The sequence below is a fragment of the Brevibacillus sp. NSP2.1 genome, assembly GCF_000470975.2.
GTDB classification, from domain to species: domain Bacteria; phylum Bacillota; class Bacilli; order Brevibacillales; family Brevibacillaceae; genus Brevibacillus; species Brevibacillus agri.
Window position 1 is genome coordinate 1214989 of the sequence record NZ_CP048274.1, and the last position, 56966, is coordinate 1271954.

57 protein-coding genes and 2 pseudogenes (2 of these 59 only partly in view) are annotated in these 56966 nt (G+C 56.3%); 46 read left to right on the forward strand and 13 right to left on the reverse strand.

The features are described from left to right. The 7 genes in view from M655_RS05960 to M655_RS05990 are tightly spaced (at most 50 nt apart) and all read left to right on the forward strand, a layout consistent with a single transcriptional unit that may run on beyond the window. Positions 1-919 carry the 3' portion of an ABC transporter permease gene (locus M655_RS05960; RefSeq protein WP_007784510.1) on the forward strand. 41 nt of this gene lie to the left of the window's left edge, so 919 of the gene's 960 nt are visible here — the last part of the coding sequence; its start codon lies off the left edge, out of view; the stop codon is at positions 917-919. Positions 920-925: 6 nt separating this feature from the next. Continuing rightward, complete coding sequence (locus M655_RS05965) at positions 926-1825, forward strand: ABC transporter permease (RefSeq protein ID WP_007784508.1); 900 nt, start codon at positions 926-928, stop codon at positions 1823-1825. Positions 1826-1862: 37 nt separating this feature from the next. Beyond that, positions 1863-2873: an ABC transporter ATP-binding protein gene (locus tag M655_RS05970; protein WP_026558134.1), complete on the forward strand. Its 1011-nt coding sequence runs from the start codon at positions 1863-1865 to the stop codon at positions 2871-2873. Continuing rightward, the gene (locus M655_RS05975; RefSeq protein WP_005832598.1) at positions 2866-3846 is read left to right on the forward strand and encodes an ABC transporter ATP-binding protein; all 981 of its coding nucleotides are present in this window, start codon (positions 2866-2868) and stop codon (positions 3844-3846) included. The genes M655_RS05970 and M655_RS05975 overlap by 8 nt, the downstream gene beginning before the upstream one ends. A 19-nt stretch (positions 3847-3865) precedes the next feature. Then, positions 3866-4813 carry a DUF1177 domain-containing protein gene (locus M655_RS05980; RefSeq protein ID WP_005832596.1) on the forward strand — a complete coding sequence of 316 codons (948 nt, stop codon included), beginning with the start codon at positions 3866-3868 and terminating at the stop codon, positions 4811-4813. Then, positions 4810-6081, forward strand: a complete 1272-nt coding sequence (locus M655_RS05985; RefSeq protein WP_005832594.1) for a M20 family metallopeptidase — start codon at positions 4810-4812, stop codon at positions 6079-6081. Before M655_RS05980 ends, M655_RS05985 begins: the two co-directional genes overlap by 4 nt. A 50-nt stretch (positions 6082-6131) precedes the next feature. Then, entirely contained in the window at positions 6132-6911 is a 780-nt protein-coding gene (locus tag M655_RS05990) for an IclR family transcriptional regulator (protein ID WP_005832591.1), read from the forward strand. Between the two features lie 146 nt (positions 6912-7057). Here M655_RS05990 and M655_RS05995 read toward each other — a convergent pair whose 3' ends face one another. Further along, on the reverse strand, positions 7058-7612 hold the full coding sequence (locus M655_RS05995) for a hypothetical protein (protein ID WP_026558135.1): 555 nt from the start codon (positions 7610-7612) through the stop codon (positions 7058-7060). Positions 7613-7823: 211 nt separating this feature from the next. Next, positions 7824-8192, reverse strand: coding sequence for an HsmA family protein (locus tag M655_RS06000; RefSeq protein ID WP_007784503.1), 369 nt, complete (start codon positions 8190-8192; stop codon positions 7824-7826). 293 nt (positions 8193-8485) lie between these two features. Here M655_RS06000 and cuyA point away from each other — a divergent pair, with 293 nt between their 5' ends. From cuyA to M655_RS06045, 9 genes are all read left to right on the forward strand, one after another. Then, positions 8486-9490 (forward strand): D-cysteate sulfo-lyase, encoded by a 1005-nt coding sequence (cuyA, locus tag M655_RS06005; protein ID WP_026558136.1) that lies wholly within the window; start codon positions 8486-8488, stop codon positions 9488-9490. Positions 9491-9556: 66 nt separating this feature from the next. After that, positions 9557-10519 carry a carbohydrate kinase family protein gene (locus M655_RS06010; protein ID WP_025849095.1) on the forward strand — a complete coding sequence of 321 codons (963 nt, stop codon included), beginning with the start codon at positions 9557-9559 and terminating at the stop codon, positions 10517-10519. A gap of 202 nt (positions 10520-10721) precedes the next feature. Next, positions 10722-11615 carry an AEC family transporter gene (locus M655_RS06015; RefSeq protein ID WP_005832580.1) on the forward strand — a complete coding sequence of 298 codons (894 nt, stop codon included), beginning with the start codon at positions 10722-10724 and terminating at the stop codon, positions 11613-11615. Positions 11616-11738: 123 nt separating this feature from the next. Continuing rightward, positions 11739-12749, forward strand: coding sequence for a helix-turn-helix transcriptional regulator (locus M655_RS06020; RefSeq protein WP_005832578.1), 1011 nt, complete (start codon positions 11739-11741; stop codon positions 12747-12749). A gap of 242 nt (positions 12750-12991) precedes the next feature. Beyond that, positions 12992-13975, forward strand: a complete 984-nt coding sequence (locus M655_RS06025; protein WP_007780240.1) for an ABC transporter substrate-binding protein — start codon at positions 12992-12994, stop codon at positions 13973-13975. A gap of 152 nt (positions 13976-14127) precedes the next feature. Continuing rightward, positions 14128-15024, forward strand: a complete 897-nt coding sequence (locus tag M655_RS06030; RefSeq protein WP_025849093.1) for a LolA-like protein — start codon at positions 14128-14130, stop codon at positions 15022-15024. A 257-nt stretch (positions 15025-15281) separates the two neighbouring features. Further along, on the forward strand, positions 15282-15611 hold the full coding sequence (locus M655_RS06035; RefSeq protein ID WP_007780244.1) for a cupin domain-containing protein: 330 nt from the start codon (positions 15282-15284) through the stop codon (positions 15609-15611). A 200-nt stretch (positions 15612-15811) separates the two neighbouring features. Continuing rightward, a complete protein-coding gene (locus M655_RS06040) occupies positions 15812-16504 on the forward strand; it encodes an FHA domain-containing protein (RefSeq protein WP_005827471.1) in 693 nt (230 codons plus the stop codon). Between the two features lie 344 nt (positions 16505-16848). Beyond that, entirely contained in the window at positions 16849-17433 is a 585-nt protein-coding gene (locus M655_RS06045) for an NTF2-like N-terminal transpeptidase domain-containing protein (protein ID WP_007780251.1), read from the forward strand. Between the two features lie 365 nt (positions 17434-17798). On the opposite strand, the gene M655_RS06050 is transcribed toward M655_RS06045, so the two are convergent. Next, positions 17799-18677, reverse strand: a complete 879-nt coding sequence (locus M655_RS06050; protein ID WP_005827466.1) for a proline iminopeptidase-family hydrolase — start codon at positions 18675-18677, stop codon at positions 17799-17801. Positions 18678-18890: 213 nt separating this feature from the next. On the opposite strand from M655_RS06050, the gene M655_RS06055 reads away from it, so the two are divergent. The 11 genes from M655_RS06055 (at position 18891) to M655_RS06105 (ending at position 30248) form a co-directional block, all read left to right on the forward strand. Further along, positions 18891-19796 (forward strand): hypothetical protein, encoded by a 906-nt coding sequence (locus M655_RS06055; protein ID WP_005827465.1) that lies wholly within the window; start codon positions 18891-18893, stop codon positions 19794-19796. A gap of 60 nt (positions 19797-19856) precedes the next feature. Beyond that, complete coding sequence (locus M655_RS06060) at positions 19857-21353, forward strand: sensor histidine kinase (RefSeq protein ID WP_005827463.1); 1497 nt, start codon at positions 19857-19859, stop codon at positions 21351-21353. Then, on the forward strand, positions 21331-22026 hold the full coding sequence (locus tag M655_RS06065; protein WP_005827462.1) for a response regulator transcription factor: 696 nt from the start codon (positions 21331-21333) through the stop codon (positions 22024-22026). Before M655_RS06060 ends, M655_RS06065 begins: the two co-directional genes overlap by 23 nt. A 27-nt stretch (positions 22027-22053) precedes the next feature. Continuing rightward, positions 22054-22554 carry a hypothetical protein gene (locus M655_RS06070; RefSeq protein ID WP_026558138.1) on the forward strand — a complete coding sequence of 167 codons (501 nt, stop codon included), beginning with the start codon at positions 22054-22056 and terminating at the stop codon, positions 22552-22554. Positions 22555-22713: 159 nt separating this feature from the next. After that, positions 22714-23709: a beta-ketoacyl-ACP synthase III gene (locus M655_RS06075; protein ID WP_025849082.1), complete on the forward strand. Its 996-nt coding sequence runs from the start codon at positions 22714-22716 to the stop codon at positions 23707-23709. Next, a complete protein-coding gene (locus M655_RS06080; protein WP_005827457.1) occupies positions 23699-24898 on the forward strand; it encodes an ATP-grasp domain-containing protein in 1200 nt (399 codons plus the stop codon). The genes M655_RS06075 and M655_RS06080 overlap by 11 nt, the downstream gene beginning before the upstream one ends. Before the next feature lie 45 nt (positions 24899-24943). Then, complete coding sequence (locus M655_RS06085) at positions 24944-25945, forward strand: NAD-dependent epimerase/dehydratase family protein (RefSeq protein WP_025849078.1); 1002 nt, start codon at positions 24944-24946, stop codon at positions 25943-25945. Further along, the gene (locus M655_RS06090) at positions 25935-26792 is read left to right on the forward strand and encodes an MBL fold metallo-hydrolase (RefSeq protein ID WP_005827454.1); all 858 of its coding nucleotides are present in this window, start codon (positions 25935-25937) and stop codon (positions 26790-26792) included. The genes M655_RS06085 and M655_RS06090 overlap by 11 nt, the downstream gene beginning before the upstream one ends. Further along, the gene (locus tag M655_RS06095) at positions 26780-28117 is read left to right on the forward strand and encodes a F390 synthetase-related protein (protein ID WP_026558139.1); all 1338 of its coding nucleotides are present in this window, start codon (positions 26780-26782) and stop codon (positions 28115-28117) included. Before M655_RS06090 ends, M655_RS06095 begins: the two co-directional genes overlap by 13 nt. Next, on the forward strand, positions 28095-29255 hold the full coding sequence (locus tag M655_RS06100) for a GNAT family N-acetyltransferase (protein ID WP_051353958.1): 1161 nt from the start codon (positions 28095-28097) through the stop codon (positions 29253-29255). The genes M655_RS06095 and M655_RS06100 overlap by 23 nt, the downstream gene beginning before the upstream one ends. Before the next feature lie 96 nt (positions 29256-29351). Continuing rightward, complete coding sequence (locus M655_RS06105; protein WP_007780273.1) at positions 29352-30248, forward strand: DMT family transporter; 897 nt, start codon at positions 29352-29354, stop codon at positions 30246-30248. An 18-nt stretch (positions 30249-30266) separates the two neighbouring features. Here M655_RS06105 and M655_RS06110 read toward each other — a convergent pair whose 3' ends face one another. Continuing rightward, entirely contained in the window at positions 30267-30974 is a 708-nt protein-coding gene (locus M655_RS06110) for an ArsR/SmtB family transcription factor (protein ID WP_026558141.1), read from the reverse strand. 197 nt (positions 30975-31171) lie between these two features. Here M655_RS06110 and M655_RS06115 point away from each other — a divergent pair, with 197 nt between their 5' ends. The 3 genes from M655_RS06115 to M655_RS06125 all read left to right on the forward strand — a co-directional run bounded on the left by M655_RS06115 (position 31172) and on the right by M655_RS06125 (position 32581). Beyond that, positions 31172-31702, forward strand: coding sequence for a LysE family translocator (locus tag M655_RS06115; RefSeq protein ID WP_026558142.1), 531 nt, complete (start codon positions 31172-31174; stop codon positions 31700-31702). Positions 31703-31728: 26 nt separating this feature from the next. Then, positions 31729-32142, forward strand: a complete 414-nt coding sequence (locus tag M655_RS06120) for an AraC family transcriptional regulator (protein WP_007780284.1) — start codon at positions 31729-31731, stop codon at positions 32140-32142. 64 nt (positions 32143-32206) lie between these two features. After that, entirely contained in the window at positions 32207-32581 is a 375-nt protein-coding gene (locus M655_RS06125) for a hotdog domain-containing protein (RefSeq protein ID WP_025849067.1), read from the forward strand. A gap of 32 nt (positions 32582-32613) precedes the next feature. Here M655_RS06125 and M655_RS06130 read toward each other — a convergent pair whose 3' ends face one another. After that, the gene (locus M655_RS06130; protein WP_007781104.1) at positions 32614-33066 is read right to left on the reverse strand and encodes a cache domain-containing protein; all 453 of its coding nucleotides are present in this window, start codon (positions 33064-33066) and stop codon (positions 32614-32616) included. 321 nt (positions 33067-33387) lie between these two features. Here M655_RS06130 and lplA point away from each other — a divergent pair, with 321 nt between their 5' ends. The 6 genes from lplA to M655_RS06160 all read left to right on the forward strand — a co-directional run bounded on the left by lplA (position 33388) and on the right by M655_RS06160 (position 38055). Then, positions 33388-34380, forward strand: a complete 993-nt coding sequence (gene lplA, locus M655_RS06135; RefSeq protein ID WP_007781102.1) for a lipoate--protein ligase — start codon at positions 33388-33390, stop codon at positions 34378-34380. A 44-nt stretch (positions 34381-34424) separates the two neighbouring features. Beyond that, positions 34425-34994 (forward strand): ABC transporter substrate-binding protein, encoded by a 570-nt coding sequence (locus M655_RS06140; RefSeq protein ID WP_241752962.1) that lies wholly within the window; start codon positions 34425-34427, stop codon positions 34992-34994. Positions 34995-35212: 218 nt separating this feature from the next. Continuing rightward, entirely contained in the window at positions 35213-35557 is a 345-nt protein-coding gene (locus tag M655_RS06145; protein ID WP_026558143.1) for an ArsR/SmtB family transcription factor, read from the forward strand. Positions 35558-35584: 27 nt separating this feature from the next. Further along, the gene (locus M655_RS06150; protein ID WP_025849060.1) at positions 35585-36100 is read left to right on the forward strand and encodes an SRPBCC family protein; all 516 of its coding nucleotides are present in this window, start codon (positions 35585-35587) and stop codon (positions 36098-36100) included. Between the two features lie 124 nt (positions 36101-36224). Beyond that, positions 36225-36755, forward strand: a complete 531-nt coding sequence (locus M655_RS06155) for an RNA polymerase sigma factor (RefSeq protein ID WP_007783904.1) — start codon at positions 36225-36227, stop codon at positions 36753-36755. Next, positions 36739-38055 (forward strand): penicillin-binding transpeptidase domain-containing protein, encoded by a 1317-nt coding sequence (locus M655_RS06160; RefSeq protein WP_007783902.1) that lies wholly within the window; start codon positions 36739-36741, stop codon positions 38053-38055. The genes M655_RS06155 and M655_RS06160 overlap by 17 nt, the downstream gene beginning before the upstream one ends. Before the next feature lie 114 nt (positions 38056-38169). Here the strand turns inward: M655_RS06160 and M655_RS06165 are convergent. Beyond that, positions 38170-38865: pseudogene (locus M655_RS06165) on the reverse strand (EamA family transporter); the annotation flags it as partial. 32 nt (positions 38866-38897) lie between these two features. On the opposite strand from M655_RS06165, the gene M655_RS06170 reads away from it, so the two are divergent. The 4 genes and pseudogenes from M655_RS06170 (at position 38898) to M655_RS06185 (ending at position 43512) form a co-directional block, all read left to right on the forward strand. Further along, entirely contained in the window at positions 38898-39095 is a 198-nt protein-coding gene (locus M655_RS06170) for a LysR substrate-binding domain-containing protein (RefSeq protein WP_026558144.1), read from the forward strand. Between the two features lie 184 nt (positions 39096-39279). Continuing rightward, positions 39280-39603, forward strand: a pseudogene (locus tag M655_RS06175) (helix-turn-helix transcriptional regulator); the annotation flags it as partial. 134 nt (positions 39604-39737) lie between these two features. After that, the gene (locus tag M655_RS06180) at positions 39738-41228 is read left to right on the forward strand and encodes an MDR family MFS transporter (RefSeq protein WP_026558145.1); all 1491 of its coding nucleotides are present in this window, start codon (positions 39738-39740) and stop codon (positions 41226-41228) included. Between the two features lie 1102 nt (positions 41229-42330). After that, on the forward strand, positions 42331-43512 hold the full coding sequence (locus M655_RS06185) for an MFS transporter (protein WP_025849053.1): 1182 nt from the start codon (positions 42331-42333) through the stop codon (positions 43510-43512). A gap of 150 nt (positions 43513-43662) precedes the next feature. Here M655_RS06185 and M655_RS06190 read toward each other — a convergent pair whose 3' ends face one another. Continuing rightward, on the reverse strand, positions 43663-44631 hold the full coding sequence (locus tag M655_RS06190; protein ID WP_025849050.1) for a helix-turn-helix transcriptional regulator: 969 nt from the start codon (positions 44629-44631) through the stop codon (positions 43663-43665). Positions 44632-44818: 187 nt separating this feature from the next. Between M655_RS06190 and M655_RS06195 the strand changes: the two genes are divergently transcribed. After that, complete coding sequence (locus M655_RS06195) at positions 44819-45694, forward strand: SDR family oxidoreductase (RefSeq protein WP_007783889.1); 876 nt, start codon at positions 44819-44821, stop codon at positions 45692-45694. A 204-nt stretch (positions 45695-45898) separates the two neighbouring features. Here M655_RS06195 and M655_RS06200 read toward each other — a convergent pair whose 3' ends face one another. Genes M655_RS06200 through M655_RS06215 form a run of 4 tightly spaced genes read right to left on the reverse strand, consistent with a single transcriptional unit; the run spans position 45899 to position 51098 of the window. Continuing rightward, positions 45899-47149 (reverse strand): benzoate/H(+) symporter BenE family transporter, encoded by a 1251-nt coding sequence (locus M655_RS06200; protein ID WP_005827448.1) that lies wholly within the window; start codon positions 47147-47149, stop codon positions 45899-45901. A 45-nt stretch (positions 47150-47194) separates the two neighbouring features. Further along, the gene (locus M655_RS06205) at positions 47195-48658 is read right to left on the reverse strand and encodes a sigma-54-dependent transcriptional regulator (RefSeq protein WP_007783886.1); all 1464 of its coding nucleotides are present in this window, start codon (positions 48656-48658) and stop codon (positions 47195-47197) included. Further along, positions 48627-49940, reverse strand: coding sequence for a sensor histidine kinase (locus tag M655_RS06210; protein WP_007783883.1), 1314 nt, complete (start codon positions 49938-49940; stop codon positions 48627-48629). Before M655_RS06210 ends, M655_RS06205 begins: the two co-directional genes overlap by 32 nt. A gap of 9 nt (positions 49941-49949) precedes the next feature. Further along, positions 49950-51098 carry an iron-containing alcohol dehydrogenase gene (locus tag M655_RS06215; RefSeq protein WP_005827443.1) on the reverse strand — a complete coding sequence of 383 codons (1149 nt, stop codon included), beginning with the start codon at positions 51096-51098 and terminating at the stop codon, positions 49950-49952. 273 nt (positions 51099-51371) lie between these two features. On the opposite strand from M655_RS06215, the gene adhP reads away from it, so the two are divergent. Continuing rightward, positions 51372-52385 (forward strand): alcohol dehydrogenase AdhP, encoded by a 1014-nt coding sequence (gene adhP, locus M655_RS06220; RefSeq protein WP_005827442.1) that lies wholly within the window; start codon positions 51372-51374, stop codon positions 52383-52385. A gap of 217 nt (positions 52386-52602) precedes the next feature. Here the strand turns inward: adhP and M655_RS06225 are convergent, their stop codons facing one another. Next, positions 52603-53181: a hypothetical protein gene (locus M655_RS06225; protein WP_026558146.1), complete on the reverse strand. Its 579-nt coding sequence runs from the start codon at positions 53179-53181 to the stop codon at positions 52603-52605. A 218-nt stretch (positions 53182-53399) separates the two neighbouring features. On the opposite strand from M655_RS06225, the gene M655_RS06230 reads away from it, so the two are divergent. The 4 genes from M655_RS06230 (at position 53400) to M655_RS06245 (ending at position 56865) form a co-directional block, all read left to right on the forward strand. Continuing rightward, entirely contained in the window at positions 53400-53714 is a 315-nt protein-coding gene (locus tag M655_RS06230) for a hypothetical protein (RefSeq protein ID WP_026558147.1), read from the forward strand. Between the two features lie 108 nt (positions 53715-53822). Further along, positions 53823-54302, forward strand: coding sequence for a tripartite tricarboxylate transporter TctB family protein (locus M655_RS06235; protein ID WP_286085978.1), 480 nt, complete (start codon positions 53823-53825; stop codon positions 54300-54302). A 3-nt stretch (positions 54303-54305) separates the two neighbouring features. After that, on the forward strand, positions 54306-55832 hold the full coding sequence (locus M655_RS06240) for a tripartite tricarboxylate transporter permease (protein WP_081414774.1): 1527 nt from the start codon (positions 54306-54308) through the stop codon (positions 55830-55832). Between the two features lie 55 nt (positions 55833-55887). Continuing rightward, a complete protein-coding gene (locus M655_RS06245) occupies positions 55888-56865 on the forward strand; it encodes a tripartite tricarboxylate transporter substrate binding protein (protein WP_035423227.1) in 978 nt (325 codons plus the stop codon). 100 nt (positions 56866-56965) lie between these two features. Here M655_RS06245 and M655_RS06250 read toward each other — a convergent pair whose 3' ends face one another. Further along, position 56966: a 1-nt sliver of a hypothetical protein gene (locus tag M655_RS06250; RefSeq protein ID WP_026558151.1), read on the reverse strand. 533 nt of this gene lie beyond the right edge of the window; only 1 of the gene's 534 nt is visible here; its start codon lies off the right edge, out of view; only part of the stop codon is in view: it crosses the right edge, with 1 base visible at position 56966.

Consider the following 56966-nt stretch of genomic DNA (forward strand, 5'->3'; position numbering starts at 1 on the left):
GACGCTGTTTGTTGTAGCCACGACCGTTTTCATCATCACGCGGCTGATTCCCGGCGATCCGGCGGCGGTACTGCTCGGGCCGCAGGCTTCTCCGGATGAAATCGCCAAAATGCGGGAATCGCTCGGGTTAAACCAGCCATTGTACCTCCAATACGTCGAGTTTCTCGGCAGTCTTTTGCAGGGCGATCTCGGCACTTCGCTCGGCTACAATCAGCCTGTGATGTCGCTCATTATGGAGCGCTTCCCGAACACGCTTTTGCTTTCCGCCTGTGCGCTCGCTCTCTCGCTTTTGATCGGGATTCCGGCTGGCATCATTTCTGCGACCAAGCAGTATTCCGTCTGGGATTACACCGTCATGATCCTCTCGCTCGTCGGCGTGTCGATGCCGATTTTCTGGCTCGGGGTCATGCTCGTCCTGTACTTCAGCGTGCATCTCGGCTGGCTGCCGGCAACGGGAATGGGCTCTTTGTCCGAAGGCTTCGGCAGCGTCGTCACCCACCTGATCTTGCCGAGCATCGCCTTGTCGACCATTCCGATGGCGACTTTTGCCCGGATTACACGCTCCAGCATGCTGGAAGTGATCCGCCAGGACTACATCAAGACGGCTCGTGCCAAAGGGCTGCGCGAATTTTTCGTCGTCTGGAAGCACGCTCTGAAAAACGCGATGACGCCGTTGCTCACGGTGATGGGGATGCAAATATCGTCCATGCTCGGCGGCGCGGTGTTGACGGAGACGATCTTCAGTTGGCCGGGGATGGGACGGCTTGTGGTGGACGCCATCGAAAACCGCGACTTTGTCGTTGTCCAAGGAACCGTGCTGTTCATCGCCGTCATTTTCGTGTTGATTAACTTGCTCGTCGACATTTTGTACACCGTGGTCAATCCGCGCGTGAAACTATCGAACAAAGGGGAGGGCTGATCCGATATGAGCAACCATGCGCAACCGCTATCGCCAGCTCCCGCGACGCTCGCACCGAAGAAAAAAAGCAAGGAAAACAGTGTCTGGAGACGGCTATTGAAAAACAAGCTGGCGATGATCGGCCTGGTCATCATCGCGATCATGGTCATTTTCGCCCTGTTTGCGCCGCTGATCGCCACGCATGGTCCGAATGAGATGGATTTGGCAAATTCGCTGTCCGAGCCTGGCATCGACGGCCATTTGCTCGGGACGGACAACTACGGACGCGATTTGTTCAGCCGGATCGTCTACGGGACGCGAATTTCGCTGATCGTCGGGATTTTTGCCATCGGGCTTGGCGGCATGATCGGCACGCTGCTCGGGCTGCTCGCCGGCTATTACGGCGGCAAATGGGACGCGCTCATCATGCGCCTCATGGACGGCCTGTTCGCCTTTCCGTTCATTCTGTTGTCGATCTCGCTCATGACCGTGCTCGGCGCCGGACTGTTCAACGTCATTCTCGCCATCGGGATCGCCAACATCCCCGGCTTTGCCCGGATTGTCCGCGGCCAGGTGCTGGCGGTCAAGGAAGAGGAGTATATCGAGGTCACGAGATCGCTCGGGGCAAACGATTCCCGGATCATTTTTCACCACATCCTGCCAAACTGTATGGCACCGATCATTGTGTACGCGACGATGCACGTAGCCGGCGCGATCATTTCCGAAGCGGCCTTGAGCTTCCTCGGTCTGGGCGTGCAGCCGCCGACAGCCTCATGGGGCAGCATCCTGAAGGACGGAAAAGACTTCCTCGTCCTGTCCCCGCACATGGCTACCTTCTCCGGGCTGGCGATTTTGCTTTCCGTACTCGGCTTCAACCTGTTCGGTGACGGCTTGCGGGATGCGCTCGACCCGAAAATGAAAGTGTAAGCGACGAAAGCGAAACATAGATTGGGGTGAAGAGGAATTGGCAAAGTCAGATGTACTACTCAGCGTGCAAGATTTGGCCGTTTATTTTTATTCGTCCGGGGTCGTGAAGGCGGTAAACGGTGTGAGCTTTGACTTGAAGCAGGGGGAGACGATCGGGATTGTCGGAGAATCAGGCTCAGGCAAGAGCGTCACCTCGACCGCCATTCTCGGGCTGATTCCGTCTCCCCCTGGAAAAATCGAACGAGGCAGCATTTTGTTTGAGGGGAAAGAGTTGACGAAGCTTTCTCAGGCGGAAATGCGGAAGATTCGCGGAAATGAAATTTCGATGATTTTTCAGGACCCGATGACCTCCCTCAACCCGGTTTTTACCGTGGGGAATCAGATTATGGAAGTGATTCGCCTGCACCAGCAGCTCGACAAAAAAGCCGCCCGTGAGCGCGCCATCGAGATGCTGAAGCTGGTCGGGATCCCGGAGCCGGAAAAGCGTCTGGAGCAGTACCCGCACGAGTTTTCCGGAGGGATGCGCCAGCGCGTCATGATCGCGATTGCGCTGGCCTGCAATCCGAAGCTGTTGATTGCGGACGAGCCGACAACCGCTTTGGACGTGACGGTACAAGCGCAAATTTTGGATTTGATGAAAAAGCTGCAAGACGATTTGCAAACCTCGATCATCATGATTACGCATGACCTGGGCGTCGTGTGGGAGAGCTGCCAAAAAGTTCTCGTCATGTACGCCGGAAACACCGTGGAATACGCGACGGTGGAAGATTTGTACCAAAATCCGCTTCATCCTTATACGTGGGGATTGCTCGATTCGCAAATCAAGTCAGACACCGCAGGCAAGCTGCCATCTATTCCGGGCAATCCTCCTGATCTGCGCGAAGATATCGCGGGCTGCTATTTTGCTCCCCGCTGTCCATATGCCAAAGACAAATGCTTGAGCGAAAGACCGCCGCTGGTAGAAGCAGGCCCGAACCATTTGGTGGCGTGCCATTTCCAGACAGCAGACGAACGTCTCGAACGGAAGGGGGGAGCCGCACATGAGTGAGGCGATTATCCAGATCAACCAGTTGAAAAAGTATTTTCCCGTGAAGGACCAGTCGCTGTTCGCCAAGTCTTCCAAGGTCGTCAAGGCGGTCGATGACGTCAGCTTCGAGGTCAGACGGGGAGAGACGCTCGGCATCGTCGGCGAATCCGGGTGCGGCAAGTCGACGCTGGCCCGGCTGGTGATGCAGTTGATTCGCCCGACAGAAGGCTCGGTCATCTTAAACGGCCAGGATTTGGCCAAGCTGTCGGACAAGGAAATGAAAAAGGCGCGCAAGTCGATCCAGATGATTTTCCAAAACCCGTACGCGTCGCTCGATCCGCGCAAAACGGTCGAACAGCTCATCATGGAGCCGCTCGTCATCCACCAGGTCGGGACCCACCAGGAGCGGGTGAAAAAGGTGAAGGAGCTGCTCGCCGTCGTCGGCCTGTCTGACTACCATGCGACTCGTTATCCGCATGAGTTTTCCGGGGGACAACGACAGCGGATCAACATCGCGAGAGCGCTGGCGCTCAATCCCGAAGTCGTCATTTGCGACGAATCCGTCTCCGCTCTCGACGTTTCGATTCAGGCGCAGGTCATCAACCTGCTCAAAGAGCTGCAGGCGAGCTTCAACCTCACCTACATTTTCATCTCCCACGACCTGAACGTCGTGCGCTACATCAGCGACCGGATTGCAGTCATGTACTTGGGCCGCGTGGTCGAGATGGGAACGTACGAGGAGATTTACCACAACGCGCAGCATCCGTACACGCGCGCCTTGCTGTCCGCCGTGCCGAAGGAAAGCCCCTTGGTGAAAAAGGAGCGGGTCATCCTGACGGGGGACGTGCCAAGCCCGATGAATCCGCCGTCCGGCTGCCATTTTCACAAGCGCTGCCCGTATGCGACCGACCGCTGCCAGACAGAAGCGCCTGCCCTCGCGCTGTACGAAGGGCAGCATATGGTTTCTTGTCATCTTTTAGGAAATCTATCATAATGAAAAGGGGACTTGCTTTATGTCTTTCAAGCATGTAATCGAGATGTACGATCTCATGGATAGCGCTTACGTTACAGGAGACGACCTGAAGCGGTATTTTGAGCAAAGAGGTTTTCGCGACGTAGAAATGTCTACGGTCCATGGACAAAAAGGAAAAACCGACTTCGTCAAAGTATTGATAAAAGGAAAGAACGGCAAAAGCAGCGGCGGCACAGCGCCGACACTGGGCGTCATTGGCCGCCTGGGCGGGATCGGTGCGCGTCCCGAGCAAATCGGCTTCGTATCCGATGGCGACGGCGCTCTCGCGTGCATGGCGGCAGCGGCCAAGCTGGCGGAGATGCAGCAGCGCGGGGACGTTTTGGCGGGCGATATCCTGCTCACCACGCACATTTGCCCGGATGCGCCGACGTTGCCGCACGACCCTGTGCCGTTCATGAACTCTCCTGTCGACATGCAAATCATGAATGCGAACGAAGTGGCGGCGGAGATGGACGCGATTTTGTCCATCGACACGACAAAAGGAAACATGATTCTCAACCATACAGGCTATGCCATTACCCCGACGGTCAAGGAAGGGTACATCTTGCGCATCAGCAACGATCTGTTGGAAGTGATGAAGCAGACGTCCGGCAACATGCCCGTGACGCTGCCGATCACGGTGCAGGACATTACGCCGTACGGCAACAATCTGCATCATATCAACAGCATCATGCAGCCGTGCGTGGTCACGGACAGCCCGGTTGTCGGCATCGCGCTGACGACGCAGGTGCCAGTGGCAGGCTGCGCGACAGGAGCGACTCATCTCGTGCACGTCGAGCAGGTGGTGCGCTTCGTGATCGAGGTAGCCAAGCTGTTTGGCGTTGGCAAATGCGCGTTTTACGACGAAGCCGAGTTTGCGCGCCTGACGTCGCTGTACGGCTCGATGAAGCATCTGCTCACATTGGATGGCAAGGTGAGCGGATCATGAGCGCTGCGATCAAAGCGTTAAAAGACCAGGTCATCGCCGCTGTCGAAGAGAACAAGGACGAGCTGATCGAGCTGTGCTGCCGCCTGATTCAGTTCCCGAGCGAAAACCCGCCGGGCGACTCTGGCCCGATCAGCCGCTATATTACCGAATATCTGGAGCGTTTTGGCATCGCGACAGACTGGCACGAAGCAGGGCCGAACATGTACAACCTCATTTCCCGAATCGGCAATCGGGAGAGCGGCAAAAAGCTGATCTACTGCGGGCATACCGACGTGGTGCCTGCGGGCGACCTCTCCAAGTGGGAGTTTGCCCCGTTCAGCGGAGAAGTCAAAGACGGCTGGATTTTGGGCCGTGGCGCCTCCGACATGAAAGGCGGCCTGGCTGGGCTGATTTTTGCCGCGACGATTTTGCAGCGACTGGGGATCGAGCTGCCGGGACAACTGATTTTGGCGATCGTGCCCGATGAGGAGACAGGCGGCGCGCTGGGCGTACCGTGGATTTTGGAGCGCAAGCTGGTCGAAGGCGACGGCTGCCTGATTGCCGAGCCGTCCTCGCCGCACAATCCGACTTTGGGGCAAAAAGGCTCCTGCTGGTTCCAGCTTACGGTCAAAGGCAAGCCGGCACATGGCAGCCTGGGTCCGATTGCCGGAAAAAACGCGATCATGGACGCGATTCGCGCAATCGAACGGATTCGTACCGTCTGGGATTATCCCGTCGTCATTCCGGATGAAGTCAAGGAACTGGTGAAGGTGTCCAAGGAGTACATGCTCGGCACCGAGCGGGAACCGTACCAGGACGTGCTGGAGCGCGTCTCCTGCAACATCGGGACGATTGAGGGCGGGACAAAAGCGAATGTCGTGCCGGACACTTGCACGGTAGAAGTGGACTGCCGCCTGCCGTTCGGCGTGACGCGAGCGGAAGTCATGGGCTACATCACCAGCCAGTTGGACGAGCTGGACATCGACTATGAAATCGTGCCGATGGGAACGCAAAGCCACGCCAACTACACCTCGCCTGACGACCCGGTCTGCCGGGCGATTGTCGACAACATCACGTACGTGACAGGCGAGCACGCTTTTGGCGTTCAGCAGTGGGCGAGCAGCGATGCCCGACATTTCCGCGCGTACGACATTCCGGTCCTGCAATACGGTCCGGCGTACTTGCCGAGCATCCATAATTTCAACGAAAAAGTGCTGGTGGAGGATGTCATCCGCTGCGCGAAGGTGTACGTAGCGGCTGCCATCGACTTTTTGTACGAGCAAAACTGATGAAAAGCTTTCGCTTGCGAGACAAGTAATCGTGAATAAGGGGAGTCGTCGTGTTAAAAACGTTGGATCAATCACTCAAATTGTTACAGCTTTTCACGAAAGAAAAACCGGAGTGGGGAGCCAGGGAACTCGCCAAGGAAGTCGGTTTGAATCACGCCAATGTATTCCGCGTATTGTCTACGTTCGAAGCCAATCGCTTTCTGGAAAAAGATCCCAAGACCAAAAAATACTCATTAGGCATTCGCTTGTGGGAGCTTGGACTGACAATGAGAGAGTCGTTCCATGTATCACGACTGATTCGGCCTATTTTGCAACGAATGATGGAAGAGTCGGGAGAATCCATTTTCCTGACTTGCCTGGACGAAGATGAGGCACTGACCCTCGATGCGCTGGAGCCGGACAACGTCGTGAAATACTCCGTGTCCGTCGGCAGCCGGGCGCCGCTGTTCGTGGGGGCCTCGTATCGCTCGATCATGGCCTACTTGCCGCAGGAGCAAATCGAGCGAATCATTTTGCAGGGCCTGCGGCAGTACACGAAAAATACGATTGCCGATCCGGACAAACTGCGCGAGGAGCTTGTGCATATTCGCGAAAACGGCTGGGCGATCAGCACGGGCGAATACACGCCGGACGTTTTGGCCATCGCTTGTCCCCTGTTCCATTACGACGGGCATGTGATGGGCTCGTTGACGATCTCCGGCCCGATTTACCGGATGAGCGAGGAGAAAAAAGCAAAGTACATGGACATCCTGATGCGGGGCAAACAGGAAATCGACGAGATTGTCCAAAACTACCGCGTGGATCTTTCCCGCTACTATTTGTTTGGCTAGAGCAAGAGCAAAAGCTGTCGCAGATCAACCGCGATCTGTCGGCAGCTTTTTTTGCTCTGGCGGACAGTTGCGGGCAGGGCAAGGCCGTTTGATTGCGGCAGCGTGCGAAAACATGGCCGAAGAGTGGAGGCGCAGCCCCCATCCATTCAACAGCGGGAGGCGCCCGGACTACAGGGACGCGACCTCCAGGCGAAAGCAGGTCGTCTTGTTCCGCCCTGTAGCTTTGGAGTGGTACAATGCCTGATCGGCACAGGTGATGATGTCGACCGCCCAGGTGCCGTGCAGCGGATAGTGGACAGGGCGAGTCGGGCGGCATGGGAGGTCAGCAAGGTGCCTGCCGTGACACCTGATGCGGCCGGGCTGACCGCCTGGATGTGGCCAGTCGCATCTGCTATGAGCAGCGAGTGGAAATACTGCCGATTGGCCATGTACCACGCTTGCAGGTCGGCGTTTTTGAGCGGCTTGTCGCCAGCTTGTTTGGCAATCGCGTCGATGTTGTTTTGCAGCGCCGTCAATATGTCTGTTGTATTTTTCGCCAGCTTTTTGGCGTAATGATAGTTGTTTTCCAAATAGTTGCTGGAGAGTGAGGTTCGGTTGACATGAAGAGAAGAAATGACCTCAATCAAGATCGTTGCGAGCACAGAAAAAACAACAAGCATTTCCAAAATAAAGCGAAGCGTATAGGTTCTTCTTTTCTTCATCCAAACCCCTTCTTGCTGGCAGACTGTAGCGATCTGCTCGCGTGCCGGATTCCCTGTCCTTTGCACGCGAGCAGGTGTTTGTATTTTATACCCGGAATAAGCGAAGTCTAATCCCGTTCTTGCGCGAGAAAAGCACATTCCGTTTCCGCAAAAACAGGCTGCCCAACGCCTGGACAGCCTGCTTGTCGCTTTTATTTTTGAAAAGGGGCGTCTAGCCGTTGAGAAAGCTCAAGGCGACACCGATGGAGTACGGAATCAGCCAAAGAATCCAGACAAACAGGCTGAATTTGTGAAACTGCTTACGCTGGCTGTCTTGCTTTTTCCACAGGACGAAGCCTGCCCAGGCGGTGTGCAAAAACATCAGGATTAGCGCAGCCAATCCGGTGATGCCGTGCAAATTCAAAGGGGCGCCGTCAGCCAAAAGCTTCATGAAGGCCGTCCCGACCGTGTCGAACACAAGCCCCAGACAGAAAAAGGCGAAGTGCCCCCAGGCAAGCTCCCTGGAGCGGCGTTCCGCCCAGACGCCGATCGTGTACGTAACCAGTGCCAGATTGATGAAGAGTACAGCCCATACCAGCAAAAAAATCATCTCCCATTCGCTTCGTGATTGTCTACAAGAAGGAGTGTAGTAGAAGAAGATGAACAAGAGATGAACAGCGGGCGAGAACGATGTTGCGCTTATCAGGCGGGGCGGTTTTTTCGCAGCAGCAGCCAAATAATCGGCGGAGGTGGCGGCAGACTTCCGCGCTTTTGTCCAAAAGCGGTACGGCTGTGGCGAGAGAGCTTGGCAAGCGGCTGCCCGTCACGAGAGCAGGAATCAGCAAAAGCCAGCGCGTATTATTATTCCATCAAGCTCGAAGGGAGCCTTATGAGATGAAGCCAATTCGCTATGAGCGCAGAACATATACGCCAGGACCGACGCCGATCGAGCGTCTGGACAGGCTGTCGCAGGAGCTGGGCGGACCGACGATTTCGATCAAGCGCGACGATTTGCTCGGCTTGACCGCTGGCGGCAACAAGACGCGCAAGCTGGAATATTTGGTCGCCGACGTGATCAGGCAGGGAGCGGACACGCTGATTACGTGCGGAGCCGTCCAATCGAACCATTGCCGCCTGACATTGGCCGCGGCGGTTCGCGAAGGATTGCGCTGCCAGCTTGTTTTGTCCGCGCCCGAGACAGGCGATTACAATCCGCAGGCGAGCGGAAACCACCTGCTGTTCCATTTGCTGGGCGCTGAAAAAATCGAAGTCGTTCCCGCAGACAAAGATTTGCTGGCAGAGATGGACGTGCTCGCCGAAAGCTTGCGAAAAGCGGGGAGAAAGCCGTACCTGATTCCGGTTGGCGGCTCCAACGAGGTCGGCTCGCTCGGCTACATGGCGTGCGCGGAGGAAATCGAGCAGCAGGCGTGGGAGAGCTGCACGCCATACGATTACGTCGTGACGGCAACAGGCAGCGGCGGGACGCAGGCAGGGCTGATTGCCGGGTTCGCAGCGAGGCAGTCTGGCACGAAGGTGATTGGCGTCAACGTCAGCCGCGACCGTGCCGCCCAAGAGGCGAAGGTGCTGGAGCTTTTGCAGCGCACAGCCGCGACCGTCGGCCTCACGGGGCAGATTCAGCCGGAGTGGGTGCAGTGCGAGGACAGGTTTGTCGGGCCAGGCTACGCGATTCCGACAGAGGAAATGGTCGAGGCTGTACAGCTTGTCGCCCGGACGGAAGGGATTTTGCTGGACCCGGTCTACACGGGCAAAGCGATGTCCGGCCTGATCGGGCTTGTCCGCGAAGGGCGCTTTGGCCGGGACGATCACGTGCTGTTCCTGCACACAGGCGGCTCTCCCGCGCTGTACACGGCGCCGGAGCTGTTTTTGCCGAAGAAGTGAACGCTTTGCCTGTTGCCTTGACGGCCTGGCTAGGTTGATTTCAGAGCAAGAAAAGGAGAGAGAACCATGCCCGATGTAGTTGCCTGCGGCGAGCTGTTGATTGATTTCACGCCGATGCCCCATCCCGAGCCGGGAAAAGCGGCATATGAGCAAAATCCAGGCGGGGCGGTGGCAAACGTGCTTGCTGCCTTGTCCCGCTTTCACAAAAAGACGGCGTTTCTCGGCGCAGTCGGAAATGACCCGTTCGGCCGCTTTCTCCGGCAGACGCTGGTCGAGCTGGGGATTGGAACGGACGGGCTTGTTCTGACCGAGGCGGCCCCGACCACGCTTGCCTTTGTGCATATTGACGGCAGCGGGGAGCGCTCGTTTTCGTTTTACCGGAGTCCGGGAGCCGATACGCAACTGCGCGAGGAGGATATTGACGAGGGGACGATCGCCCAAGCGCGGCTGTTTCACTTCGGCTCGCTGTCCTTGACGCATGAGCCGGCGCGGTCGGCGACCTGGAAGGCGGTGGAGATCGCCAGGCGGCACAAGCGATTGGTATCGTTTGATCCGAACATCAGGGAGAGCTTGTGGCCGAGCATGGAAGAAGCGAAGGCAATGGCGCTCCGCGGCATTCGCCAGGCCGACGTGGTCAAGCTGTCGGAGGAGGAGCTGGCTCTGCTCGCGCCGATGGCCGACTTGGCGGAGGCGGCACAATGGCTGCTCGCGGAATGCGGCAATCAGGCCATTTTTGTCACGCTGGGCAAACAAGGCTGCTATTACCGAACGCGCGAGCACGCGGGGATCGTGCCGGGCTTCGCGGTAAAGACGGTAGATACGACCGGAGCGGGAGACGCCTTTTGGGGCGGCCTGCTCAGCCAATTGCTGGATGCGGCTGAACCGTTGGCCGCCATGACGGATGCGAGGCTAAGGGACATGGTCCGCTTTGCCAACGCCGCAGGTGCGCTTACGACGACGCGGACGGGCGCGATTCCCGCGCTGCCTGTTTTGGCAGAGGTAGAACGTTTTTTGCAACAAGCAAAATAGTGGCTCGGCCATCCAGCCGTCTTTCTGGAAACAGGGAGACGGCTTTTTGGCGAGGGGATCGGCTTTTTTCGGGAAAAAATCCCGGTGAGCTTCATAAAAGGAAATGAAACCGTTTGCGGCCGATAAAACGGTCATGAATGTTTTGTGAATTTTGCTATACTATTCTTAATTCAAGACTCGAATACAGAAGTGGGGATGGACCATGATTTTCCTCGAAGTCATCTTGCCTGTTTTGCTCATTTTTTTATCGGGGTACATTCTCCAACGCAAGTTTCAAATGGATTTGAAGCCGATTTCTTCGCTGGCGATTTACATTTTGACTACGGCGCTTGTCTTTCGCACGTTTTACAAGACAGAGCTTGACCTGCAATTGTTTTACATCGTCATCATCTCGTTATTGCTGCTGGGCGCGCTGATCGTGCTCACGCAGTTGACGGCGCGGCTGTTTAGGTACGACAAGTCGCAGGAGAGCGCCCTGATGCTCTCCACTGCCTTCATGAACAGCGGGAACTACGGAACGCCGATCATTTTGTTCGCATACGGGGATGCCGGGTTCACGTACGCGGTCCAGATCATGGTGTTTCACTCGATCATCATGGGGGTGTTCGGCGTCTACTTCGCTTCGCGCGGCGGGGGTGGCGTGGGCACGGCGATTCGGGCGATTTTCAAGCAGCCTTCCAACTACGCGGTCGTCCTGGCGATTTTGTTGCAGCAGCTCAACATCGTCATTCCCGAGAGCTACTATCAGGCGATCGACCTCGTGGCGCAAGCGGCGATTCCGGTCGTCATGCTCATCCTGGGGATGCAGCTTGCCAACGTGTCGTCCAAAGCGTTGGAGTGGCAAGGGCTCAGCGCCGCCAGCGTAATTCGGCTGATCGCTTCGCCTGTCCTGGCCTATGTGATCTGCCTGTTTTTCCCGATTGACCCGCTGCTGCAAAAGGTGCTGGTCATCCTCGCCGCGATGCCTTCTGCGGCGACTACGGCGATTTACGCCATCCAGTTCAACATGCGCCCGCAATTCGTTTCCAGCAGCGTGCTGGTTACGACGCTTTTCAGCGTAGGGACGCTGACGATTTTGTTAAACATTTTGCATTAGTCGATGCATGTGCCAAGGCAATCATTCGTGGCGAAAAGGTTGCCAAGGCCATGCTTTTTTCTTTATGATGAGAACAAGAATCGTTTTCAGCAAAGAATAAATATTAATAACAGGGAGATTGCCATGCATTCCACATCCATACATTCCATCTACGACAGTTACATTGACGCGCTGCCGAACGTTCGGCTCGATGACATCGGCACAGAGTTGGCGGGGGATGAGTTGTCCGGCTGGAACGGATACATCAACAGAATGATGCCTCGCCCTGGTTTGGAGATTGTCGATTCCTTTCACCGTTTTCCGGATGACCACGCCATGCATTTTCGCTCGGAGGCGGCCATGGTCGAGTTGAGCTTTTGCCTCCAAGGGACGGGAGAGGTGGCTGTCTCGGGCAGTTCCCAGCACGACCTGGTGCCGGACAGTTGCTCGCTGCAGTTGATGCGCGACTTTCAGGCGGATTTTTGCTATTTGGCCGAAGCGCCGTTTCGTTCGGTGGCGATCGGCATTTCGGTGGAGCTGTTCAACGAATGGCTCGCGCAGATGGACGAAGGGACGCCCTATACATTTGAGGGGCTGCTCGGCGGCCGTTCTTTCCGGATGTTTCGCATGCCGCTACGGCCGGATATGACGATGCGGCTTCGGCAGTTGATCGCGCCGCCGGCATCCCAGCCCAAACTGCGCAAGCTGCATGCGGAAGGCAAGACGCTGGAGATCGCCGCGCATGCGTTCGACACTTTGTTGTTCGGGCGGGAACCGGAGGGCAACAAGCCCGGCATGTCGCGCAGCGACCGGGAGAAGATTCACAACGCCAGGGAAATTTTGCTCGCGCACATGGAGGCGCCGCCTTCTCTGGTCGAGCTGGCGCGCATGGCCCAACTGAACGAATACAAGCTGAAAGTCGGGTTCAAAGAGGAGTTCGGCACGAGCGTGTTCGCCTATTTGCGGGAAAAGCGGCTGGAAAAAGCGCTGGAGCTGCTGCGCGCAGGCGAGCTGAACGTCAGCCAGGTGGCGCTGACTGTGGGCTTTTCCAACTTCAGCCACTTTTCCGAGGCGTTCCGCAAGCAGTACGGGCTTAACCCGTCCGACGTGAAGCGGGGAAGGCACGTGCTGCCGTATGCATCAGGCGGGAGATAATTCTCCCGCTTTTTTTACTGAATCGGAAAGGATCAAACTTCGAGAGCAAACTACCCGATTCAGCGAGAACAACCTTCCGCCGAAACGCGGTCGCTCGTCATTGGGGAGGCTTCGCTACAGGTTTTCTTATCCCGCCAACCGTATTTTTCGCCATCATCGGGTAGTTGCAAACGGCTTGCAAGAGTACGATCAAGCATAGTTGTTGAGAATCATTATCACAATGGTGGGGGATGACGGAACGTATGGCAAACAGAAAGAACGGCTGGATCGCAGGACTGCTCGGTCTGGCATTGCTCGTAGGCGGCTGCAGCCAAGCGGCGGAAAACAACGGTCAAGCAGGACAAACAGGCCAGGCGGACAAGCCGGCGGCGCAAGCGCCAAAGACACGGACGGTCAAGGACGCGGCCGGAGAGGTGACGATCCCGGCCAACCCGCTGCGAATCGCGGACGTGTCCGGGGCGACAGAGGAGCTGTTGGCGCTTGGAATTCGCCCGGTGCTGACGGGGAACAGCCAGTATCAGAGCCCGACAGAGCTGACGCCGATCCTGCAACAAGAGCTGGGTACAGACGTCGCCGTAGCGGGCTGGTTTCAAAACGAAGTAAGCGTCGAGGCGATTGCGGCGGCGAATCCGGACCTGATTTTCGCCGGGCCGAGCCAAAACAAGATATACGAACAACTGAACAAAATCGCCCCGACTGTGCGCGTGCCCTACGGCTTCAACGCGTTTCGCGAACGGTTTGACTTCATCGCGGAAACGTTGGGGAAAAAGCCGCAAATGGAGGAATGGCTAAAGGCGTATGACGACCGGGCGAAGGAGTTGCACGACCAGATCGCGGCGGCGACGGGCGAGGAAACGTTTGCGGTCATCGAAGCCACCCAGAAGGGCATTCGCATTTACGCGAAAACGGGGCTGGCGGACATGATCTACACCGACCTGAAGCTGCCGAAAGCGGCCGGGATTCCCGATCCGGACCCGTGGGGCGGCAAGGAGACGAGCCTGGAGGGGCTGTCGACGCTCGACCCTGACCACATCGTGCTGCTCGCCGATTCCGAGCAAAACGTGCTGGAAGACACGGCGATCTGGAGCAATATGCGCGCGAACAAAAACGGCAAGGTGTACCGCGTAACCACGAAGCAAAACTACGACGAAGCGTTTTTCGCGCTCGGGAAAAAGGCGATGATCGAGCAGATAGCTGCGGACATTTTGCAGAAAAATCAAAAGTAGGGCATTGGTAATTAAGGCAGGGGAAATAGCCCCTCCTTATTTTTTTAGAGCAGAGAAACGCACGTGGGCCTGAATTTTCCGAGAAACAAATTGCGCAAACGCTCGTCTATTATGTAAGGAAAGTTTGGAAGTAAATGTAATCAGGAGGAAACGTGAAGAAAATCGTATGGTTACACCTGCTAGTAGCACTGATCGCAGGCGGCTGTTCCCATCCAAATGCCGCCGACCTGAATCATTCTCCCCAGGCACAAAGCGAAGCTGTACAACCGCACGCTGATGCGCAAAAGGGTCCGTCGCTTCCCAAGCCGCTTGAACAGGAGACTGTTTTTTCGCCACAAAAACAAGCGGAAATCGCAAGCGACATGACCAAAAAGGAAGTTCTGACGAAGTTGCTGAATACGGTTGATTATTTTGAGACAGCGGTCGGTAAGTTTGAGCTCTTGCGAAAAGGGAAAAAGTCGCTTGTTGAGTATCAGCTCAGCCTGAGCGAAATGGAGGGAGGATACAGTAAAGTCACTGACTATGATGCCGATTCCAAGCCTTCAAGAGTATGGCTGACTTATTACAAAAACGGTACGTTATGGCGTACGGAAGACGGTTCCTCGGCAACATTGGACGCAAAGAAGTACAAATTCAACCGCTCGGGAGCGACGCTTATTCCTGAAGAAGCTTTCCGTACCGATTCTCAGGGAATGACAGTGACAACCTACCGTGAGCGACCTCCCATTGGCATCGCGCAAAGCTCCTTGTTTCCATATGAAATCGCCTCAAACTTTACGCGCGACTACAACGACTGGGAGATTGAAAAACAGGATGAACGGTTGCTAGATCACCATACGATCGTTTTAACAGGCAAGATTAAGAATAGCGACAAACATGGCGCGCAGACCTTTCGCTTTTGGGTCGACAAAGATTCGGGGATTCTCGCTAAATACGAATTATACGATGGAAACAGCAACGTTGTTAGCTATTTGAAACCAGTAGAACTTCACGTGAACGTCCCGGTTGAAACGAAAATGTTTGAGCCTCCCCATCAAAATAAAAAATAAACACATGAGGTCGCTGGCGGCGCATTCAGGGTGTACCATCTCCAACGCTCGCCTTGGCCAAGCCCCAGCCAGGGCGGGCGAAACTCGCTATGGGATGGGAGGCGGAGAGGAAGCCGCGTCCGGCCTGTTTGATTCGTTACAATTTTTTGCATCTTATTATCGCTTTGTGATCGCAAATATCATAAATCTATCAGATCGCTGCTATTTTTCCTGGGTCTCTTTTGTATTATCGTGGGGACAAAGGGGAGAGAACCATCATGGAGAAAATAAACATCGCGCAACAGTTTTCATTGTTACAGGAGTCTTGGAGCTCAATGGTCGTGGGCGAGTTGAACGATTCGGCGATCAAGCTGGAGCAGCTTTCGGGAGAGTATCCCTGGCAACAAAACGACCAGCAGGACGAGATGCTTCTGGTCGTCAACGGAAGATTGCTGATGATGTCCCATGAGCGCAATATTTGGATCGAGGCGGGAGAGCTGCTGGTTGTGCCAAAAGGAATGGCGTACAAGCTGTTCGTCCCGAACGGGGTATGCCACCTGCTGACGATCGAGCCAAAAAAGCTGGCGGCACTCAAGCGCTGTTCATGAGTTCCTCGCAAGCGAAAGAGCACGGACGTTCATACTTCAGGCAAAACAAAAAGGAACGAGCATAGCTGTCGTTGTCAGGCGCTTTCGGAAGCCGAAGATGATGGCGGCTTTTCTATATAGGGAAAAAAGGGTTGACTTTCCGGCAGTTTGGTATGTAATTAAATACGGATAGCTGCAACTCTTTTTTGAGGTGATGAACGTTGGAAGACGGCGTCTATGTCCTTATCAAAAAAGGCGATCCGGAGCTTGTGCAAAAGCGCCAGTTCCTGCGCAGGGACGAGTACACGATTGGACGGCGAGGGAGCCAGCTTGCACCTGACATCGCTTTTTCCAGCCCATATGTATCGAGAAGACATGCCGTGATTCGCAAAATCGGCAATCGCTATACAATATCCGACCTGGAGAGCAAGCACGGAACAGAGGTGAACGGGACACCGATCCGCCAAACGCCGCAGCCGCTGTTTCACGGCGATCTCATCAGTCTCGCCAAAGGAGTCGTCGAGCTGGTCTTTTTTGCGGAAGGCAGCGAGCTGGATGTCACCAGAGAATTTTCTTTTCCGCTGCTGCAGTCAACCGTTCCGGCTGCCGTGTCCTCCGGTCTGGTCATCAATCTGGAGCGTCGGGAAATCCGGTTGGACGGCGCGCGGATTCCTTTGACGGGAAAAGATATGGACTTGCTTACGCTTTTGTATCAACGGGCCAATCAGGCCGTCAGCTATGAGGAAATCATGGTGTCGATCTGGCCGGAGCGAATGGTTCACGCCGAAACCAGCGTCCCGGATGTCGGGCGCGCCGAAATCAATGCGCTTGTCTACCGTTTGCGCAAGCGGCTGGGCAAGTACGGGAAAAAAATAACGACCATTCCCCGATTCGGCTACATGTGGGAAGAGTGAAAAAGGGAGACGAGCCAGCGGTCTTCCTTTTTGTACAGATAAGAAGGGATAAGATTCTTGTCCAGTATAAGGGCAACTAAGGCTGCACCAAAGGCTTGGCGCAGCCAAGTTTTGTAAATGGCTGAAAATGGGAGCGGCTGTTTTGGCTAATCTGGCTAATTTGGCTGTACGCGAAACACGGCTGCGCCAAAAAACGGGGCCAGCAAATGAACGAGCGGCCTGCGAAGAGAATTGTCTGACACTTAACATCTGTTTGTGAGCAAAATATCATCGTTTCATCAGCTTTCTTCCATATATTCTCTGTTTCCGCTGGTTTATCGTGTGAAAAGGAAGGTGAGGAACTGGTGAAAAAGGCATGGTTTTGCTTCTGGAGTGTCTTTCTCGTCATTTTGTCGGGATTTTTCTTCCTCATCTGGGACTATTGGCAGCAGGGGTCGAAGCAAGAGGGAGAAATGGCAAAGGCGGCTTTTACCGCCTATACGGCGAAATGGAAGCAGCAGCAGTTCAGCGACATGTACGAGCAGCTCTCGCTGGATGCGAAAGCAAAGGTGAGCAAAGAAGAGTTTGTCTCGCGCTATGAAAACATCTACAGCGGGATCGAGGCTACGCATATCAGCGTGGAACCGCTGTACAACGAAGACGTCGTCCCGGGCGAAGACGGGAAAATCAGCTTTCACTACCGGCTCAGCGTGCAGACGTTTGGCGAGCCGATTTCTTTTACAGGCAAAGCCATTTTGGTTAAAGAAACGCAAAACGACAAGCAAGATTGGTACATCAACTGGAACCCGTCCTTCCTGCTGCCCGAGCTGGAGCACGGGGACAAGCTGCGGGTGAATACGTTTCGTCCGAAGCGGGGAGAGGTACTGGACCGGGCAGGGCGGAGAGTGGCGGTCACATCCCGGCAATCCGCAGCCAATCAAGGCTTGTAAGCAAAAAACGATACTTCCCCGGACGGGAGTATCGTTTTTTTCTCGGGAAGAAATTAGCGGGGAGAAAGGGGGAGCGCGCCGTTTTGGTAATAGGCGTAAATTCCGATGATCGTGCTGTCTTCTTTAAGCCCGATCGCTATCAAGTGGAGATCACCTCTCAGACGAGCAAAACGAACGGAGTTTTTCACTGCGGGACGGCAGGCTGCCTTTTAAACTGCCATCCGGCGGTTCTGCCCGACAGCGGAGAAGGGACGGTCAAATTTTTGCAGCGAGCCGCTGCGATGCGAATCGTTTCCGGATAAACGCAAAGCCCCGTCTCGCTAAAAAAAGCTGCGAGACGGGGCTTTTGCTTGCGGCGGCGGAAATCAGCGCTTGTCCGCCTTGCGCAAAAATTCGCGGACGGTCTGCACGTACTCGGCCGTTTCTTCCAAATAGCCCATATGGGAGCTGTTTTCCAGGACGTGAAACTCGGCGCCCGGCACGAGCGACTGGTAGTAGCGCGTCGACTCGGGCGTCGCTTCGTCGTGGCGGCCGCAGACGAACAGGGCAGGGATGTCGAGCTGATGCAGCTTCGGCGTGTAGTCGAACGTTTTCAGGTTGCCTGTCGGACAAAACTCGGACGGCCCCCACATCGTCATGTACACGTCTTTGTTCGCTTTCGGGCGGCTTTCGGCGAGAACTTCCGGCAATGGCTCCAGGCGGCACACGTATCGCGCGTAGTACTCCTTCATCGCGTCCTGATACTCCTCCGAGTCGGTCGTTCCTTGTTCTTCGTGCTGCGCAATCGTCTGCTGAACCTCTTTTGGCAGGCGGGCGATCAGGCGGTCTGCGTCTTCCTTCCAGCGCTGGGCGCTCAGGCACGGGCTGGAAAAAATCACGCTCGAGACGCCAGCAGGCTTGGTGTCAAGCAAGTACGCCGCCGCCAGCATCGTTCCCCACGAATGGCCGAGGATGTGCGCTTGCGCCAATCCGAGCGCTTGCCGGATGCAGGCCAGCTCTTCCACGAACCGCTCCGTTTTCCACAAGGACGCATCGGTCGGCCTGTCGGAGTTGCCCGAGCCGAGCTGGTCGTAAAAAATGACGGGGCGCTCGTCGCCCAATACGTGCAGTGTTGACTTGAGCGGAGCGTGCGTATTGCCGGGTCCGCCGTGCAACACGATCAGCGGTGTCTGTTCGCCTGTGCCGACGCGGGTGTACCACACTCTGCCGCCAGGAACCTCTATGTAGCCTTCCTGCTTGTTCATCGTTTCCAACCTCACTTTTCGTCCATTCTTGTAAAGTTATTTTTACCAATATACCATGTCTGGAAGATTTGTGCGCCGCAGATGCGCTGTGGGCACGCGCCTGTTTTTACACTTTTTTTAGAATTGGTTTAGAGCGCGTTTAGACCTCGCCTTTATCATCGCAGGTAGAGAAAGTGAAGCAGTCGCTTTCGAACTGAACTGGAGGGATGAGGAATGCGAAAAAAATGGCTGGCAATCGGACTGGCTGTCGGGATCGGCGGAGCGATGGCGTGGGGAATCGGCGTATCCGCGAATGCGGACAGCACGGGCTTTGCGGTGTACCAATCGGCTCTGCGCCAGACGAAAGAAGCGGGGAGCATGACCGCGCACGCGCAGCTTGAGCTGACGGACAACAAAACGACGCTGCTCGCAGTCGACGGGGTGGCAAAAGTCGACCACGAACAGCGGCTGGGCAGCGTGAACGGGACTTTTTCCGGCGCGAACGGCGAGGGTAGCTTTCAGGCGTTTCGCAAGCAGGATCAGGTTGTTTTTAAGCAAGGGGATCGCGACGTGTATCGCGTCATGGAAGCAATGGATTGGGGACGCGAGGGTCGGCGAGACGCTCATGGGGAGCCGAGTGCGATGATGAGCCAGTTGCACAACGCCTTGTTCGGCGAGATTGGCAGAGAGGCGACCGTCGAGAATTTGCCGAACGGAGGCAAGCAGGTCACCTTGCAGCTCTCCCGGGAGCAACTGCCGATGTTCGCCAAATTCGCCGGGCCGATGATCTATGCGAAGATCGCCGAGCGCAGTCAGGAAGCGGCGGCTCGCGAGCACGGGCCAGCCGTGAAGCTGCCGCTTCTGCAAGAAGACGTCCAGCTTGCGCAAGTCGTGCTGAACGCGACGATGAACGAAAAGAACCAGATCGAGCGGCAAACCGCCGAGGTAGAGCTGGTGGGCACAGACGCGGCAGGTACTGAGCACACGCTGCGCCTGTCTGTGGACATCCGCCTGTCCGACCTGGCCGCAACTGTGCCTGAGCAGATTGACTTGACGGGAAAACAGGTGGAGAAGGTCACCCGCGAGGAGCTGCGAAGCCACTGGAAACAAGGCGGCTGGGGACAGCACGAGGCGCAGTAAGCCTTTTGCAAACGACTGTAGTATAATGGCAGCAATCATACGCGCGGGAGGGGAACGGCCATGTCGATCAAAACGAGACTGCTGCTATCATATATCGCCATGATTGTCGTTCCCGTCGTCTGCTTCGCACTGGTGGCCTCGTTGCTGGGCGCTTTTTTTCTGGGGGAGTCGTTCCCGCACGGAACAGGAAAAGAGCCGGGGAAGCCCTTGTTCCGGCAGACGCAAGAACGGCGGGACGAGCTGTTCGCCGGGCTTGCTTTTCTGGCCCGCTACGACGCGGAGCGGCTTTTGCAGCAGGACGTGCTGGCCGAGACAGACGAAGAGTTGCGGCGTCTTGGCGGAGCGCTGATGTTAGCTAAAAACGGGGCGGTGCTGTTCGCTTCCCCTTCGCTTGAGCAGGCGGACTGGGCGAAGTATATGCAGCCGCCTGCGCACGATGAGCGCACGCGCCGCTTGCCGCCGTGGAGCAGCAAAGGCTACGCCGTCGAGACGCATTCGTTTGCCTTTGCGGACAAAAGCGAGGGCACGCTCTATTTTCTTCGCGATGACAGCCCTGCGTTTACGTCAGGCGTTTCTTTCTTTGCGGCCATGGTCGTCAGTTTCCTCGCCATTGTCGGGCTGACGAACGGCGTGTTGACCTACCTCGTCTCGCGCAGCATCATCCGCCCGCTGTACGCGCTCAAGCAGGCGGCGCACGAGATCAAGGAAGGCAACCTGGAACGTCCTGTCCTGCTCGGGCGAAAAGACGAACTGGGCGAGCTGGGCGAAGCGTTCGAAGAAATGCGCGTTCGCCTGCACGATTCGATCCGGCTGCAACTGCAATACGAGGAAAACCGCAAAGAGCTGATCTCCAGCATCTCGCACGATTTGAAAACGCCGATTACGGGGATCAAGGCGTGCGTGGAAGCGGTGCTGGACGGAATTGCCGACACAGAGGCCAAGCGCGAAAAATATATGCGAATGATCGCGGGCAAATCTGTGCAGATGGATCGCTTAATTGACGAGCTGCTGCTGTATTCGCGGCTGGATTTGAACAAGCTGCCGTTTCATCTGGAGCCGGTCGACATTCGCGCCTATGTGGCAGACTGCGTGCAGGAGCTGCGTCTAGAGCCGCGGCTGTCCGGTGTGCACATCAGCGCGGCAGGGACGGCGGGCGAGCCGCTTATCGTCATGGCGGACCGCGAAAAGCTGCACCGGGTGTTAATGAACATCGTCGACAACAGCCTGAAATACATGGAGCAGGAAAACAGGCGGCTTTCGATACAACTGGAAGCGACAGCCGACGAGGCGATCGTGACGGTTGCCGACAACGGGACGGGGATCAGCGAGGAAGCGATGCCTTACATCTTCGACCGCTTTTACCGCGCGGACCGTGCCCGCACTACCGCTACAGGCGGCAGCGGGCTCGGGCTTGCCATCGTCAGGCAACTGGTGGAAGGACACGGCGGACGGGTCTGGGCGCACAGCGAGGTCGGTCGCGGGACGAGCATTCATGTTTCCTTGCCACTGCAAAAAGGGACAGGGGGTGAAGCGGATGAAGCACATTCTCATTATTGAAGACGATACAGTGATCGCCGAGGTGGAAAAAGATTATTTGGAAGCGAACGGCTATGCGGTCGAAGTCGCGCACTCCGGCGAGGTCGGCTTGCAAAAGGCGCTGGCGGAGGATTACGACCTCATCATCCTGGACTTGATGCTGCCCGTGGTAGACGGATTTGCCATTTTGCGCGAGGTGCGCGCGGCGAAAAACATTCCGATCCTGCTCGTCTCCGCGAAAAAGGAAGACGTAGACAAAATTCGCGGGCTGGGCCTGGGCGCAGACGACCATATCAGCAAGCCGTTCAGCCTGGGCGAGCTGGTGGCGAGGGTGAAAGCACATCTGGCGCGCTACGACCGCCTCGTGTCCGAAGCGGCGCAGCGCGCGCCGAAGGACGAGCTGCGCATCCGCGGCATCCGGATCGACAAGCTCGCGCGCAAAGTGTACGTCAATGGCGGGGAAGTTCCGCTGACCTCGAAGGAGTATGAGCTGCTGCTTTTTTTGGCGACGCATCCGAACTGGGTGTTCAGCAAAAACGAGCTGTTTGAAAAAATATGGGGACTGGATTCCCTTGGCGACATTGCGACTGTGACCGTGCACATCAGCAAGCTGCGCGAAAAAATCGAAAGCGATCCATCCAAGCCGCAGTACATCGAAACGGTCTGGGGAGTCGGGTACCGTTTTCAACTGTAGCGGTGGGGAGCGCACAGAGGTGAAACCATGGCCAGAATCGGTTTGAACCAGAAAAAATGGCTGCTGCTTTTGCACTTGCTCTTTTCCGCGATCATGCTGGGCGGAGCCGTCATCTTTCTCGTGTTGAGCATCGTGGCGGCGAATACGGACGATGCGGGCATTTTTACTGCCTGCTACACCGCCATGCATGCGCTGGCGAAAACGAGTGTGCGGGCGTCGACGATCGGGACGATTGTGACCGGAGTGCTTTTGTCTGTCTGGACGCACTGGGGACTGTTTCGCTACTACTGGATAATCGCCAAGGAAGTGCTCACGCTGGTCGCTGTACTGCTCGGGCCCATCGGCATGTATGTGTGGACACTGCAGGCGGTGACGATTTCCCGGGCAGAAGGGCTTGGGGCGGCGGAAAACTCGGCTTTTCTCGTCAACAGCGGGCAGCTCTGGACGGGCATTGTCTTGCAGGTGCTCTCGCTTTTCCTGTTATTTCTTTTGTCTGTTTTCAAGCCGTGGGGGAAACGAAAAAGCTAGCACAAACGTCTTTGTTGGAGACTACCTTTTGCGTACAGGCGAAAGGTAGTTTTTTGCTTTTGAGAAATAATCCCCACAAGCTGCCATTCTTTTTCGTAAAATGGATAAAAGTGACGGCATACAGTGTGAGAGACATCAAAACCGAGGGAGAGCCAGATGATGGAGAGAAGAATCAAGTTGTTGGGCACCGGGAAGTACCTGCCTGCACGGCAAGTGACGGCAGCCGAGCTGGATGAGCGGCTGGGGCTTGCCGCCGGATGGACGGAAAAGAAATCCGGGGTTCGCGTCAGACATTATGTGACGGGGGAAACTGCGGCACAGATGGGCGCAAGCGCGGCGCGGCAGGCAGTCGCGGCGGCGGGCATCGCGCTTTCAGAGCTCGACTGCATCGTGTGCGCGAGCGGTACGGCCCAGCAGGAGATTCCGTGCACGGCGGCGCTGATTCAGGAAGAGCTGGGGCTTGCAGGGACGGGGATCGCCTGCTTTGACATCAATTCTACCTGCCTGAGCTTTGTAACGGCACTGGATGTCATGTCCTGTACGATGGCGCTCGGCGTGTATGAGCGCGTGCTGATCGTTTCGACGGAGATCGCCTCGGCGGGACTGAACTGGAAGCAAAAAGAAAGCTGCGTGCTGTTCGGAGACGGCGCGGCGGCTGTGGTCGTCGGCCGGACGCCGGATCACGAGGCGTCCCGCATCCTTGGCTCGGCGATGAAAACGTATAGCGAAGGGGCCCACTACTCGGAAATTCGCGGCGGCGGAACGATGCTGCACCCGCGCGAGTACGTGAACGGGTACGAGGACGACTTTGCTTTTGATATGGATGGGCGCAAAATTTTTCGGCTGACCTCGCAGTTGATTACCGGGTTTGTAGACAGCCTGCTCGCCAGTGCGGCTGTCGGCAAAAAACAGCTTCGGGCCGTGATCCCTCACCAGGCGAGCGGCATGGCGCTGCGCATCATGCAAGGCAAGCTGGGCTTTTCCGCCGAGCAGATGGTCAACATCATGGAAGACCACGGCAATGTGATTGCGGCTTCCATCCCGATGGCGCTGCACGAGGCGATCAGCCAAGAGCGGGTGGCGCGGGGAGACTACATGCTGCTCTTGGGCACGTCCGCTGGCTTGTCGCTCGGGGGCATCGTCCTTGCGTATTGAGCGGACGGTTTTGCTGACCGGAGGCAGGGCGCCTGCCACGCTGGAGCTGGCCCGTTTGCTGCGTGCAGCGGGACAGCGCGTGATTGTGGCCGAGAGCGCGGCCCGGCATTTGTGCGCGCATTCCCGCTACGTGCAGCGCTCGTATCGCGTCCCGCCGCCCAGGACGCAGCCAGAGGCGTACATCGACGAGCTGTGCCAGATCATGCGCAAGGAACGGGTCGACCTGCTCATTCCGACGTGCGAGGAAATTTTTTACGTCGCGCACGGCCGCGAGCGTCTGCTTGCGCATGGCGATGTGCTGGTAGAGCCGCTTGCCGTGCTGCGGACGCTGCATGACAAATCGGAGTTCGGGAAGCTGGCGCGAGGCGCGGGGGCGCTCGTTCCGCATACGGTTCGGGCGGAATCGGCAGATGAGCGGGATGCGGCGATTCGCCAGGCGACAGGCCCGGTCGTGCTAAAGCCCGTCTACTCCAGATTCGCTGCCCACGTCCAGATCATCTCCGAGCCGTCCCGGGCCAGGCTGTCTGCGCTGCCAGTCCCTTCCGCCCGTCAGCCGTGGCTCGTCCAGCGGTTTATCGCGGGGCGCCAGTTGTGCAGCTACGCGGTCGCGCGCGAAGGGGAGCTTGCGCTGTACGCGGACTACGAGACGGTGCATACGGCGGGGCAGGGGGCGACGATTCATTTCGCCTATGCCGCGCACGCAGGCGTCAAAGATTTTGTCACCCGCTTTGTGCGCAGGCACCGGCTTAGCGGGCAAATCGCTTTTGACTTCATCGAGAGCAAGACAGGCGAGCTGTACGTGATCGAGTGCAACCCGAGGCTGACGAGCGGCATCCATCTGTTTGCGGGACAAACAGCCGCAGCGGACGCTTTTTTGGCGGGCAAATCGCAGGGCGGAGCGGAAGGCAGGGCGGAAGCGGTCGTCCCGCAGGCGGGCCAGACCTGCATGCTGACGATGGCGATGCTGACCTACGGACTGGCGAACGTCAAAGACTGGCGCGGCTGGACGCGCTGGGTCCGCGACCTGTGCAACGCAAGAGACGTGCTGTTTCGCGCGGAGGACCCGCGGCCGTTTTTCGACCAGTTTATGATGCTCGGCGATCTGGCCTGGCAGAGCTTGCGGACGAAGACGAGCCTGCTCGCTTGCAGTACGAGCGATATCGAATGGAACGGAGAAACGCCGCAGTAACGGCCAAAAGCGGATTTTTTCTACCGGAAAGGAAGGGAAAGGCAGATGAAAAAACGCGTGCTCGTTACAGGGGGCACAGGCTTCCTTGGGCAAAAGCTGGTGCAGCGGCTGCACGAAGAGGGGCATGAGGTGACCGCGCTGGGGCGGGATGAAACGATCGGGCGCAAGCTGCAGGAGCGCGGCATCCGCTTTGTCCGCGCCGACATCCGGGACAGGCAGGCTGTAGCGGACGCCTGCCGCGGCCAGGAGATTGTCCAGCACGTTGCCGCGTTTTCCTCGCCATGGGGAAAGTACGGGGACATGTACGAGACGAATGTGAGCGGCACCGTTCACGTCATCGAAGGCTGCAAGCAGCACGGGATCGAGCGGCTCGTTCACGTATCCAGCCCGAGCATTTACTTTGCGTTTGCCGATGCGTACGGCATCCAGGAAGAGCAGCCGTTGCCGCGCCGATTCGCCAATACATATGCAGAGACGAAGCACCTGGCAGAGCTTGCGGTGGCCAAGGCGTACCGCGAAGGGCTGCCGACGATTACGATTCGGCCGCGCGCGCTGTTCGGGCCGGGAGACAATGCGATCCTGCCGCGGCTGATTCGCGCCAACGAGCAGAAGTACGTCCCGCTGATCGGCGGGGGAAAAGCGCTGATCGACTTGACGTATGTGGACAATGTCGTCGACGCGCTGCTGTTGTGCATGGACTCGCCCGGCAGCACGTTTGGGCAAGCTTACAACATTACGAACGGAGAGCCTGTCACGCTCGTTGACGTGCTGACAGACGTGTTCAGGCGGCTGGACATGCCGCTGCGGGCAAAGGAAGTGCCCTACTGGAAAGCCTACGCGGCCGCATGGGTGCTGGAGAGCCTCTCGCGCACCGTCCTGGGCTACCGCGAGCCTGTGCTGACGCGCTACTCGGTCGGGGTGCTCGCCAAATCGCAGACGCTGGACATTTCCAAGGCGCGGCGGGAGCTTGGCTACAAGCCGCGCGTGAGCATCGCGGAAGGGATCGACACTTTTGCAGCATGGTGGAGGACGGAGCATGGACGTTAAACTGACATGGCTGGATACGGGCTACTGCCGCCAGTTGGAGCTGTTTTCGCGCCAAGGCGGGAAGTTGAAAATGATCCGCTTCCATGCGCTCGCCGGGCTGATCGAGCACCCGGAGCACGGCCTGTGGCTGTTTGACACGGGCTACTCGCCGCGGTTTTTCGAGGCGACGAGCGCGTTTCCGTATTCGCTCTACAGCAAAATCACGCCTGTCGTCACACAGGCCGAGCAAAGCGTCCGGGCGCAGCTTGCGCGGCACGGAATCGCGGCGGACGCGGTGCAGGGCATTTTGCTCTCGCATTTTCACGCCGACCATATCGGCGGCTTGCGCGATTTTCCGCGCGCCCGGCTGTATTGCTTCGAGAGCGCCTATTTGCACGTCAAGGGCAAAACAGGCTTGGCGGCCGTGCGCGAAGCGTATTTGCCGGACCTCATGCCGGATGATTTCGAAGAGCGCGCGACGTTTGTTGACCGCATGGCGCCGACTGCTTTGCCGCAAAAGTACGCGCCCTATACGACAGGGTACGACCTGTTTGCGGACGGGAGCCTGCTCGCAGTCGACCTCCCCGGCCATGCCAAAGGGCAATTCGGGCTGTTCCTGCGCGACCGCGATCACGGCGAGCTGTTTTTATGCGCAGATGCGGCCTGGTCGAGCGAGGCGTACCGGGGCAATTTGCTGCCGCATCCGCTGGCCAGGCTCATCATGTCCGATCGCCAGGCATACCGGGATGAGCTGCACAGGTTGCACCTGTTGTCGCGCCAGTGCGCGGACGTGCGGATCATGCCGACCCATTGCGGGGAAGTGTGGGAGACGACGAGAGAGGGCGGAGATTTTTCATGGAGATCATGACGCTGCTTGGGCAATACATACGGACGAAATGGCTTGCGCGGCGCTTTTCCACGCGCGAGCAACTGGAAAAATGGCAGGATCGCCAAGTACAGACGCTGCTTGCCCGCGTGCTGCCGGCCTCTCCCTTTTACCTGAAACGGATGGGGACGCTGCGGCTCGACGAGTGGCGCAAGCTTGCGCCGATTGACAAAAAGCTGATGATGGAGCATTTTGACGAACTGAACACGCGGCGCATCGCTAAAGAAGAGGCGTTTCGCATCGCGCTTGCGGCGGAGAACACGCGCGACTTCACGCCGCAGATCAAAGGGATTACGGTCGGCCTGTCGTCGGGCACGTCCGGCAATCGCGGGCTGTTTCTCGTCGGGCCACAGGAACAGGCGAAGTGGGCCGGAACGATTCTCGCCAAAGCGCTGCCAGGGCAGCTCTGGTCCGAGCAGCGGATTGCCTTTTTCCTGCGGGCCAACAGCAATTTGTACGAGGCGGTCGACAGGCGGCGCATTCAGTTCGCCTTTTTCGACTTGCAGCATGCGCTGGCCGAACATCTGGAGCGGCTGAATCGCTATCAGCCGACTGTTCTGGTGGCCCCGGCGTCCATGCTGCGCATGCTGGCAAAAGCGCAGCGGCAAGGAAGCCTGCGGGTGTCACCTGTGAAAGTGATCTCGGTGGCGGAGGTGCTCGACCCGCTGGACGAGGCGTACATCGAGGCGAGCTTCGATCAGCGGGTTCACCAGATTTATCAATGCACGGAAGGGCTTTTGGCGGTCAGTTGCGCGCACGGGACGCTGCACGTAAACGAAGACATTTTGGTGATGGAAAAAGAGTACCTCGATGAGCGAAAAGAGCGGTTTTTCCCGATCCTGACCGATTTTTCCCGCGAGACGCAGCCGATCATCCGCTACCGTCTGAATGACATTTTGACGGAAAGGCGCACGCCGTGCCCGTGCGGTTCAATCTTCATGGCGCTGGAGTCGGTCGAGGGCCGCTCGGATGATCTGTTTTGGTTTTGGCATGAAACCGAGAACCGCCCCGTCTCGATCTTCCCGGACTTCATCCGGCGGGCGGTGATCGCCGCGTCTGCCGAGATCGAGGAATATACGGTTCGTCAACTGAGCATGGAGCAGGTGGAAGTCGCGCTGCTCGTGAACGGCGCACAGGCGGCGGACGCAAAGCGGCAAGTGCGGCAAAGTCTCGCGGCGGTCATTCGCTCGCATGGGGGAAAAGTGCCAGCGATTGACTTTGTTCCGTACCAGCTTCACTCGGGCACGAAAAAACTGCGGCGCGTGGAGAGGGTGTTTGCGTTCGATGAGCAGCAAGGACGAAATTAGGCTTTGCGAGGCACAAGAGCTGGCTCGCATGGATTGGGGGCAGCTTGAGGACGGGGAGTACGCTCGCGACTATTTGACGGCGCTTCTGGCAGATACGCCGACGCGCCACGTCCACAACGTGCGCACGCAGTTGCTCGGGCTGCTGGCAGGAGGGCGAGTCATGCCTGTGACGGTCAATGACGCGGAGTACGACAACTCGTATGTGTGCTCGCCGTACACGCACTTTGTCGCCTATGCGCGCGAGGAACTGGACATGCTGGATTCCCGGCTGTTGAAGAGGCTGTTTACCCCCGTTCTGGCAGGAGTTGGACTATGGATGAAAAGAAGCCGCTGCAATCAGATTGCGATCGTGAACAACTGGTTGTTGTCGACGAATTTGTACCACGCCTGGACGGCGGAGCAGGCCGGGGAGATTGCGCGCTTTTGCGCCAAAAAGTTCCCGCGCCACGTCATTGCTTTTCGCTCTGTTTGCCAGCGGCTGTGCCCGGAGCTGTACAGCGGTCTGAAGCAAGCGGGCTGCATCATGGTGCCGAGCCGCTACGTCTACCTGTTCCACCCGGATTGGCCGGGCGAGGGCACGTGGCGGGTGCGCAATACGCTGTCCCGCGACCGCAAGCTGCTGGCGAAATCGGGCTACCGCGTCCTGCGCCACGATGAGCTGGCGGAAGGGCAGGCAGAGCGGATCGTCGAGCTGTACAACGCTTTGTACCTGGACAAATACTCGCGGCTAAACCCGCAGTTTAGCGAAGAGTTCGTCCGGCTGGCGATGCGCAGGCGGACTTTGACTTTGATCGGACTGGAAAAGGACGGGCGGCTGGACGGGATTCTCGGCTACTTCGTGCGCAACGGAGTCATGACCACGCCTTTGTTCGGCTACGATACGAGACTGCCGAGAGAGACGGGGCTGTACCGGATGCTGTCAAGCCTGTTGGTGCAGGAGGCGGAGCGGGAAGGACTGCTGCTGCATCAGAGCGCGGGAGTCGGCGCCTTCAAGGCGGACAGGGGCGCGATCGGCGAGCCGGAGTACACCGCGGTCTACGTCAGGCATCTGCCGCCCTATCGGCGCTGGATATGGCAGGCGCTGGCCTTTTTGCTGGAGCGAATCGGGATCAGGCTGGTGGAAAAATACGAGCTGTAGCGACGGCGAACTTATACACTTCGATCCGCATCGTAACTTCCTTTGTGTACACTGACGGTATCACTTGCTACCTGTTTGCAAGAAGGAGGAAACGAGATGAATCGGTTGTGGTTCGGAATGCTCGTGGTGGTCACGACGTCGCTGATGGGCTCGTCGTTTGCGGTAGGAAAAATCGGCTTGGCCTACTTCTCGCCGCTTTTGCTCGTCGGTCTGCGCTTTACGCTCGCCGGGCTGTTGCTGGCGCTGTGGGTACGGAAAAAACCGCTCCCGAGATCGGGGCGTGAGTGGGGGCAGCTTGGTTTGATCGGCTTTTTGCAGACGGCGGCGGTCATGGGCTGTATCTTTTTGAGCCTGCGCACGATTACGGCGGGCGAGTCTTCGATCTTGACGTTCCTAAATCCGCTGCTCGTCGTCATCTGGGGGACGTTGTTTCTCAGAGTCACCTACCGGCTCTCGCAATGGCTCGGGGTGCTGATCGGGCTGTGCGGCGTGTTCATCACGCTCGGCTTTCATTTGCAGTGGGAGTCGGGGACGTTGTTCGGGCTAGGCTCGGCACTCGCCTGGTCGATTGCCACGATCCTCGTCAAACGGTGGGGCGTCCGCTTTAACGTCTGGGTGATGACGGCCTATCAAATGCTGTTCGGCGGCCTGCTGCTTCTGCTCATGGGCGTGACGCTGGAGACGCCCAAGCTGATCGTGACCACTGCTTCGCTGTTGATCGTGCTGTGGCTTGCGATCATGGCTTCCATCGTGCAGTTCGCCACCTGGTTTTACTTGCTCAGTCAGGGAGATCCGGGCCGCACCAGCGCTTTTCTGTTTCTCGCCCCGTTTTTCGGCGTGCTCTCGGGCTGGGTGCTGCTGGGGGAGGTCGTCATGTGGCACGTGTACGCCGGGGGCCTGTTGATTTTTGCGGGCATATTTCTCGTCAACTGGACGTTTGGCCCCCAAAAACAGTTGCTTGCTTCCTCGCATGCGGCAAAGGCGAAAGCGTAAGGCCTCAGGAAAGCTCGCCTAGACGCGTTCCTTGCCGCTTTTGACTTCCAAGCCAAATTCAGCGAGAAATCCGGCCGCGCCGTCCGGCGTGACGCGTACAGCCCGGCCGCCGGGAATTCTTTCGATCCAGCCTAGCTCAAACAAGCGGTTGGTCAGAGAAGCGCCGAGGCTGCCTGCGAGATGATGGCGGCGTTCGCTCCAGTCCAGGCATTGGCGGGCAAAGCGCCGTCTGCTTTTCGGGCGGGCGTCCACCTCGACGCCGAGTGATTGCAGCTTAACTTTGCCAGCTTCATTCAGCACAAAGTCTTGGCCGGATGCTTCCAAAAGCCGCAGCTCTATCATTTTTTGCGTCAGGGCGACGCCGACTTCTCCTGCGAGATGGTCATAGCACGTGCGCGCATAGCGCAACACCCGCAGTTGCTCGGACTCGCGCAACGAGCGCACAGGCGCCGGGTTCGCAATCGTCAAAAGCGCCTCCATGGCGTGAGCGACCTCGGGGCTTGCCAGTCGGTAGTAGCGGTGTCTGCCGTGGGATTCGCTTTGCAAAAGCCCCCCTTCGACCAGCTTGGCCAGATGGGTGCTGGCTGTTTGCGGGGTGATCTTGGCGAGGCGGGCAAGCTCGCTAGCCGGAAGCGCTTTGCCGCCCATCAGGCTGACCAGCATGGAGACGCGGGACGGCTCGCCGATCAGGGAGGCAATTTCCGCAATATTCGGGCTAGTGTTCATTTGGCGACACACTCCTTTCATTCATGATTCGATCATAAACGAAGTGTGTGTGCGAAGACAACGGCGAAAAAATGCCCGAGGCATTGGCTGCGCAATGATATTACACAACAGACGTATCGGCATCCTGCAATAATGTACTATATCGCCATTCATTTTAAGGTGTAAATTACATGAGAATCCTGAAAGGAGTTTTTCTCATGAATATTACATCTTTGCTAATTTACTGTTTTATTGTTACGTTTACACCAGGACCTACTAACATCGTCATATTGTCCACAGTGAATCATTTTGGGACAAAAAAGGCAAGGGAATATACGTATGGAGCAACGATTGCTTTTGGAATCTTACTTGCTGTTTCTGGTACGTTGAATACGATGCTGGCGACGATCATCCCCAAAATTTTCATTATCATGCAGATAATCGGAACCATTTATATGTTCTATCTCGCTTACCAAATTTACAAAATGGATTCATCAGACCGAACTGTAAACCAGACCGGCCCCTTTCTGACCGGCTTCCTTATGCAGTTTTTAAATGTTTTTCCCAGCTATATCATGCCCTACTACAACGCTATGCCTGCGGTGACTCTCAGTGTGATCGCGATAACGATGATTACCTGGATTGTTTTCGGTACAATCTTCAGGCAGTTTTTACAGAAGCATAAAAAGACAGTGAATGTAATCATGGCGTTATTTTTGGTTTATGCTGCCATAATGATATGGGTGTAGGGAAGCGAAGGAAGAGGTGAACCGGGATGGACAAATTTATCTATAAAAAATCGGCAGGTATTACTGCCCTAGCGGCAAGTATTACGGAGTTTACGTATAAAAAGCATTCCCACAAGGAATATGCAATCGGTGTCACATTGCGGGGGATTCAACATTATACGTTGGATGGCAGTTTGCAATTATTGTATCAAAATGGTGTGATGCTTTTTCATCCGGAACAGGCGCATACCGGAATTTCACCATACCAGTACTTTCTTAATTGCAAGATAGAACGTGCCAAACAACTCATAGAAAAAAAGAGAGATATTTATTCAGCAGTCGCCGAATGTGGTTTTGTTGATTTGGCGCATGTAAATAAACACTTTAAAAGCGTGTATGGAACAACTGCCTTTGAATATTTGTCGCATGTGAATGGCGGAGGACGCAGGCCATGTAGATGATTGAGCGAAGTTATCTGGACGAGCGCGAATCAGTCGGCATTCGAAAATAAGGGAGGAGATTCCTGTGTCATTAAAAGTGGGAGAGGTTATCACGTTTGAACGAACTTTTACGGCAGAAGACGTGAAAGGGTTTACGAAAATTTCCGGTGATGAAGGAGTTCATCATGTTACCCCGGACGAACAGGGAAGGCTGGTCGTCCAAGGGTTATTAACTGCTACCTTGCCAACCAAAGTAGGGGGAGATTACAACGTACTCGCCCGCACGATGAATTTTGAGTTTATCAGGCCGGTATTTACGGGAGATACAATCATTTGTGAGGTCACCATTGAGCGATTTGAAAAGCAAGCGAATCGAACGGCTATTTGTGCATCCTTTTTATGTAAAAATCAGCATGAGAAAGAAGTTTTGAAAGGGAATTTTTCAGGCGTAATCTTGTAAACAGTGTCTGCTTTTTTTAAAACGAAAGGCATTCACAGCGTCACAAAGCGTATGCAGGACCGGAAAACCGATCCAGCAGGAGGGGGGAAATGGGCATGAAAAAGGGAATGGAAGGAATGGCTCTGCTGGGGACGTTTTTCGTCCAGTACAAACATGTAGCCGCTCGCACCGGAGTCGATGTTCGGGTTGATCGTTCGTGTTCCGTCCGCTTGCTTCGGACCGAGGATGTGCTGCTTCACTTGCTCTTGTGCATCTTCTATGCTGATTTTGCCTGCGTCGACTTGTTTTTGCAGGACTTCGATCATCTCTATCGTCAGATGCACGTTGTTTTTCAGGATGCGCGAACCTAGTTCGCTCAGTCCAGCGCTGGCAGAGTTGTAGCCTTGAAAGCCGATGATAAGGCTGGGGATTGCCAGCAGCAGCAGACACATCATCACGAGCTTGGTACGCAATGATACGGATTGGGAATGCTGGACTGCTTTCATAAAACTGAACACCTCACTGCTTCATAAGATTTCGGATGAATGAAACACCAAGATGATCTCGACGGGCCGACCATTTTTCATAGACGCACAGTAGGGAAAAAGATTCGTCTAGGTTTAGTCTAAAATACCTATGTATAGTTATCGACAAAAGCTAGAAATAGATTTAGTCTAATTCAGCAGAAAATTTTAAATTTTTCCGAACGATGTGTAGCAAGTCTGCCTGGCAATGTTCAGGAATGGAGAAAAGGCGATCTTGCAGTGTTTGCCAGCGAGTCGTGGTATGATAGAAGAGAGAGAACGAATTGGGATGGAGGCTGCGTGATGAAATTCATAGATAACCAAGGCATTACAGACCCCCGCATCAATCTGGCTATTGAGGAATACGCGCTGAAACATTTGCCCGCAAGCGAAGATTACTTGTTGTTTTACATAAATGAACCTTCGATCATCATCGGAAAAAATCAGAACACGATCGAAGAAATCAATGCCGCCTACGTCGAGGAAAACAACATCCACGTCGTGCGCAGGCTGTCTGGCGGCGGAGCCGTCTACCACGACCTCGGCAACCTCAACTTCAGCTTCATCACCAACGACGACGGCGAGTCTTTTCACAACTTCCGCAAATTCACCGAGCCGGTCGTCCAGGCGCTGAAAAAGCTGGGCGTCGAGGCGGAGCTGACCGGACGCAACGACATTCAGGTCGGAGAGCGGAAAATTTCCGGCAATGCGCAGTATTCGACCAAAGGCCGGATGTTCAGCCACGGCACGCTGCTGTTTGACTCCGAAATGGAAAACGTGGTGTCTGCCCTGAAAGTAAACGCCGCGAAAATCCAGTCGAAGGGCATCAAGTCCATTCGCAGCCGCGTCGCCAACATCTCCGAGTTTTTGCCGCAGCCGATGACGATTGAAGAGTTTCGCCTGGCGATTCTCCATTCCATTTTCGGGGAGGGCCAGGTCGAGGAATACAAGCTGACCGACGAAGACTGGGCGAAGATTCACGAGCTGTCCAAAGCCCGCTACCAGAGCTGGGACTGGAACTACGGCAAATCGCCGAAGAGCAACTACCGCCAGACGAAGCGGTTTGAGAACATTGGCAGCATTGAGGTGCAGCTCGATATCGAGAAGGGAAAAATCAAGGAAGCGAAAATATACGGAGACTTCTTCGGCGTGCGAGACGTAGCCGAGTTGGAGGAACTGCTGCGCGATACGCCGTATGATCGCGCGTCTGTCAGCGAGCGGCTCGCCGGCGTCAACCTGCAGGAGTTTTTCGGCAACCTCGACCGGGAAGCGTTCGTCTCCTTGCTGATCGCATAAAACACGCATCGTCCGAAGCGGATTCGCGGACCGCCGCCAGTCTGTTGTTTTTTGGCACAGGCAAGAACAGGCACGGCAAAAAAACAAACGGACGTGACGGTTTCGCTGATCGCAAGCGGTTGCTGCCGCTTATCGGCCGCCTGTTCGGACAGGAAGAAGATGTGAACAAATGGCTGGCTGGCTACGACGAGAAGACGAAAACAATGCGCGAGCAGCTCAAGCAGACATACGGCGACCAGAGCTTCATGTTCCTCGCTGTAACGCCGAAACTGTTCCGCGTGTACGGAAACTACGGCTATGCGGACATCCTGTTCTCGGATCTCGGCTTAAAGCCGGCAGCGGGAACACCTGCCGATAAAACAATGGAAATGGTCGAGCTGGAAGGACTGTCGAAGTTTCAGCCGGACCATCTGTTCCTCGTCAACTTCGGCGGCAAAGCGGATGAGGTTTACGCAGAGCTGAAAAAGAGCCCGGTTTGGAACAGCAACAAAGCCGTTCAACAAGGCCATCTTTATGAAGTGACGAACGAAACGTTCAACATCAAAGCGTTTGGCCCAATCGGCAAGGAAATGCTGCTTGGGGAGATCGGGGCGATGTTGCTGAAAAAGCAATAACCATGCGCTCGGCACAGTAGAAGCGGGAAAGAAACGCAATGTTTCTTCCGGCTTCTTTTTTTGGGGAAGACTGTTGGACAGACGAGCGTTTCCTTTTTTAAAATATTCCTTTACGAGAATATTCCCTATCGCGTATATTGTGGATAACAGACAGATGACCGGAGTGGCAAAGGAGATGAGAAAATACCGAGAAATCATCATGTAATGAGGTGAATGACATGTCAGGGAACAATCCGGACATGGGCATGACAACGCTGGGCGCTTTGGCTGAACCGAATCGTCTGCAGATCGTAGAGCTTTTGCGCGACGGTCCTTTGACTGTGGGCGAGATTGCCGATCGGCTCGGACTTCGCCAGCCCCAAGCCTCGAAGCACTTGAAGGTGTTGAGCGACAACGGAATTGTGGAAGCCAAAGCCGAGGCGAACCGCCGGATTTACCGACTGCGGCCGGAACCGTTCCAGGCGCTCGATGCCTGGGTAAAATCATTCCAGCGCATCATGGAACAAAGGTACGACAATCTGGAAGACTACTTGCGGGAATTGCAGAACAAGGAAAAATTCTAGAGTGTACAAAAACGAGGAGGAATCGTCATGTCCAGAAACGCAATGGTGTCGAGAGTAGAAGGAGATCGCGTACTGGTGCTGGAGCGTGTTTTCGACGCACCGCGCGAGCTTGTGTTCCAGATGTTTAAAGAGTCGGAGCATCTCAAGCGCTGGTGGGGACCGAGAGGCTGGGAGGTTCCGGTTTGCCACATTGATTTTCGCCCGGAAGGCGTCTGGCATTACTGCATGAAGTGTGCCGATCAGAGCCACGGCGAGTATTACGGCAGGGAATCGTGGGGCAAAGGCGTGTACAAGGAGATCGACGAGCCGAACAAGATCGTCTACCTCGACTACTTCTCCGATGCAGAAGGAAACGTGGACGAGTCGCTGCCGTCGACAGAGGTCACGCTGGAATTTATCGACGTGGACGGCAAAACGAAGCTGGTCAACCGGGCGGAATACGCGTCCGCAGAGGCGCTCAAGACGGTCATGGACATGGGCATGCTGCAAGGCATCACGGAGACGTGGGACCGTTTGGAAGAGCGCTTGAACGAAATAAAATAAGAGATCGAGCAAGGCCGCCTGGCTGTGGAGCTGGCGGCTTTTTCTTTTTTTGCGCAAAAAATGTAAGCAAATTTTATTTTTTCGTCTAATCAATAAGAACAACGTTAGATGAAGGAGCGAAGCAATGGAGCCGGATGACAGAATCGAGCAATGGTTTCTACGATACGGCAACGATGTGTACCAGTACCTGGCCTATTTTACAGGCCGAAGAGACGTGGAGGATTTGGTTCAGGAAGTATTCACGAAGGCGCTGAAAGCCTTGTCCGGCTATGAAGGCAGGGCGCAGCCCAGGACGTGGCTGCTTGCGATCGCGCGGCACACGGCGATCGACCATCTGCGCAAGCAAAAAATGATCGACTGGTTCCCGGAGTCGATCCTCCGGTTTCTCCGTTCCAGGGAGCGCACGCCGGAGAAAGCATTGGTGTTAAAGGAGCAGCTACAAGAGGTGTACCAGACGATGAACCAGCTCAAAAGGACGTATCGCGAAGTTTTGATCTTGCGCCTGATCGAAGGCGTATCGACGGAGGAGACAGCCGAAATTTTGGGGTGGAGCGAAGCAAAAGTGAGCACCACGCTGCACCGGGCAGTCAAAGAGCTGCAAAAACGAATGCGCAATCGCGGCAAGGAGGTCCAGCTACATGACGTCATCTTCTGAAGAAAAAGAGATTAGCAGGCTGCTGCAATCATTTCCGAGGCTCAGCATGGAGGAGGACAAGCAGCGCGACATCATTCGTCAGCTTCGCCAGGACAAGGCGCTGCTCGAAAAGCGGAAAGGACGGACAACGTCCCGCAAAGCTATCGGAGGGATCGCTGCTTTTTTGGCAGCGGTGTGGCTCGCTTCTCCGTTTCTGCCCCCGTCACAAGCTCCATCCCCTCCCGGTAGCCAGAAGACAGAGGGCGAGAGTCGGCCGGCTGCGGGAGCGACGGAGACAGACCTTGTGCTGACGATCGACTCGCAAATCCAGTCGTATGTGGAAAAGGCGCTCGCGCAGACGCACGAAGCTGTGCGTCCGAAAAGCGTGACAGTCATCGTCGCCGACCCGAACAGCGGCGAGATTTTGGGGATAGGCAGTCGGGGGAAGGATGAAAGCGAAAGTCGTTTTGACGGCGCGGTAAAAGCAATGCCTGACCCCGGCGCGGCCTATCAGATTGTGACGCTGGCGGCAGCGATACAGGAAGGCAAGTTTGATCCGCGCGAAATTTACGAATCCGGGACGTACACCGATATTCCGGGCGAACCGATCAAAGATTTCAACAACGGCATCGGCTGGGGGAAAATCACCTATCTGGAAGGAGTTCTTCGTTCCTCGAATGTGGCATTCGCCAAGCTTGCCCACGAACGATTGCAGCGGGAGACGATGCAACAATATTTGCAGCGATTTGGCTTCGGGCAAAAAACTGGGGCAGGGGTGGCAGATGAAGAGGCGGGGCAGCTTCCCAAGCTGGACGAGCCGCGCCAGGTAGCTTTGGCGGCCACGGGGCTGGGCGGTGCGGTTACTCCTCTGCAACAGGTTGCTGCGGTGGGGGCGATCGCCAATGGCGGAAAACTGATGCAGCCGCATCTGTTTAAACAGGCGGGAGCGGGGGAGAACAGCCGTTACATGATCCGCCAGGTCGTCTCGGAGGAAACGGCGGAAAAAGTTCGCGACATATTGGACTCTGTGGTCAACCGCGTTCACGGCTCCGGAGTTGGCCTTCGTCTTGCGCAGGAAGATTATTCGGTAGCGGGAAAGCCTAGTGTGATAGAGAAGACCGATCAGCAGGGGAACGCAACCGGAAAGTACGTTGTTTCCGTGATCGGATTTGCGCCCAGTGACGATCCGAAAGTTTTGGTGTATATCGGGGTGGACGAGCCGCAAAGGGAGTGGCCAGAAGTGCTCAGTTGGAGAAAAATCGTCGCTGAGCCATTCCAGCAGGTCTTGCAAAACAGCTTGCAGCATATACAGAAGCGATGAGCGGCGGCGAGGCGAAAACAGGATAGCTGATTGGCAGAAACAGGGATTCGCGAAGGGCAGGGCATGCTCTCGCGAATCCCGTTGTTTTTTCGGCTGATCGTCCCGATAGATGAATCACGCAGTCGGTACCCCGGCCCGCTTGGTTTTTTCCGGCCTTTTCCCGTATCGGAGCTGTTTTCGCTGAAAATGGTTGTTGCGGATCAGGGCAAAAATGACCAGCAACGTGCCGTAAAACTCGAACATGCTGATTTCGTAGCCTTGAAGCGCCATCAAGGCAAACGTCGTGACCGGAACCAGATTGATGAACAAGATCCCGTTGAGCGGAGTGAGCCTTTTTATCCCTTCATTCCAGCTTAACAGGGCGACTAGTCCCGGCAGCAGGACCATGAAGGCCATTTCATAGCGGATCGAGCTGATGCTTTCCCAGCTCGGGGCGGGTATCCATTGAAGCAGAGTGGCAGTCGCGACCACGCCAAAAGAGACGCCTGTGCCGAGCAAGCACGTCAATGTCGAGTAGCGCAGCGTCGACCAGCCGCCAAAACGCGCGCTCCCCATCGAGTAGACGACCCAGCCGACGACGCCTGTGAAGATGAGCAGCAGCGGGAAAAGCTGGTCGCTTGCCGTGACGAAGAAGGCCAGGCTCCCGTTTGTAATGACCAAGAGCGCCCCGGCCAAAGCGATGGCAATGCTCGTGATCGCATAAGCCGGCGGCCATTTTCTGGTATGCAGGGCAAGCAGCGCGATGGGGATCATCGGCATGAGCACTTCCATGATGGAGGCAGCGATCGTGCCTGTTTCTCCCATAAGCTTTTTCGCGCGATATTTTGGCGAAAATGGAGGATATGCACCGATTTTTTCATCAGACGTCCGTGCCGTCCGGCGTGCTTTCCATCGGCATGGTCGAGACGATCAATCGGCTTTTTGACCTGTTGTCGGCCTATTGCAGCCGGTATCCGCAGGTCGATCTCTCGCTTACGGCTGGCGTAACCGAGCGTCTGCTCCAGCACGTACTCGATGTGGAGCTGGACGGGCGTTCGTGACGGGGCCGATCAGTCATCGGCGGTGTCGCAGCAGGCATCGGCATGACGATTTTGCCCAGGTCGGCGGTACGGCACATGGCTGAAAGCGGGCAAGTTCATCTGCATGCGGTGCCGAAGCCGTACCGGGACGTGACGACGGTTTTCATCCGCCGAAAAGACGCCGTCATCACGAGCACGATGCAGTCAACCTCTGCCACTTTCCCGTTTGGCCAGTCATGTTGCCTACAGCCAATACCATTTTGCGCGTATTTTCAAGGAAAGGATCGGCCTGTCTCCGCTGTACTACGTCTCCTCGATGCGCTTGCAGAAGGCGAAGGATTTGCTGCTGCGCACGAACATGAGCGTTCGCGATATCGGCCGGGAAATCGGGCAGCAGAGCCTTGGGACGTTTTCCAGCCGATTTGCCGAAAAAGTGGGCGTATCGCCGAGCGAATTTCGCGAGTCTGCACAGCGGGCTGACGACCAACTGCGCTCTTTGCGGTTGCTTTCCGACTGGAGGCAGTTTTATTGATCTTGGCATCATAGCAATCGAAAAGAAATCACAAGCTATGGGTCATGGTAGGATAGGATGGGTTACCGATTTAGAGAAGAGATGAAGTGAGTGCGCAAACTCGCAATTGGACGATCGAAAGGAGAAACCAAGTGGAAAATCATCAAGATGCAAAGCAGAGCGGAGGGACGTTCGGGAGCAGGAGCAACTTCCTCGTCGTCATGGTCATGATCCTCGGCGTTTTTGTAGCCATTCTCAACGAGACGCTCCTGAACGTGGCCTTGTCGAAAATTATGGATGACATCGGCATTTCTCCTAGCAAGGCGCAATGGCTGGCAACGGGCTATTTGCTGGTGATCGGCGTATTGATCCCGATTACCGCCTTTCTCATTCAACGGTTTACAACGCGGGCGTTGTTTTTGTCTGCGATGGGGCTGTTCGCGCTGGGGACGCTCGCGGCGGCGATTGCGCCGGGATTCGGCCTGCTTTTGGTCGGCAGGGTGCTGCAAGCTGCGGGAACGGGGCTGTTGTTCCCTTTGCTGACGAATGTGGTGCTGTCCGTCGTCGCGATTGAAAAACGCGGTTCCGCGATGGGAACGATCGGGATTGTCATTACGTTTGCACCGGCGATCGGACCGACGCTGTCCGGCATCGTCGTCGAACATTTCAGTTGGCGCGCGCTCTTTTACGGCGTATTGCCGATTGCTTTGTTCGTGATCGCTTTCGCCTATTTCCGACTGAAAAACGTGACGGAAACTTCTCGCCCGCGCGTAGACGTGCTTTCGCTGCTGCTGTCTACCTGTGGCTTCGGGGGCATCGTGTTTGGCTTCAGCAGCGCGGGAGAAGGTTCTGGCGGCTGGGGGAGCAACGAGGTGCTTTGGCCGATCGCCATCGGGGTTGTCGCCCTCATCCTGTTCACCTGGCGGCAGTTGCGCCTGGCCGAGCCGCTGCTTGATCTGCGCACTTTTACGTATAAAGTATTTCGGATGTCGACTGTCATCATGATGATCGTCATGATGGCGATGTTTTCCGCAATGATGCTGTTGCCGATCTTCCTCCAGAACGCACTGGGCTACAGCCCGTTTGAGGCAGGACTCGTCATGCTGCCGGGCGGGATCGTCATGGGGATCATGTCGCCGATTACCGGGCGCCTGTTCGACAAGTTCGGGGCCAAATGGCTGGCTGTCATCGGCCTGGCGCTCGTCGGCAACACGCTGTGGCAATTCGCTTTTATTACCTTGTCTACTTCGTATGCGACCATCATGATCTTGAACACGCTGTTGATGCTGGGCATCTCGATGCTGATGATGCCGGTCATGACCAACGCCTTGAACGAGCTGCCGCCGCAGCTTTATCCGCACGGCACCGCCATTATCAGCACGCTGCAGCAAGTGTCGGGAGCAGTCGGGACGGCTCTGCTGGTCACGATCATGACAAACGGCACCAGCCGTTACTTGGAGCAGGTCGGGGGAGCAGAAGCAGATGCCACCCAAAAGGTGCTCGCCATGATGGCAGGAATGAAAAGCGCATTCCTGCTCGCTTTCGCGCTTGTCGTGCTTGCCTGGCTCATTTCGTTGTTTATCAAGCGGGCGGTCCCGCCGAAAAAAGAAGGATGGGAAGGCCAGGGCGCGTCTGCGCATTGATCGTTTTTGCAGGTCAGAACAAGTGACGTTGTTCTGGCTTGTTTTTTTCCTCTCCACCTCAGTAATAGCCCCAAAGACCTTCGCTTGTTTCTCCTGTTTCCTCTGAGGGGCCGGGGAGCTTGGCTCGATTGGGTTTTTAAAAGAAAGGGAGTTGATCGTTGCTGTAGCGGAGGGAGGAAACAGGAGAAACCGCTCAAGGTGCTTGGGCCTCTAGCGAGGAAGCAGGACTGTCCGCCTGCGGGGAAAAAGGAAAACCGCGTCCAAAGTCGAGGATTCAGGGGAGTGTGTTCAAGGTGGCCGCTTAAAGGCGTGTTTTCCTTTTTCCCCTCCGGCTGGGTGGGAGTCCCAAAGACCTTCGCTTGTTTCTCCTGTTTCCTCTGTGGAGCTGGGGGCTTGGCTCGATTGGGTTTTTAAAAGAAAGGGAGTTGATCGTTGCTGTAGCGGAGAGGAAACAGGAGAAACCGCTCAAGGTCGGCCTTTGTTAAACTGACATGAAAAGCAAACGCCAGAGGGAAGTAGCGTCGATTTTTGTGCGATTTTTGCAAATGAACCAGACTGCATGATTCGTTTATGAAAAAGACACCAAGTACCCACGAATTTGCATTCTCAACCAAGCTTTTAAAGTTTTTTTAACCCCCGCCCACCCCCGCAAGCCCCTGACGAGGAAAGAGAAGAAATAAGCGAAAGCTCTTTGGGAACCCAACCGAGGTGGAGGGGAAAAAGCGAAACACGCTTTTAAGCGTCCACTCTGAGCTACATCCTCGAAAGGACCACTTTGGACGCGGTTTCGCTTTTTCCCCGGAGCCGGGCAGTGAAGCTTCCGCGCAGGGAGCCCAAGAAGCTACAGCGATTTCTCCTCTTTCCTCGCCACCACTATGGCCGCGATAAAGGGCTTTTAGTAACCACTTTCAACGATTCAAAATAACTAATAAACCCTGGCTAAACTTCTTCCCCCACATCAAAAAACTAATGACTTCCCACCCAAAGGGAAAAACTAGCTGCAAATCGTCGAACTTTTATTTGCGGGCAGGAAAAACGAACGACACGCGAAATGTTTACAAGGCGTGAATGCGCGCAAACGAAAAGAAAGCAGGGAAAACAAATGTCAGCACCTTACAAAAAAGTGTTTTGGGCAGCCGGCTTTGGCTGGATGTTCGACGCGATGGATGTTGCCCTTTTATCATTTATTATGGTTGCACTCAGGCAAGAATGGGGATTGTCTCCGGAAGAAGCCGGCCTCTTGGGGACCGGCAACCTCGTAGGCATGGCTATCGGGGCGATTGCAGGCGGCTACATGGCAGACCGGATCGGGCGAAAGCCAGTCTTTCTCCTCACACTCCTGCTGTTTGGCGCGGCCAGCTTCGCCAGCGCTTTTGCCACAGGCTTTCTCACCATGCTGCTCTTCCGCTTTTTGATGGGCTTGGGCCTGGGCGCAGAGCTGCCTGTTGCCTCCACGCTCGTCAACGAGTTCGCACCCCCGGAAAAACGCGGGAGTACCGTCGTGCTGCTGGAAAGCTTTTGGGCCGTTGGCTGGATCGCGGCAGCGGTGATCTCGTACTTCATCATCCCGGAGTACGGCTGGCGAGTGGCGGTCATCATCGGGGCCTTGCCGATTGTGTACGCGTGGTACGCGCGCAGGGCCATTCCCGAATCGCCCCAGTTCCAGCAGCGCGCCGAGCAGGTGCCGCTGCAGAAGCTGCTCACCTCGCACAAGCGGGAAACGATCGCCTTGTGGGCGGTCTGGTTCGCCATCGCCTTTTCCTACTACGGCATGTTTTTGTGGATGCCGTCCGTGCTCGTGGACAAAGGCTTTACGATGATTAAAAGTTTTCAGTACGTCCTCATTATGACCTTGGCGCAGTTGCCGGGCTACTTCGCCGCAGCGTACCTCGTGGAAAACTGGGGCCGCAAAAAGACGCTGGCAACCTTTTTGTTGATGACCGCCGTGATGGCGTTCGCCTTCGGGCAGAGCAGCGGGACGACCGAGCTGCTGGTCACAGGCGCGTTGCTCTCCTTTTTCAATCTCGGCGCTTGGGGCGCTTTGTACGCCTACACGCCGGAAAACTACCCGACGCCTCTGCGCGCGACAGGCTCTGGCGTCGCTTCCGGCATCGGGCGGATTGGCAGCATTATCGCGCCTTATCTCGTCGGCTACTATTCGGCCTTGCACTACAGCTATACATTCATTTTCAGCGTGTTTACGATCGTGCTGTTCGTCGGCACAACCGTCCTGCTCGTGTACGGAAAAGAAACGCGGCCGTCTGACGCCGCGAGCGTAAGCTAAGCGGCGGTCAGGCAAGCGGAAGGCCGAGCGAACAGGCAAGCGGAAGGCCGAGCGAACAGGCAAGCGGAAGGCCGAGCGAACAGGCAAGCGGTTAGTCGTTTGAACAGGCAAGCGGAAAGTCGCGCGATCAGTTAAGCGGTCAGCCAGACCTCAGTTGGCAAGGCCCCCGCCCCCATACAACCGCAAGATACCAGCAGCACTCGCTACGACTTCTGCCCGCAGCTCATCCGGCTGCAGCACTTCGAGCGCCGGACCGTATCCGAGCACCAAAATGCAGGCAGAGTCCAGCGTATGAAATTCCACCTCGGCTTCCAGCCAACCGTTTGTGGCAACGGATTGGATGGAAGCTATTTTTACGTAGCGCTCCTGTTTCAGCCGGGGCAGCGCCTCTTCGCGGACGCGAATGACAGCCGGATAGCGCGGAAGGCTTGCCTTGAACTGTTTCGTCGATTCTTCCCAATAGCTGGCGAGATCAAAGTTTTCAGGCCGGACGAAAGACTCCTCCAGCACCCGTGCCTCCGTAAACCGGGAGATCCGGTACGTGCGCATATCCGCGTCGACCTGCGCCACCAAATACCAGACGCTACGCTTGGCGACCAGTCCGAGTGGGTGCACGATTCGCTCGACAAGCGCGTCCTCCCGCTGGTAGCGGACCCAGAGCTTGCGGGCGAGCCAGACGGCGTCCTGGATGGTGGCGAGCAGGGGAAACGATTCATCTGACTCGTGCCAGCCAGCTCCGTCGATATGCAGCCGCTGCCGCACGTGCCAGGCGTCCTGCTGAACGCTCTGCGGCAAGGCGGACAGCAGCTTGAGAAAAGCTTGCTCGTACTCGTCCCGAAGCCCCAGGTCGTTCAACAGAGCGGACGGGGAGGATAGCATGAGCGATTGCAGTTCATCTGTTTTCAACCCGGTCAAATTGCTGCGATAGCCCTCCGCCAAAACCCATCCGCCAGCAGAGCCCCGTTCGGCGTAGACGGGCACGCCAGACGCGCTCAAGGCTTCCATGTCCCGATGGATCGTCCGCTCGGACACCTCCAGTTTTTCCGCCAGTTGCCTGGCTGTCATCCGGCCGTGATTTTGCAGGTGCAGCAAGATCGAGAGCAGTCGGTCAGCCCGCATGATAATCACTCCTCACCAAAAGATCGTTTGCTATGTCTGTTCATTTTACTTTACCCAATATGACAGACGATGTCATATATAAAACGCTACACTTGTTCCATGTGGTCAACCGACTGCCGGCATGCAGCGTAACATCGCGCGTCAGGCACTTATGCGTGGTGCGAAACGAAAAGGGAGGAATGCAAAGATGAAAGCATTGCAAGGAAAAGTCGCAGTAGTCGCAGGAGGAACGAGAGGGGCAGGGCGCGGGATTGCCGTCGGCTTGGGGGAAGCGGGCGCAACCGTGTATGTAACGGGACGCAGCGTGAGAGGCCAGCAGTCTGACTTGGGCCGGCCCGAGACGATTGAGGAGACGGCCGAGCTGGTGACGGCCAGCGGCGGAGTCGGCATTGCGGTCCGAGTCGATCATTCGCAGGAAGACGAAGTGAAAGCGCTGTTTGAACGGGTAAAAGCAGAGCAAAACGGCCAGCTCGACATTTTGGTGAACGACATCTGGGGCGGAGAGAAGTTGACTGTCTGGGGAAAAACGTTTTGGGAGCATTCTTTGGCAGATGGTTTGCTGATGCAGCAGCGCGCAGTCCACACGCATATGATTACGAGCTACTATGCCGCACCGCTCATGGTGGAGCGGAAAAAAGGGCTCATCATCGAGATCACGGACGGGGTCGACTATCGGTATCGCCAGCACTTGTACTACAGTCTGGCCAAAATTTCAGTGATCCATCTGGCTCAGGCGATGGCCGAGGACCTGCGTCCGCATGGCGTTACCGCTCTGGCGCTGACACCCGGGTTCTTGCGTTCAGAGGAGATGCTCGACTATTTTGGCGTGACGGAAGAGACGTGGAAAGAGGCGGTCAAAAAAGATCCGCATTTCATCGTGTCGGAAACTCCGCTGTATATCGGGCGGGCAGTCGCCGCGCTCGCCGCTGATCCCGCCATCGCCGAAAAAGCGGGGCAGGCACTGAGCACGTGGGGGCTTTCCGACGAGTATCCGTTTGTCGATCGGGACGGCAGCCGCCCGCATTGGGGAAACTACGCCCGCGAGCAAGGGCTGTATCGGTAACGGCACGGCAAAGACAGCGTTCATCACGCAGGCTCACGCGACGAAACGGCAGCAGCAAAAAAGCGGGTATCTCTCAAAGAGGACGCCCGCTTTTTAGTTTGCGAAAGAAAAATGTATTTATTTTTCCGATGGATCAAGAGCTGGAAAGGGGGCGTAGGCCAGATTTCCCATGTACAGGGAGACATTTCCTGCAAAGCAGCCCAACTAAGCCAACGGCCGCGCGTCCTTTTTCCGCCGCACGAACCACTTGCGCACGTTTCCATTCAAAATCAAATTCGTAATCACTCCCGCAATCAGCCCCCAGAAGGCGGCGCCGATCCCGCCGATGGAGATGCCCGATATCGTGACGAGGAAGGTGACGAGGGCGCATTCCCGTTCCTTGATATCGCTCATCGCTTGGGCGAGGCTCGAGCTGAGCGAAGCGAACAAAGCCAGTCCCGCAATGACGGCGATCAGCTCCTTCGGCAGCCCGAAAAAGACAGAGGTGATCGTAGCGCCAAACATGCCGAACACGAGGTAAAAGGCACCGCAGGCAATTCCCGCAATGTAGCGCTTCGACAGGTCCTGGTGCGCTTCTTTTCCCGTGCAGATGGCAGCCGTAATCGCAGCGAGGTTGATCCCATGCGAGCCAAACGGAGCGAGCAAGAGCGAAGCGATCCCGGTCGTGGCTACGAGCGGGCTTGCAGGCGTGTCGTAGCCGTCTGCCTTCAGGACGCCGATTCCCGGCGCGTTCTGCGAAGCCATCGTGACGATGCACAGCGGAATCCCCAGGCCGACAATCGCATCGAGCGAGAAGGTCGGCAGCGTGAACACGGGATTGACCAACGCCATCTGGACGGAATCGAGCTGCAGGCGCCCCATCGCGAAGGCGACGGCCAGCCCGACCAGGAGCGTGAGCACGACCGCGTAGCGCGGAGACCAGCGCTTGGCGAACAGGTAGCAAAAAATCATCGGCAAAGCCAGGGCAGGCAAATGTTGCATCGAAACGAACACATCGACGCCAAAGGACAACAGTATCCCGGCGAGCATCGCGGTCGTGATCGACTGCGGCACGTATTTCATCAAGATGGAAAACAAGCCGGAGACGCCGAGCAGGGTGATGACGGCGGCGGAAAACAGGTACGCCCCGATCGCATCGCTGTACGGATAGACGGTCAGGCTCGATACGAGCAGGACGGCACCAGGCGTCGACCATGCCGTAATGACTGGCGTTTTGAACCAGATGCTGAGAATAATCGCGGTCAGGCCGCTGCCGATCGAGATGGCCCATATCCAGGAGGACAGCTCGGCTTCGCTGAGGCCCGCGCCTTGCGCTGCCTGAAACACGATCAGAAGCGGCCCCGCATACGACACCATCGTAGCGATCAGGCCGACGATAACGGCAGAGAGCGAAAAATCAGCCGGGATGTTTTTGAGGTTGGCGATCAACCCAGATTGCTGTTTTTGGGGTACCACAACGTATTGCCTCCTAACAGGGGATCAGCGCAGGTCGGCGAGGCATTACCCCTTTTCATTGAGAATGTAGCGGATCGTCCGCTTGGTGATATTCAATTTCTTGCTCAACAACTGCCTGTCTCCTTTTGTCTCGCTCAGTCCTTTTTCGATGATCGCCCGCCCGATTTCCCCTTCCAGGAGCTTGATTCGTTTTTGCAAATATTCGAAGTCGACGCCTTCGATGGAAGGGATGTTGCGGGTGAGCGATTCCACGAAGCGCGCGCATTCCCGCTCGATCGCCTGCTCGATGCTGCCGGGCTGTGGCTGGTCTTCGGCGGGCTGCTCTCGCCCTTGCAGCTTCGGCTGCGCCGCTCTTTGCCGAAGCTGGGCCGGCAGATGCTCTGCGCGCAGCCGCTCGCATTCGTGCAGGGCGATGGTCTGGTTGAGCACGTTAAGCAGTTGTCTGACGTTGCCAGGCCAGTCGTAGCGCTGCAAAAGCTCCAGAGCGTCCGCCTCGATCTCGCACGGGGTGCCGCTGCGCTTTTGCAAATAGTAGTGGGCGATGGCCGGGATATCGCAAGTCCGCTCGCGCAGGGGAGGAATCGCCAGCTTGATTCCTTCCAGCCGATAGAGCAAATCGCTGCGAAAACGGTTCATTTCGACTTCGTGCTCCAGGTTGCGGTTCGTGGCCGAGATGAAGCGGATGTTGCTCTGGCCGACCTGTTCGCCTCCGACCCGCATGAACTCTCCCGTTTCCAGCGTGCGGAGCAGCTTGACCTGAATCGAGAGAGGGGCTTCACCGATCTCATCGAGAAACAGCGTGCCGTTGTGCGCAAGCTCAAACAAGCCTTTTCGCGACTTGATCGCCCCGGTAAAAGCGCCTTTTTCAAAGCCGAACAACTCGCTTTCCAACAGCGACTCCGGAACGGCACCGCAGTTGAAGGCGACGAACGGCTGCTGAGCGCGGTTGCTCGCTCCGTGGAGAAAACGGGCCATCAGCTCCTTGCCCGTGCCTGTTTCTCCTTCAATCAGGACGTGAATTGCTTTTTTTGCCAACTTTTTGGCAATGGCCGTCACTTGGGCCATCGGACTTTCTGCTGAATACACGATACCATATTGCGCGGCCTCTTGGGATAGGTCATCTTTTTGCTTCGCCGAGGCAGACAGAACAGAGTCGATGACATGCTCCAGGCTGTCCAGGTCGTCAAACGGCTTTTCCAAATAGTCTTTGGCGCCCCACTGCATGGCTGTGACCGCCGATTTGATCGTGCTGTAGCCCGTCATAATCAGCACCTCGCACGCGGGATGGGCCGCCTTGATCTCGCGCAAAAGCTCCAGGCCGTCGGCGTCCGGCAGCTTCAAATCGACGAGGGCGGCATGAAAGTGCTGGGAGGCGTCATGCAGCAGCCGCTCGACCTGTTTGCCTGTATTCGCCACGACGACCTCGCAGTTTTTGCGCTGGAGAAAATAGGTGAAAAAGGTGGTTACTTCTGTCTCATCATCGACAATCAAAATTCGTTTCGGCTCCATGGTTGTCCTCCTCTCTCTCAAGCAGCGGCAGCAGCAGCGTGAACTTGCTGTAGCCGTTCTCTTCGCTTTCCGCAAACAGCCTGCCGCCGTGCGCTTCCGCGATGCCGAGACTGACGGATAAGCCCAGTCCGGTTCCTTTTGTCCGTTCCTTTGTGGAAAAGAACGGCTGGAAGATTTGCGGCAGTTGCTCCTTCGGGATGCCTGTCCCGTTGTCGTAAACGGACAAGCCTACGTAGCGGACGCCAGCTTCTTCTGCGAGAAACGAGCGAATGACAATTTGCGGCGCTTCACTGTCTGCGAGCGCGTCTCTGGCGTTCAGCAGCAGATTGATGACGATTTGCTCGATTTGATGGCGGCTTCCGTGGAACAGCAGGCTCGGCACGTTCATTTCCCGGGTTATGGTCAGGCCGGAGACAGACAACTGGTAGCCGATCAGCCCGAGCACATCTTCCACGACCTCGTCGATGGAGACAGTCTCAAACAAATATTCCTCCTGCCGGGAAAAAGTCAGCAAGTTTTGGATGATCTTTTTGCAGCGCACCCCGCACTGGTAAATGTCCCGCATGAGCGGAGCGGTGGGGCCATCCGCCATGTCGCGCAGGAGCAACTGGGAATTGCCGAGAATCGCAGTCAGCGGGCTGTTCAGCTCGTGGGCGATTCCGGCCGCCATTTCCCCGATTGCGGCCATTTTCGCGGATTGGATCAGTTGCGCCTCGATCTTGATTTTTTCGTTCACATCCTGGAACAAGAGGCTGTTTTCCACGACGACGCCAACGTGTCTGGCGACCAGCTCGATCAGCTCTGTTTCCTCCTTGTCTGCCTGGCGCTTTTCCTGGTGCAGCAAGGTCAAAAAGCCGAACGTCTGGTTCAACTGGCTGCGCAGCGGAACGGACGTGGCAAAATGCTGCGGCAGCACCTCCGCCAGCTTTTGGTGGACCTGCTCGATAAACAGCGCCGGATCGGCAGCCGCGGGCTGGGTCAAGGTGCGGCATTGCCAGTCGGAGTCGGTCCAGATGCACAAGTAAGAAGCGGGCATGCCGCCTTTTACGATTGTCAGCGCAAAGTGCTCGAAGGCGAGAATTTGCGACAGTTGCGCGGCGAGATAGCTGCTGGTTTGCGGCCAGGTGGCGTTGATCTGGATTTGCGTCAGCTCGTTGATGACGGCGAGCTGGCGGTTTTTCTTTTTCATTTCTTCCACGAGATAGACAAGCTCGCTGTAGTAGCTTTTGCGCGAGGACGATATCCCGGTGAGCTTTTCCAATATCTCCTGTTTGTTTTGCATGGCGGCCTCCTATAATGCTTGGCGAAAAAGGGCAGCGACGTCCTGGACGCTCATGTCGCGCGGGTTGGTGGTCATGCAGACGTCGAGCAGGGCGAGCGAGCTTAATAGCTCGATTTGCTCCGGGTGCAGCCCGATGGCAGACAGCGAGTGGGGGACGTCGAGGTCGTTTGCCAGGTCCTTCACCGCTTTCAGCGCGAGGCGGGAAGCGTCATGGGTGCTCAGGCCCGAAGTGTTCTCGCCCAGGCATTCGGCGATTTGCCTGTATTTTTCCGGGGCGGCAATGTAGTTGTATTCGAGTACGTGAGGCAAAAGGATCGCATTCACTTCCCCGTGCGGCGCGTCGAGAAAGCCGCCCAGTTGATGGGACATGGCGTGTACGGCTCCGAGGATGGCGTTGGAAAAAGCAATACCCGCCTGCAAGCTCGCCATGGCCATCGCCTGCTTGGCGCAAGCGTTGTACTGGCTGGCGGCAGATGGGCGCAAATGCTGGGCGATAAGCCGCATCGCCTGCAGCGAGTGTACCTCGGTGAGCGGTGTCGCGGCGAGGGAAATATACGATTCGATGGCATGCGTCAGGACGTCCATGCCTGTATTGGCGGTGAGCTGTCGGTCTTTGGTCATCAACGTTTGCGGGTCGATGATGGCGATATCGGGAATGAGCGATTTGGAGACGATCGTCATTTTTACTTTTCGCTCGCTGTCGACAATAATGGAAAACTGCGATACTTCCGAGCCGGAGCCAGCAGTGGTCGGCACCATGACCATGGGCGGGAGCGGATGCAGGATGCGATCGACGCCTTCGTACTGGACGATGCTGCCTTCGTTGGTGGCAAGCAGGGCGATGGCTTTGGCCGCATCAATGGCGCTGCCGCCGCCAACGCCGAGAATCGCGTTGCACTCGCCCGCGCGGTAAGCGGCGATTCCGGCGTGAATCTCGTAATCTTTGGGATTGGCTGTCACGTTTGTCCATAGATGATAATCGAGGTGTTGCTGCTGCAAGTAGTGGATGATCCGCTCGACCCAGCCTGCCTTCACGACACCGGGGTCGCTGACAAGAAAGACACGGGAGGCACCCAATCTGCGAAGACTTTCCCCGACTTGGCCGATGGACTGGTTTCCGAAGATGATCTCCGGTGTCATGAACTTGGATATTTGCATGCTTTTACCCCCTTTTTCCGCTATGTAGTAATACCGCAGACAGGGGAGAATCCCCTTTTTTGGCCAAAAGCTTGGCTGGCTGGCCGAATTTTTGGCTGAGTGGGCCGAAAAAACGGCCAGTCCGAGTGCGAATTTCCGCGACATATCGCGAAAAACCGCGAAATGTAAAGCGCTTACAGTTTGGCATGCTGCTTGCAATGATAAAGGGACGTAAGCGGATTACCGTCGAACAGGCATACATAATGCCCAGGGGGAAAGAGGAGGATGGTCCAAATGAAAGCAGCAGTGGTCAACGAGTTCCATCAAAAGCTGGAAGTGAAGGAAGTAGCGGTCCCAGAGGTCGGCTACGGCGAGGTTTTGGTGAAAATCAAGACGTGCGGCGTCTGCCATACTGACTTGCATGCGGCGCACGGAGACTGGCCAGTCAAGCCAAAACTGCCGCTGATTCCGGGACACGAAGGCGTAGGCGTGGTTGAAAAGCTCGGCGAAGGCGTCACGTCGCTCAAGCTGGGCGATCGCGTAGGTATCCCGTGGCTGTTCTCGGCGTGCGGCGAATGCGACTACTGCCTCACAGGCTGGGAGACGCTGTGCCTGCAGCAGCTCAATGGCGGCTACTCCGCAGATGGAGCTTACGCAGAGTATTGCGTAGCGCCGGCAGCTTATGTCGCGCGCATTCCGGATGAGCTGGGCGACGTAGAGGCAGCGCCGATTTTGTGCGCAGGAGTCACTACTTACAAAGCACTGAAGGTCGCGAACGTGAAGCCGGGCGAATGGGTAGCGATTTACGGCATCGGCGGACTGGGCCACGTAGCGTTGCAATATGCAAAGGCGATGGGCTACAACGTCGTCGCGGTAGATATTCACCAGGAAAAACTGGACTTGGCAAAAGAACTAGGGGCTGACCTGACCGTCAACGGCAGCGAGGTTGATCCTGTGCAGGCGATTCAGGAGCAGATCGGCGGCGTACACGGCGCGATCAGCGTGGCTGTGACGAAAAAAGCGTTTGAACAGGCGTACAAGTCCGTTCGCCGCGGCGGCTCGCTCGTCGTAGTCGGCTTGCCGAATGCGGAGTTGCCAATCCCGATTTTCGATACAGTGCTCAACGGCGTAACCGTCAAAGGCTCGATCGTCGGAACGCGCAAAGACATGCAGGAAGCGCTCGACTTCGCCGCGCGCGGCAAAGTCCGCGCCATCATCGAAACCCAGCCACTCGATAAAATCAACGAGGTGCTGGAGCGCTTGGAAAAAGGCCAAGTCAATGGCCGCGTCGTTTTGACAATGGAATAATCGCATAAGGGAAGAGGGGGGAGCTGCTGCTCGCCAGTCGTTTTCATTGACTGGCGGGTGGCAGTTTTTTTGTGGAAGCCCATCAGCGTGAAGGGGAGCAAAAATCGCAGTGACTAGAGACGGTTGCTCAGACTCGTCTATTTGTGAACTCCCTCCGAAGCTCTATCTACTATGAGAGTAACGTCAACGAATAGCGCATTTACAATGTCGAGGAACTTTAGACACTCAAAAAGTCGGTTTCGCTAGAAGCGTAACCGACTTTTTGGCAGTTAATTTGAAGCTTTTCTTGTACGAAGGCATCGAATGATTGCGGCGCAGATACTTTTACCGCCTCGCCATCAGCCGCTTCTTGTTCCACTAGCTTCCATCTTAATTTTGCCGTGTCATCTTTCTGATAAGTAAACTTTTTATTCTCACCATTTTGCTTCTTCAAAAGGACAACTGCTTCATCCAGGCTATTTTTAATGTAAATCGCCGGGGCAAAATCTCCTTTCTCAATCTCGTTCGTTTGGAAGATGGTTTCGCCCATGGGCAATCGTAAAAAGGTATAGTCATCTGTCGACATCTCTTCTGGTCGGTCAAGACTATCTGCTCGAAAAAGTTGGTAGTCGCTGTCATCAAAACGAAATACTGCTGCCGCTCTATCATAAGCAACTTCAAGTTTTTCCTCAATGTGCTTTTCTAAATAGCTTCTATATTCGGCTACATTACTCTTGCTTGCAAGAACAGATGCGCCAGGAATGGATACAGCGGCAACGAGTAAACAACTAAACATGATTTTCGCTTGCTTTTGCATAAACACTGCTCCTTTTTGGAGATTCTATCGCAAAATTTCCATGTTTTTCTATTTTGTATAGGATCAAATTTTTATCTAAGTCGGATGAAATTGCAAAGAAAAAGTTAACCCCATCCATGAAAACAGGTCGATCTGGCTTCTCTTTCGCAAAATGTTTATTATAATTAGATGTAAGTAATTATATTTAGATATATATAGTATGGGGGTGCGAAAGAGTCATGGTAACCGCACAAGAGCAAACAGAAAAGCTGTGGCTGGTCGCCAAGCGGATGGAGCCGCATCTGGCCCGGAGGCAGGCGAAGATGGACAAGCTGTTGAACATGCTCCTGGTGCACGAGCTTGTCAGCCACGGCGGCGAAACCGGCCAAAACGCCGCGCCGCTAAAGGGGGCCATACAGACAAGGCCGGACCGCAGCGACCTGCTCACTCACGAAGAACAGGAGCAACTATGGAAAGAACTGTGCAGCAAGGAAAGCTACGAAGCAAAAGTCGCGCAGGCCATCATCCATATGAGTGACCAAATCAAATGGTAATCCGACGCCATTGCCGTCTTCGCAAAGACTGGTATTGGCATTTTTTTTTGCCCGCACACAATAGGCGAATGTGCCATAGGTTATGGTAGCTTTTCAGGAGCTGAGGTGGTGCTTGTGAGACGCCCGCACAACCGGGCTGATTGGATCGGCGCGTTGTTTTGCATGGCGATTGGCGTCATGATTTCGCTGGAGGCGTATCGGTTACAAGCTTATGCGCAGTCCTTGTACGTAGGAGACCATACGCTGCCTGCGATACTCGGGTTTTTGTTCGTCATGCTCGGGGGCGTGCTTTTGGTACAGTCTTATCCCGGCAAAGCGCACGCTGCGCCGCCGCGTCAGGCAGTTGCGCCGGGAGACGAAAGACCGCGCGTTTTGTTTGCATGGTTGAGTCTTCTACTCTACGCGTGGCTGATTGGCGCGATGGGTTATTTGCTTGCTACGGCGCTTGCTTCCGTTGCCTTTTTTATGTTGATCGGCTTTTATCGATTGTACGTCGCTGTTTTCTACTCGCTTCTGTTGACTGGCGCTATGTACGCGGTGTTTATTTTGTGGCTGCAAATGCCTTTCTCTGGCGGGGATTTGTGGTAGGAGGTGCTGACCATCGATACGCTGCAGCTTTTGCTGGCCGGATTTGCGACTGCGTTTAGCCTGGAAAATCTGCTCATGGCAGCGCTCGGGGCTTTGATTGGCACCTTTGTAGGGGTGCTGCCGGGGCTGGGGCCAACTTCGGCGATCGCGATCTTGCTGCCGGTGACGACCGTGCTGGAGCCGACCCAGGGCATGATTATGCTGGCTGGCATTTATTACGGGGCGATGTATGGCGGCTCTACGACGGCGATTCTGCTCAATATACCGGGCGAGCTGTCGTCCGTTCCTACTTGTCTGGATGGTTACCCGCTGGCCCAGCAAGGGAAGGGCGGGCCAGCGCTCGGCATCTCGGCCATCGCGTCGTTTGTCGCCGGGGTAGTCGGCGTGATCGGGCTGGTGTTTTTCGCGCCGTTGCTCGCCGATCAGGCATTGAAGTTCGGGCCGCCTGAATATTTTGCGCTGATGCTGCTCGCGCTCACCTTGATGGTCAGCCTGTCGGGCGGCTCGCTGTTGAAATCGTTTTTGATGGGGGCGTTCGGCTATGCGCTGTCATTGGTCGGCCTGGGGCCATCGTCCGGCATGCCGCGCTTTGACTACGGCATCTCGTCGCTCGTGGGCGGCTTGGACATGATTAGCATCATCATCGGGCTGTTTGCCATTACCGAGGTGCTCAAGGGCATCGCGGAAAAGCGCAAGGCGACCGTAATTGGCAAGCCTGGTAGCGTTTATCCGCAAAAGGCGGACATGAAAAAAAGCGCCGCGCCGATGCTTAGAGGCGGGCTTGTCGGGTTTTTCCTCGGGCTGCTTCCAGGCTGCTCGGCGGCGATTACGGCTTTTTTGGCTTACGATCTGGAGAAAAAAGTTTCCCGCCAGCCGGAGAAATTCGGAACCGGAGCGATCGAAGGTGTGGCAGCGCCGGAAGCGGCCAACAACGCGACCAGCAGCGCGGGCTTCATCCCGTTGTTTTCGCTCGGCATCCCGTCTTCTCCGCCGCTCGCGATCTTGCTCGCAGGTCTGATGATTTACGGCCTGACGCCTGGCCCGGTGTTGTTTGCGCAGCATGCCGACTTCGTCTGGACGGTGATCGCCTCCATGTTCATCGGCAACATGATGCTTTTGGTGCTGAATTTGCCGATGGTCTGGCTCTGGGTGAAACTGACCCGGGTTCCGTTTGGCATCATGGCCCCAGTCATTTTGATGCTGTGCACGATCGGGGCGTACAGCGTGCGCAACAGCATGTTTGACGTCTGGATTGCCTTTTTGTTCGGCGGACTTGGCTACCTGTTTGTGAAGTATAAATGGCCTGTCGTGCCGCTGATTTTGTGCTTCATTCTCGGGCCGCTGCTGGAGGAATCGTTCATCCAGACGATGGCGATGGGAAGCGGCTCGCTCGGTATCGTGCTGTCCCGCCCTTTGTCGCTGTCGATTTTGCTTGCGGCCGCGGTACTGTTGATCGTATCCCTTGTGCTGAACAGGCGAACCCGCCAGCGGTTGCGGGAGGAGCAGAAAAAAGGCGTGGACGTAGCCTAGTGTAGAGACGGGAGGAAAAGTAGTGAAAGGATACAAACATTGGGTGTCGGTCACGATGTCTTTTTTGCTGGCGGCAACCGTGAGCGCCTGCGCGACCGGGCAGTCCGTCCAGGGCGAAACGGCTGCGGCCTATCCGACCCGGCAAATCGAGTACATCGTGCCGTATTCAGCCGGAGGCGGCGTCGATCTCGTCGCGAGAGCCACCGCTGACTATTTGAGCAAGGAATGGGGCCAGCCGATCGTCGTGGTCAACAAGGCGGGCGGCGGCGGTGCCGTGGGAGCCGAATTTGCCTTGAAGCAGGCGAAAAACGACGGCTACACGGCACTGGCGGTCAACGTGTCGAATACGACGATGCTGGCCGCTGGCATGAAAAATCCCCCGATTCAAAACGAAGACCAGATTTATACAGCGCGGATCGGCAAAGGGACGCTCGCCTTTGCCGTCAAAGCCGACGCGCCGTGGCAAGACTTCGCCGCTTTTTCCCAGTGGGTCAGGGAAAACCCGGAAGAGCTGACCTGGACTTCGGTGGGACCCGCGGGCTTTTCCGCATTCGGCGTGGCCCAGTGGCTGGATGCCATCGGCGCGGATTTTTCCAAGACGAGGATGATCGTGACCAAAGGCGCTTCCGATTCCGTCCCCAAAGTAGCGGGCGGCCACGCGGTATTGGCTGTGCACACAGTCGGCGAGATCATGCCGATGCTTGCGGCGGGCAAGGTGAAAATTCTCGCGGTTGCCGGAGAGGAGCGCAGCCCGTTTTTGCCTGATGTCCCTACCGCGCAGGAGCAGGGCATCGACGGCCTGACGGTGTTCTGGTGGACCGGAGTGTCGTTTGCCAAAGGCACGCCTGATGCCGTCATCCAAAAGTGGGAAGAAGGCATCGCCAAAATGACGAGCGACCCGGCCTATTTGCAAAAGCTCGGCGAGATACAGGTCGAGCCTGCTTATGCGGATCGCCAGCAGTTCACGCAGGACACGGAGAAGGAGACGGGCGTGTACACCGAGCTGGCGACGAAAAAAGGCATCCGCAAATAAACAGGGGCGGGGTCCGGATGAGGAGTCCGCACGAGCAGTTCGCGCGCAAAACCCCGGAAAAGGGCACACCGCTCTTTTTCCGGGGTTTTTGGTGCACGGTT

Excerpts from the sequence above, each read along its gene's own strand:
- M655_RS05965 (WP_007784508.1), top strand. The coding sequence starts at position 926 with ATGAGCAACCATGCGCAACCGCTATCGCCAGCTCCCGCGACGCTCGCA.
- M655_RS05975 (WP_005832598.1), top strand. The coding sequence starts at position 2,866 with ATGAGTGAGGCGATTATCCAGATCAACCAGTTGAAAAAGTATTTTCCC.
- M655_RS05980 (WP_005832596.1), top strand. The coding sequence starts at position 3,866 with ATGTCTTTCAAGCATGTAATCGAGATGTACGATCTCATGGATAGCGCT.
- M655_RS05985 (WP_005832594.1), top strand. The coding sequence starts at position 4,810 with ATGAGCGCTGCGATCAAAGCGTTAAAAGACCAGGTCATCGCCGCTGTC.
- M655_RS05995 (WP_026558135.1), bottom strand. The coding sequence starts at position 7,612 with ATGAAGAAAAGAAGAACCTATACGCTTCGCTTTATTTTGGAAATGCTT.
- cuyA (WP_026558136.1), top strand. The coding sequence starts at position 8,486 with ATGAAGCCAATTCGCTATGAGCGCAGAACATATACGCCAGGACCGACG.
- M655_RS06010 (WP_025849095.1), top strand. The coding sequence starts at position 9,557 with ATGCCCGATGTAGTTGCCTGCGGCGAGCTGTTGATTGATTTCACGCCG.
- M655_RS06015 (WP_005832580.1), top strand. The coding sequence starts at position 10,722 with ATGATTTTCCTCGAAGTCATCTTGCCTGTTTTGCTCATTTTTTTATCG.
- M655_RS06020 (WP_005832578.1), top strand. The coding sequence starts at position 11,739 with ATGCATTCCACATCCATACATTCCATCTACGACAGTTACATTGACGCG.
- M655_RS06025 (WP_007780240.1), top strand. The coding sequence starts at position 12,992 with ATGGCAAACAGAAAGAACGGCTGGATCGCAGGACTGCTCGGTCTGGCA.
- M655_RS06035 (WP_007780244.1), top strand. The coding sequence starts at position 15,282 with ATGGAGAAAATAAACATCGCGCAACAGTTTTCATTGTTACAGGAGTCT.
- M655_RS06050 (WP_005827466.1), bottom strand. The coding sequence starts at position 18,677 with ATGAACAAGCAGGAAGGCTACATAGAGGTTCCTGGCGGCAGAGTGTGG.
- M655_RS06055 (WP_005827465.1), top strand. The coding sequence starts at position 18,891 with ATGCGAAAAAAATGGCTGGCAATCGGACTGGCTGTCGGGATCGGCGGA.
- M655_RS06060 (WP_005827463.1), top strand. The coding sequence starts at position 19,857 with ATGTCGATCAAAACGAGACTGCTGCTATCATATATCGCCATGATTGTC.
- M655_RS06065 (WP_005827462.1), top strand. The coding sequence starts at position 21,331 with ATGAAGCACATTCTCATTATTGAAGACGATACAGTGATCGCCGAGGTG.
- M655_RS06070 (WP_026558138.1), top strand. The coding sequence starts at position 22,054 with ATGGCCAGAATCGGTTTGAACCAGAAAAAATGGCTGCTGCTTTTGCAC.
- M655_RS06075 (WP_025849082.1), top strand. The coding sequence starts at position 22,714 with ATGGAGAGAAGAATCAAGTTGTTGGGCACCGGGAAGTACCTGCCTGCA.
- M655_RS06085 (WP_025849078.1), top strand. The coding sequence starts at position 24,944 with ATGAAAAAACGCGTGCTCGTTACAGGGGGCACAGGCTTCCTTGGGCAA.
- M655_RS06090 (WP_005827454.1), top strand. The coding sequence starts at position 25,935 with ATGGACGTTAAACTGACATGGCTGGATACGGGCTACTGCCGCCAGTTG.
- M655_RS06095 (WP_026558139.1), top strand. The coding sequence starts at position 26,780 with ATGGAGATCATGACGCTGCTTGGGCAATACATACGGACGAAATGGCTT.
- M655_RS06100 (WP_051353958.1), top strand. The coding sequence starts at position 28,095 with ATGAGCAGCAAGGACGAAATTAGGCTTTGCGAGGCACAAGAGCTGGCT.
- M655_RS06105 (WP_007780273.1), top strand. The coding sequence starts at position 29,352 with ATGAATCGGTTGTGGTTCGGAATGCTCGTGGTGGTCACGACGTCGCTG.
- M655_RS06110 (WP_026558141.1), bottom strand. The coding sequence starts at position 30,974 with ATGAACACTAGCCCGAATATTGCGGAAATTGCCTCCCTGATCGGCGAG.
- M655_RS06115 (WP_026558142.1), top strand. The coding sequence starts at position 31,172 with ATGAATATTACATCTTTGCTAATTTACTGTTTTATTGTTACGTTTACA.
- M655_RS06120 (WP_007780284.1), top strand. The coding sequence starts at position 31,729 with ATGGACAAATTTATCTATAAAAAATCGGCAGGTATTACTGCCCTAGCG.
- M655_RS06130 (WP_007781104.1), bottom strand. The coding sequence starts at position 33,066 with ATGAAAGCAGTCCAGCATTCCCAATCCGTATCATTGCGTACCAAGCTC.
- lplA (WP_007781102.1), top strand. The coding sequence starts at position 33,388 with ATGAAATTCATAGATAACCAAGGCATTACAGACCCCCGCATCAATCTG.
- M655_RS06145 (WP_026558143.1), top strand. The coding sequence starts at position 35,213 with ATGTCAGGGAACAATCCGGACATGGGCATGACAACGCTGGGCGCTTTG.
- M655_RS06150 (WP_025849060.1), top strand. The coding sequence starts at position 35,585 with ATGTCCAGAAACGCAATGGTGTCGAGAGTAGAAGGAGATCGCGTACTG.
- M655_RS06155 (WP_007783904.1), top strand. The coding sequence starts at position 36,225 with ATGGAGCCGGATGACAGAATCGAGCAATGGTTTCTACGATACGGCAAC.
- M655_RS06160 (WP_007783902.1), top strand. The coding sequence starts at position 36,739 with ATGACGTCATCTTCTGAAGAAAAAGAGATTAGCAGGCTGCTGCAATCA.
- M655_RS06170 (WP_026558144.1), top strand. The coding sequence starts at position 38,898 with ATGCACCGATTTTTTCATCAGACGTCCGTGCCGTCCGGCGTGCTTTCC.
- M655_RS06185 (WP_025849053.1), top strand. The coding sequence starts at position 42,331 with ATGTCAGCACCTTACAAAAAAGTGTTTTGGGCAGCCGGCTTTGGCTGG.
- M655_RS06190 (WP_025849050.1), bottom strand. The coding sequence starts at position 44,631 with ATGCGGGCTGACCGACTGCTCTCGATCTTGCTGCACCTGCAAAATCAC.
- M655_RS06195 (WP_007783889.1), top strand. The coding sequence starts at position 44,819 with ATGAAAGCATTGCAAGGAAAAGTCGCAGTAGTCGCAGGAGGAACGAGA.
- M655_RS06205 (WP_007783886.1), bottom strand. The coding sequence starts at position 48,658 with ATGGAGCCGAAACGAATTTTGATTGTCGATGATGAGACAGAAGTAACC.
- M655_RS06210 (WP_007783883.1), bottom strand. The coding sequence starts at position 49,940 with ATGCAAAACAAACAGGAGATATTGGAAAAGCTCACCGGGATATCGTCC.
- M655_RS06215 (WP_005827443.1), bottom strand. The coding sequence starts at position 51,098 with ATGCAAATATCCAAGTTCATGACACCGGAGATCATCTTCGGAAACCAG.
- adhP (WP_005827442.1), top strand. The coding sequence starts at position 51,372 with ATGAAAGCAGCAGTGGTCAACGAGTTCCATCAAAAGCTGGAAGTGAAG.
- M655_RS06225 (WP_026558146.1), bottom strand. The coding sequence starts at position 53,181 with ATGCAAAAGCAAGCGAAAATCATGTTTAGTTGTTTACTCGTTGCCGCT.
- M655_RS06230 (WP_026558147.1), top strand. The coding sequence starts at position 53,400 with ATGGTAACCGCACAAGAGCAAACAGAAAAGCTGTGGCTGGTCGCCAAG.
- M655_RS06245 (WP_035423227.1), top strand. The coding sequence starts at position 55,888 with ATGTCTTTTTTGCTGGCGGCAACCGTGAGCGCCTGCGCGACCGGGCAG.